The sequence below is a fragment of the Lentzea albidocapillata genome (genome assembly GCF_000719115.1).
In the GTDB taxonomy this organism is placed as follows: Bacteria; Actinomycetota; Actinomycetes; order Mycobacteriales; family Pseudonocardiaceae; genus Lentzea; species Lentzea albidocapillata.
Genome location: NZ_JOEA01000024.1, coordinates 1 through 56,124, shown reverse-complemented (window position 1 = coordinate 56,124; position 56,124 = coordinate 1). Strand labels below are relative to the sequence as shown.

Genomic DNA, 56,124 nt, shown 5'->3' with positions numbered 1-56,124 from the left:
CGTCGAGCCCGAGGACGTCCATGCTGTCGTCCTCTGCTGCAAGTCTGCGCACCATCTGCTCGCGCTGACCGTCCGCCTCCCGCGGCAGCTTGTTGTAGACGATGTTGTATCGCCCGCCGGCCTTCGCGTTGCAGCTGTCGACGATGGCCTGGAAGTTCTCCTGGGGATACTTGTAAACGTTGACGGTGATGCCTTGGTCGCCAGACCCGCAAGCCGTGAGGGTTCCTGCCGCGAGTACCGCGGCTCCCACTCCGGCGGCGAGTCGATAGCGCCTCGTCGCACCCATCGGCCCTGCCTCCTTCCCGACTACACGGAGGAGCCAGACCGCAGCGCCCGGCACCTCGTCGTGCCACCGGCCGCACCGGGCGGACCGGTCAAATGAACCTAGGCCTGGTGATCACGAGCCGCAACCAAGGGAAGCAACGATTCAGAACCAATGGTCTTATGTGAAGCTTAAGAACTCGGGTTCACGGGACGCATCGCGAGCCTCGCGAGCAGGTCACGGCCCTTCTCGGCGGACTTCGGGTGGCAGAGCACGTCATACCGGTTCGCGACCAGCTGACTCGCGGACTGGAAGTCCCGCTTACCGCGCGCCGACCCGTACCCGACCGCCGCGAACACCAGACCGAAGAAGACACCGGTGATCAGACCGGTGAGCACCGGGCCGACCGTGACGCCCGGCTCGGGGCTGAAGAGGGTCAGCAGCAGGCCGACGAAGAGACCGAACCAGGCACCACTCGCCGCGCCGGTCATCAGCACCCGGCTCCAGGTGAGCTTGCCGGTGATCCGCTCGACCAGCATCAGGTCCACGCCGACGATCATGACTTCCTGGACCGGGAAGTCCTCCGCGGCCAGGTGGTCTACCGCGCGTTGCGCCTCCTCGTACGTGGCGTACGAACCGATCGGCCACCCCGTCGGCGGAGTGGGCAGGCGGGGAGGGACGCCGGGCCGGTTCGGGTTGGCGAACGGACTCGTCACTGGAACCACCTCTGTCGGACGCGCTGATCGTCCCATCCTGCCAGTGCCCGCTGCGGCGTGCCGATACGCCTACGGGTGTTTTGCCGGTTTCAGCCTTCGGGTGGCGTGACGACTTGGTCGTCGTCGCGGACTGTCAGCCGGGAAACGCGATTTCGAACCGGTGCACGAGCGCGCGGTGCGACCGCGCGTACACGTCCCGGCTGTCCTCCACCCGTTCCGTCTCCTTCTTCAGCGCCTCACGGGCCGCACCGGCGTTCCCGCCGAGCACGTGGATGACCGCGAGCTTGCGCGCCCGTTCGAAGTCGAGCAACGACTCCGGCTTCGCGACGAGTTCGCGGGCCAGAGTGTCCCACTTGGCGTACTTGTCGATGTACGGCTTGCCGTGCTTGAGGAACGCGGCCACCAGCGACGCCGCCACGGGAGCGGGGTCGCCGCCGGGCGTGAAGGTCCACTTCCAGACGGGCTTGTCGGGCATCAGGTTGCCGAGCGGCGTGGACACCACGGGCGTGGTCGGGATTCCGACACCAAGGGTGCGGCAGACCGCGTCGTAGTGGCGGAAACAGACGCCGACCAGCGGCGTCAGGTCGAGCGCGCCCGCGATGCCGAAGCCGAGCCAGCCCGAGACGCCGTCACCGCGTTCCTGGAGCCAGACGTGGCCGCGCCGCACGAAGCCCGCCGGGCGCAGCGCGGTGTCCACGGCGACGAGCGCATCGGTTTTCGGTGAAGGCCTCACGGATCACAGGGTCCCAAACGAGCGCGGATCTCGCCGGTCGAGTTCAGTGCAGCACCGGTCCGAGGAACTCGGCCAGCTTCCGCACCACGTCCGGCGGCACCTCGTCGAGGTGTTCCGTCAGCTGCAGAAGTATGCGGCCGCCGCCGAGGTGCTCGACGGAAAAACACGGCGCCGTCGCGCAGACCTCCTGCACACCACCCAAAGCGGCGACCTGACGCGGACCCAGCAACGTCGCCCAGTGCGGGCCGCGCGTCATTTCCGCTGCCATGAAAAGGGATTCGTCCAGGCCGACGCCGGCGGCGACCTCGTGCGCGGTCCGCACGCCGACGCGGTCCAGCGTGATCCAGCCGCCGCTGGCCCGCGCCAACGAGGCGCCCGACCGGAAGACGGACAGCCAATCCTGTTGCACCGCATGGGAAATCCAGCCGCCGAACAGCGACCGCGAGGCCGTGACAACGACCTGGTGCGGGAACGCGGGGTCGTCCTTCAGCAGGATTTCCGCGCTCCAGCCGTGATCGACCAGGGGCACGCCCTGGGAGTCGAGCTGGACCAGTTGCACGCGCAGGAACGACGGCAGGTCGGCCAGGGCGGCGGACCACGACGGAAGGGTGAAGTCACCCGAAGAGAGCAGCAGCCGGGCGTATCCCGGCGGCCCCCAGGGCGTTGTATCGGAGGGGTGGTAGTCGCGCGCCACCGACACGAGCTCCTCGACCGATGCCGGGCACAGAGGTGCGAGCAGGTCGGTGAACAGGGCGCCGAACCACCTGGCCAGCGCGGGACGGTCGACGCCGGAGAACGTGTCCAGCTCCAGACGGACCACGTGTGGCGGCGACACAGGTCCGGGAAGTGTCAGATCTGTGCTCAAAGTGAGCGAACCTTATGGCCCGCAGCCAAAAACCGTTAGGGGCCAGTCTCGTGAAAGATCGGCCCCTAACGGGCGAACGTCAACGCGCGTTCAGCCGCGCGACTGGTAGTCGCGGAGCAGGCCGCGCGAAATGATCGTCTTCTGGATCTCCGAGGTGCCCTCGCCGATCAGCAGGAACGGGGCCTCGCGCATCAGGCGCTCGATTTCGTATTCCTTGGAATAGCCGTAGCCGCCGTGGATGCGGAACGACTCCTGCGTCACCTCGGCGCAGTACTCGGAGGCGATGAGCTTCGCCATGCCGGCCTCGACGTCGTTGCGCTGACCCGAGTCCTTGAGGCGCGCGGCGTTGACCATCATCAGGTGCGCGGCCTCGACCTTGGTGGCCATCTCGGCGAGCTTGAACGCGATGGCCTGGTGCTCCACGATGGCCTTGCCGAACGTCCTGCGCTGCTGGGCGTACTCGATGGCGAGTTCGAAGGCGCGGATCGAGATGCCGCACGCACGGGCGGCGACGTTCACGCGGCCGACCTCGACGCCGTCCATCATGTGCCTGAAGCCCTGGCCCGTGACACCGCCCAGCACCTGGTCCGCGGCGATCTCGAAGCCGTCGAACACCATCTCGGTGGTGTCGACGCCCTTGTAGCCCATCTTGTCGATCTTGCCGGGGATCGTGAGGCCCGGCAGGACCTCGCCGTAGCCCTCGGGCTTCTCGACCAGGAACGCCGTGAGGTTCTGGTGTGGCTTCTCGGCGCCCTCATCGGTCTTCACCAGCACGGCGGTGAGGTTCGACGTGCCGCCGTTCGTCAGCCACATCTTCTGGCCGTTGATGGTGTAACCCGACTCGCCCTTCACCGCGCGGGTGCGGATCGCGGCGACGTCGGAGCCGAGTTCGGGCTCGGACATGGAGAACGACCCGCGCACCTCGCCCGCGGCCATGCGCGGCAGGTACTTCTGCTTCTGCTCGGGCGTCCCGTGCTGCTTGAGCATGTGCGCCACGATGAAGTGGGTGTTGATGACACCGGAGACGCTCATCCAGCCGCGCGCGATCTGCTCGACCACCAGCGCGTAGGTCAGCAGGGACTCGCCCAGGCCGCCGTACTCCTCGGGGATCGTCAGGCCGAAGAGGCCCATCTCCTTCATGCCCTCGACGATGTCGGCGGGGTACGTGTCGCCGTGCTCCAGCGTCTGGGCGTGCGGGATGATCTCCTTGTCCACGAATGTGCGGACGGTCGCGAGGATTTCTTCCTGGATGTCCGTGAGACCCGCGGTCTGGGCGAGGCGCGCCATCGCACTTCCCTTCCAAGGCTTTGGTTACCGGCGAGTATGGACCGGTTAACGCCCGTTTGCGACCGGGGTGTGCTCTCCGCAACAACCCGAGCGCCCGCTGTACCGAAACAGCATCGCTGACAGGTGTATTCGCGCACCCGCACGCGACGAACCCGGCGGCCGGACCCTAAGATCCCCGCTCAAACATCTAGGGGGACTCGCGATGACCTACGACCCGTACAACCCGAAGCAGTCAGGCGATCCGTACGGCCAGCAACCGCCCTACGGCCAGCCCGGCCAGCAGCCCATGTACGGCTACGGCTACCCGCCGCCCGTGCCCAAGTCGCAGACGAACGCGATCCTGGCACTGGTGCTGTCGCTCGTGGGGTTCGCGACCTGTGGCGTGACGTCGATCGTCGGCGTCATCTTCGGGCACGTCGCGATGGGGAAGATCAAGCGTGGCGAGGAGGAAGGCCACGGGATGGCGCTCGCCGGCATCATCGTCGGCTACGTCGTCATCGTCGGCTACCTGCTGCTCATCGCGTTCTACGTCTTCATGTTCTTCGCGGCGGTCAACGGGACCTATCGCTGAACCGGTCGAACTCAGCCCGCGAGGGCGATCTCCAGGGCGCCACCGCAGTGGCGGCAGACGTCGGCGAACACGTGGACGTCGGCAGCGCATCCCGGGCAGCTGCGGAAGCTGCGCTCGAGCAGGTCGTCCTCGCGACGTTTGAAGAGCCGCAACCGTCTGCTCGCCTTGCCGTTACTCGAACGTGACATGCCCAAGAGCATGCCCCGACCCAGGGGCGAGATCGCAAACTCCGGTGACGGATTGTGCGCCACTTCACCCGTTTCGAACGCAACCTGTGACGGTCGAACACGTCCAGTGACATTCAGGGTGAAGTAGCGCACAATCCGTAACGGAATCAGGCCTCCGGCGGCGTCCACACGTTCGCGCGGGACATGCCCGCGGCACGGCCCTTGCCGGAGATCACCAGCGCCATCTTGCGCGACGCCTCGTCGATCATCTCGTCGCCGAGCATCACCGCGCCCCGCCTGCCACCCGCCTCGGACGTGTAGAACTCGTACGCGTCGAGGATGTTCTCGGCGTGGTCGTAGTCGTCCTGCTTCGGGCTGAAGACCTCGTTGGCCGCGTCGATCTGGCCGGGGTGCAGCACCCACTTGCCGTCGAAGCCCAGCGCCGCGGACCGACCGGCGACGCGCTTGTACCCGTCGACGTCGCGAATCTGCAGGTACGGGCCGTCGATGGCCTGCTTGTCGTGGGCCCGCGCGGCCATCAGGATCCGCATCAGGATGTAGTGGTAGGCATCACCGACGTCGTAGCCGGGCGGCTGCTCGCCGACGACCAGCGACTTCATGTTGATCGACGCCATGAAGTCCGCCGGGCCGAAGATGATCGTCTCGACGCGCGGGGACGCGGTGGCGATCGCGTTGACGTTGTTCAGGCCTAGGGCGTTCTCGATCTGCGCCTCGATGCCGATCTTGCCGACCTCGTAGCCCATGGTCTTCTCGATCTGGGTGATCAGGAAGTCGAGCGCCACGACCTGCTCCGGCGTCTGGACCTTCGGCAACATGATGCAGTCGAGGTTCGCGCCGGCGCCCTCGACGACCTCGGTGACGTCGCGGTAGGTCCACTCCGTCGTCCAGTCGTTGACGCGGACGACGCGGGCCTTGTCGCCCCAGCCACCCTCGTTGAGCGACGCGACGATGGTCTTGCGGGCATCGGGCTTGGCCAGCGGCGCGCAGGCGTCTTCCAGGTCCAGGAACACCTGGTCCGCCGGCAGCGTGCGCGCCTTGTCGATCATCTTCTGGCTCGAGCCGGGGACCGCCAGACACGAGCGACGGGGACGCTGCTGGTCGACCACTGGAGTACCTCCTTGTACCGGCCGGTAACTATGAGCGCCACAGTGGCACGCATCATCTCCGGGCGCATATTCGCTGAGTCCCGTTTCACAAAGCCTGGCAGGCTGAACCGGTGGAGATCACTCGAGTACTTGACGCCGCGCTGCGGAAGGCGGCGGCTGTCTGGATCACCTCGCCCGGTCACGAACCGCGTCTCGTGCACTCCCACTGGCGTGCCGACTCGCTGTGGGTCATCTCCGGCGGTACCGAACCGACGGTGCCGGGACTGACTGACGGAGCGCAGGTCACCGTCACCGTCCGCTCCCCCAGCACGCACTCGCACCTCATCGACGCCCAGGCCGTCGCGCACCTGACCGAGCCCGACGACGAGACCGCGCAGGCGCTGAAGACAGCCAGGCTCAACACCAAGCCGTCGTGGGACGCCGTGTACCGGCTGGAGTTCAGCTCATGATCACCGTGCCGGAAGGTTTCGGCGAGGGTCTCGGCGACGGCGCTCCGGAATGGATCGCGAACCTGCCGAAGCTCGCCACCAAGGCGTGCGCGCGCTGGCGGCTCACCCCGGACGGCGCGCTGATGAACGGGTTCTGTGCGGTCGTGCTGCCGGTGCGTCAGGCCGATGGGCATCCTGCGGTGCTGAAACTGAGCTGGACGGACGACGAGACCCAGCACGAACCGCTGGCGCTCAAGCTCTACGACGGCAACGGCGCGGTGCGGCTGCTCGACCACGACGCCGAACTCGGCGCGTTGCTGCTGGAACGCCTGGACCGGCACTCGCTCGACGACGAACCGGTCGACCTGGCCATCGGCGTGATCGGCGGCCTGCTTCGCCGCCATCGTGGAATCCAGGCACCGGGCGAGATCCGCCGGTTCTCCAGCGAGTTGGAGGATCACCCGGCGATCCCGCGCGACCTGCTCGGCGCGGCTCGCGAGGCCGGCACCAGGCCGATGGGCACGACGCTCGTCAACGAGGACCTGCACTACGAGAACGTGCTGCGCGGCGACCGCGAGCCGTGGCTGGTGATCGACCCGAAGCCGTTGTCGGGTGATCCCGAGTACTGCGTGATTCCGTTGCTGTGGAACAGGTTCGACGAGCTCGACGGGCCCAGGGGCCTCACCGACCGGTTCCTGGCGGTGTGCGACGCGGGTGAGCTGGACGTGGCGAAGGCACGCGACTGGACGCTGCACCGGGCCGTCACCAACTGGATCTGGTGTCTGGAAGAGGACATGGCGGACATGGCCGTGATCTGCGCCGACATCGCGCGGTGGGCGGCCCGGACCTGATCTAGCCTGGTGTCGTGGTGGCTGTAAACAGGATCTACATCGCTCAGCTGGCCGGACTTCCCGTCTTCGGCCCCGACGGCGAACCCGTCGGCAAGGCCCGTGACGTCGTGATCAGCCTCCGCATCGACCGGCAGCCGCCGCGCGTGCTCGGCATGGTCGTCGAGCTCGTGACGCGCCGGCGGATCTTCGTGCCGATGCTGCGCGTCACCTCGATCGAGCCGAACGCCGTGACGCTCGCGACCGGGTCGGTGAACCTGCGGCCGTTCCACCAGCGCGTCAACGAGGTGCTGGTGATCGGGGAGTTGCTCGACGCCAGGATCACGGTCGACGACGGTGCCACGGCGGTCGTCGTGGACGCCGCGATGGAGCTGACCCGCACCCGCGACTGGCGCATGGTCCGCGTCGCCGGCCGGGAGCGCACCGGCCGGTTCAGCCTCAAGGGTCCCGTGCAGGTCTGGCGGTGGGAGGACGTCACCGGCCTGAGCGTGAACGAGATCGCGGGCCAGCCGCAGGGCGCGCAGCAACTCGTCGCGGTCTTCGAGGGCATGCGCGCGGCCGACGTGGCTCACGCGCTGCACGAACTGCCACCCAAGCGCCGCCACGAGGTCGCGGACGCGCTCGACGACGAACGGCTCGCGGACGTCGTCGAGGAACTGTCCGAAGAGGACCAGAAGGGCATCCTGTCGCACCTGGACGAGGAACGCGCCGCGGACATCCTGGAGGCGATGAACCCGGACGACGCGGCGGACCTGCTGAGCGAACTGGCCGAGGGCACCAAGGACCGCCTGCTGGAACTGATGGAACCCGAGGAGTCCGAACCGGTCCGGCGCCTCCTGAAGTACTCGTTCGACACGGCCGGTGGTCTGATGACACCGGAGCCGATCATCCTCACGCCGGACGCGACGATCGCGGAAGCGTTGGCACGAGTGCGAAATCCCGACCTGACGCCCGCGCTGGCGTCGATGGTCTTCGTCTGCCGCTCCCCCTCCGCGACGCCGACCGGCCGCTACCTGGGTTGCGTGCACATTCAGCGGTTGCTGCGCGAACCACCGTTCGACCTCGTCGCCGGCGTGCTCGACACGGACCTGACGTACCTGTCGCCGAACGCCTCGCTGAGCGACGTGACGCGCTACTTCGCGACCTACAACCTGGTGTGCGCCCCGGTCCTGGACGAGGCCGAGCACCTGCTCGGCGCCGTCACCGTGGACGACGTGCTGGACCACCTGCTGCCGGACAACTGGCGCGAGACGGGACTGAGCCATGCCTGAACTGCTGCCCCGGCGCAGACTCGACCAGCCGCGCGGGCCGCGCGGCTTCCGGTTCTCGATCGACCCGGACACCTTCGGCCAGCTCTCCGAACGGCTCGCGCGCTTCCTCGGCACCGGCAAGTTCCTGTTCTGGCAGACGCTCCTCGTGATCGCGTGGATCACGCTCAACCTCGTCGCCGTGTCCCTGCGGTGGGACCCGTACCCGTTCATCCTGCTGAACCTGGCGTTCTCTACGCAGGCCGCCTACGCCGCGCCGCTGATCCTGCTCGCGCAGAACCGGCAGGACGACCGGGACCGGGTGTCGCTGGAGGAGGACCGGACGCGGGCCGCGCAGACGAAGGCGGACACCGAGTACCTGGCGCGCGAACTGGCCGCGGTGCGGCTGGCGCTCGGTGAGGTGGCGACGCGCGACTTCATCCGGGGTGAGCTGGAGAAGCTGGTGAAGGAGCAGAACTACCTGAAGAAGGTCCGGCCGTGACCCAGGTCACCCGCTAGATCTGTCCACTCGCGGCCAGGTCAGCCAGGACCTCGTGGATCGCCGGAGCGGTCTCGGCGTGCTCGCGGTACTCGTCGCGGGTCACGTAGGTGAGTTCGGCGATCTCGCTCGTCGGCCGCGGCGTGCCCAGCAACGAGGCCGTGAAACAGGTCATGTCGACCATCGCGCCTTCGCCTTCACCGTAGGCCGGGGAGACGTAGCGCTTGAGGACCTCGGGCTGCGAGACCTCGATCCCGAGCTCCTCTGCGACCTCACGCCGCAGGGCGTCCCGCGGGGTCTCACCAGGCTCGATCTTGCCGCCGGGAAGGTAGAAGGCCTTCTTGTTGCGTGAGCGCACAACGAGGAGGCGACCAGCCTCGACGTGCACGAGTCCCACCACCGTGATCATGCGATCACGGGAACACGTCGTCCGCGGCGAGGCGGTCGCACGTGCGGCCGAACGCATCGAGCTCACCGGGGCCGAAGCTCTCCCCGAAGTGCTCGGCGACGCCGGCGAGGTGGGTGGTGGAGGCGCTGCGGAGGCGTTCGGCGCCCAGCGGTGTGAGCACGGCCACGATGCCGCGTCCGTCACCGTCGGCGCGTTCACGCCCGACGAGCCCAGCACGTTCCAAACGGTCCACCAGTCGGGTCACGCCAGACCGGGACAGCAGGACGGCATCGGCCAGTTCAGTCATGCGCATGCGCATGGAAGGCGTCTCGGCCAGTTGAACCAGCACGTCGTACGCCGCGAGCGATAGGCGCTGCTCAGCAATCAGTTCGGCCTCGAGGACCCTCGTGATCCGTGCATGCGCGCGGAGGAACGATCGCCACACCCCTAGCTCGACACGGGTGGGCAACCGGGAACTACCCGATTCCGGCACGGGCGTCGATGTTACGGACAGCGCCCTCTCCACTACGACCTGGCCCTGTGCTGGAAAGTGACCGGCCGGTAGGACGGGCACGAACCGGACGTAGCATGGATCGGTGACCACCACACAGCCCCTCCCCACCACCGAGGACGTCCGCAAGGCGCTCGCCGGTGTGCAGGACCCCGAGATCCGCCGCCCGATCACCGAGATCGGCATGGTCAAGGACGTCGAGGTCGGCGCGGACGGCGTCGTCGTGGTCGGCATCTTCCTGACGGTCGCGGGTTGCCCGATGCGCGACAAGATCACCAAGGACGTCACCGCGGCCGTCACGGCACTGGACGGTGTCTCGTCCGTGCGCGTCGACCTGGACGTGATGAGCGACGCCCAGCGCACCGAGCTCCGCAAGACGCTGCGCGGCGGCGCCGAGGAGCCGGTCATCCCGTTCGCCCAGCCGGGCTCGCTGACGCGCGTGTACTGCGTCGCGTCCGGCAAGGGCGGTGTCGGCAAGTCATCCGTGACCGTGAACCTCGCCGTGTCGATGGCCGCGCGCGGCTTGTCGGTCGGCATCGTCGACGCGGACATCTACGGCCACTCGATCCCGCGCATGCTCGGCGTGGAAGGCCGCCCCACCCAGGTCGAGAAGATGATCATGCCGCCGCAGTCGCACGGCGTGAAGGTCATCTCGATCGGCATGTTCACGCCGGGCAACACCCCGGTCGTGTGGCGCGGCCCGATGCTGCACCGCGCGTTGCAGCAGTTCCTGGCGGACGTCTTCTGGGGCGACCTGGACGTGCTGCTGATCGACCTTCCGCCCGGCACCGGTGACATCGCGATCTCCGTGGCGCAGCTCGTGCCGAACGCCGAGCTCCTGGTCGTGACCACGCCACAGCAGGCCGCCGCCGAGGTGGCCGAGCGCGCCGGGTCGATCGCGCTGCAGACGCGGCAGCGGCTGGCCGGGGTCATCGAGAACATGTCGTGGCTGGAGATGCCCGACGGTTCGCGCATGGAGATCTTCGGGACCGGTGGCGGCGCGGCCGTCGCCGAGTCGCTGTCCAAGGCCATCGGCACCGACGTGCCGTTGCTCGGGCAGGTGCCGTTGGACCCGCGGTTGCGGGAGAACGGTGACTCCGGGACGCCGATCGTGCAGGCGGTGCCGGACTCGGCAGCCGCTCAGGTGCTGGCTGAGGTGGCGACGAAGCTCTCGGTGCGGTCGCGTGGGCTGGCTGGGCGGTTGTTGAACGTTTCGCCCGCCGGCCGCTAGCCCAGGGAACGCGAGGCCAGGGCACGCGTCATCTCAGCGTGCCACTCGGCCTCGGTCAGTGGCGGCGGCTCTTCGGCCTGCACGAAGCCCTGCGTGGCACCGAACTGCTCCAGCAGGCGGGCCAGCCACTCCTCGGCCGATGTCATGGCGGCGTCCTCGCCGGGTTCCAGGTCGACGGACACACCCACGACGACTCCCTCGTCCCGTGGGAACGCGACCATCACGAAGTCCAGTTCGTCCGAACGGCGAAGCCTGCGGGACGGGGCGTACAGGGTCTCGCCGGACGGGACGCCGGAAAGCCCGGCTTCGAGGATCTCGGCGGCGGCGTCCGAAAGCCACGCGGCCGACTCCCGCCAGCCCTGCACGTGAGCCTCGAGGAAGTCCTCCACCAGACCGCGGTCCACGCGCGGCAGCCGGATGTAGACGTCGAGGCACGGAGCCATGCGATCAGGTGGCGTCCGGGTCGTACGGCGGGCGCTCGCCCGGTGCGAGGGGGCGCTGTTCGGCTGCGGGCGGGGTCGACGGCGTCGGGTAGCCGTTCGACTTCGTGGTGGGCTCGGGGTCCTCGAAGAAGTGCTTCGTGACCGCGCGCTTCGGGTCGAAGTTGCGTAGTTCGCGCAGGTCTTCGAGGGGCTTGCGGAGTGACTCGAACTCCGGGCCCATCTCCTGTTTGAGCTGTTCTCGCGCGCCGGTCGCGTACTCGCGGACCTGCCTCACCGTCTTGCCCAGCCAGGCCGCGGCCGATGGCAGGCGTTCTGGGCCCAGGATGAAGAGACCCGCGATGACGATGATGAGGATCTCTAGCCATCCGATGCTGTCGAACACGGGTCCCAGCCTACTTGTCAGTCGGACTTGAGTGTCACGTCTAGTTTGAGCTCACGGCCCTGGCGTGCCAGGACTACCTGCACGGTTTCGCCGATTTCGTGCTCGCGGACCGCTACGACCAGTTCGGCCGCGTTGCGGACCATGCGGTTGCCGACCTTGGTGATGACGTCGCCCTCCTGGATGCCGGCGGCTGCCGCGGCACCTCCTGCGGGGACGTTCTGTACCTGGGCGCCTTCGGAGGTCTCGGCGGACACGGACTTCACGTTGATGTTCATGTCCGCGTGCTTGACCTGGCCGCTGCGGATCAGCTCCTGGCTGATCTTGCGCGCCTGGTTGCCGGAGATCGCGAAGCCGAGGCCGACGGAGCCGCCGGTCTCGGTGCGGATCGACGAGTTGATGCCGATCAGAGCGCCGCGGGAGTCGACCAGCGCGCCGCCCGAGTTGCCCGGGTTGATGGCGGCGTCGGTCTGGATCGCGTCGTAGGTGACCTGGGGGCCGCCGTTCTCGCCCGCCGCCGTGACCGGGCGGTGCAGCGCGGAGACGATGCCCTCGGTGACGGTGTTGGACAGCTGCAGCGGCGAGCCGATGGCGATGACGCCGTCGCCCACCTGGAGTTCGTCGGAGTTGCCGAACTGCAGGACGGTGGGGTTGGTGACCTCGACCTTGATGACGGCGAGGTCGGTCTTCGGGTCGCGGCCGACCACGCGGGCCTGGGCGCGGGTGCCGTCGGTGAAGACCGCGCTGAGCTTGGCCGAGGAGTCCTGGGCGGCCGGGGCGACGACGTGGTCGTTGGTCAGGATGTAGCCGCCGGCGTCGATGACGACGCCGGAGCCGACGCCCGCGACGTTCGCGCCCTTGAACTCGATCGAGACGACGCTGGGCGTCACGCGCTTGGCGATGTCCGAGATCGAGCCGGCCGGGCGTTCCTTGCCCGGCGACACCTCGGCCAGCGTGACCGTCGAGTCGGTCAGGGGGTTGCCCGCCCGGCCGATCAGCCAGCCGACGAGGCCACCGACGGCACCGAGGACGAGCGCGACCGTCAAGAGCATCGCCAGGGCCGTCGGCTTCACGCGGCGGCCGAAGAGGAGTTCGGGAACGCTCAACTGCGGGCCGGGCCCCGGCTTGCGCTCGGGTTCGCCCGGCGGTTCCTCACCGACGGCGGGCGGGCCGATCACGGCACCGGAGGCCGGGTCACGCCACGGGTCACCGGCGGGCTTGTCGCCCCAGAACACCGGATCGATGTCCGGATCCGGATCGGACGTGGGCTGCGGCGGCCGCTGCAGGAGTTCCTGCGAGCCCTGACGGCCGAACGCCGTCACGAGGGACTCGGGAGGTGGTGGCGCGGACTGGAGCTGGGACACGGGCACGTCGCGCGAGGCGAACGCCCCGGGAACACCGTCCGGGCGGCCGAAAGCGGTGGCGTACGCGGGGTCGACCGGCGGCTGCACCAGGGGCCGTGGCCGGAGCCTGCGATGCGCTCCGTCGTCCACTCCGGAAACGGGTGTGGACGTCTGGCCGTTGGGCGACTGCTGGCTCATCTCTCCCCGAGTTTTCCGCTAGGAGTGCTGAACTACAGCGTGCCTGACGAACAGTGAAATGACTGTCAGGGGGTGGTCGCGAAGACCGCGCCGGCGTTCTGCGGCACCGGAACCGCGGGAACGGGCGTGTCGCTCTCCGGCGTGGTGAACGCGAGCGCGCTCAGCAACATGCCGCTGACGACGACCCCGGCACCCTGGCGGGCACGACGGCCGCTGAACCAGCCGTTGCTGCCCAGCGGTCTGGACGAACCCAGCACGGGCCCCGTACCGAACGCGGGCCTGTCCGTGCGCTGCACAGCGACGAACTGACCGTCCTCGGTGATCGCGAGCCCGTCCGGAGCGGACGGCAGTTCGACCTCCTGAGGGATCGCACCGAGCCTGTCCAGCAGCGACGCCGACGCCGTGGGCGCCGAAGCGGTGCGCACGGCTGCGCGCGCCTGCTGCTGCGTGAAGGTCTCGAATGCGCAGAAGCCACAACGCTGAACATGCGCGGACGCGCGCTCATGCGCGGTCGAGGACAGTTCCCCGTCCACGAACGCGACCACGGCATCCGGCAAGAGATGCTGCTCAGGCAGGCCCCAACCTCGGAGGTCGGTCATGCAGAGTCCTCCAGCAACGATTCTTGACGACGGCGTTCGAGCGCGACCCGCAGAGCCTGACGGCCCCGGTGGATCCTGCTCCTCACCGTACCCATCTTCACCCCGAGTGTGGCGCCGATCTCCTCGTAGGAGAGGCCCTCCACGTCACAGAGCACGACCGCGGCACGGAACTCCGGCGGAAGCTCGTCCAGCGCGGCCTGCAGGTCGGGGTCGAGGTGGTTCTCGTCGTAGATTTCCTCAGGGGACAGGTCGTCACCCTCGAGGCGGTCGTTGTCCTCGGGCAGCGCCTCCATGCGCACGCGACTACGTCGGCGAGCCATGTCGAGGAAGAGGTTGGTGGTGATGCGGTGCAGCCACCCCTCGAAGGTGCCCGGCTTGTACGACGCGAGGGAGCGGAAGACGCGGATGAACGTCTCCTGCGTCAGATCCTCGGCGTCGTGCTGGTTGCCGGTCAGGCGGTACGCGAGCCGGTAGACCCTGTCCGCGTGCTCACGGACGATTGCGTCCCACGAGGGCGGCGTCCAGTCGGCCGTCTCGATGGGCGCGACGGCCTCCGGCGAACTCGACTGCGTGCGCATCAGGTGTTTCGGCACCTCCATGTGGGCCGCCCGGCGACCCTTATGCGGCTCAACGGGCGACGGGTCCGGCTTGTTCCCGACTAGAGCCTGGCTTCTTGCCTCTGTACCTTCTCCTGCTCCCTTTAAACGATCGTGAGAGTGGGCTGAGAGCACCCTGAGAATTTCGGTTCGGGCCACGTTCACCCGTTTTGGGCACACATGGCACTAACCTGCTAGATCGTGACCACGGAATCGGCCCTGCGGGAGTACGTCGAGCAGTACCTCCCCGAGGACGACGTGCACCTGGCAGCACGAGCACGCGGCCAGGAACTGGGCTGCGTGCCCATCGGCGCGGGCGGAGGCGCCGCCCTGCGGTTCCTCGCGACCGCACTCCAGGCCCGCGCGGTAGTAGAAATCGGCACCGGAGCGGGCACCAGCGGCCTCTACCTCCTGGCGGGCATGCCCCAATCCGGCATCCTGACCTCGATAGACGTGGCCTCAGAACACCAACGAGCAGCCCGCGAGGCCTACGCGTCAGCAGGCATCTCCCCGTCCAGAACCCGCCTGATCATGGGCAAGGCCCTGGACGTCCTCCCCCGCCTGACCGACGCGGCGTACGACCTCGTCTTCGTGGACGCCTACAAGCCCGAGTACCCGCAGTACCTGCAACACGGCGTGCGCATGCTGCGCCCAGGCGGCGTGATCGCGTTCGACAACGTCCTCTGGCACGGCGCAGTCGTGGACCACACGAAGCGGGACGAGTCGACCCAAGCAATGCGAGACATCGCACGCCTGGTGAAGGAGGACGAGCGGCTCGTGCCGGTCATCCTCCCGCTGGGCGACGGCCTGCTGGTAGCAGCCCGCCGCCCTTAGAAGCGCACGCGGGGAGCTTTCGTACTCTCCTGCCGCACGCGAGGGCCCCGCGTGCGGCGACTAGTAAGCCCGAACACCCTTCCCGAGCACAGTGACCCCAGAAGCCGAAACCGTGTACCGCTCCCGATCCATAGGAGCGTCAACCCCGATCAAAGCCCCATCAGGCACCACAACGTTCTTGTCCAAAATAGCCCGCCGCACCACAGCACCCTTACCGATCCGAACCCCGGGCAACAAAACAGACCCCTGAACCACAGACCCGACCTCGACAGTCACATCGGACGAGATCACCGACCCGTGGATCTTCCCGGAGATGATCGACCCAGGCCCCACCATCGAATCCTCGGCAGACCCGCCGGCGATGAACTTCGCAGGGGGCATCGGCGGAGTGGCGGTCCGAATAGGCCACAACTGGTTGTACAGGTTGAAGATCGGATGGACCGAAACCAGGTCCATGTGCGCGTCGTAGTAGGCGTCGATCGTCCCGACGTCCCGCCAGTACCCGCGGTCCCGGTCGGTGGCTCCGGGCACGTCGTTGTCCTGGAAGTCGTAGACGTGCGCCTTCCCCCGGTCCACCAGCATGGGGATGATGTCGCCACCCATGTCGTGGTCCGAGTCGGGGTTCAACGCGTCCCCGCGCAAGGCGTCCAGCAACGCCTCGGTCGTGAACATGTAGTTGCCCATCGAAGCGAAAGTCACGTCCGGATCGTCCGGCACGTGCGGCGGCTCGGACGGCTTCTCCAGGAACCGGGTGATCTTCCCCGAAGCGTCGCTGTCGATGCACCCGAACGCCTTGGCCTCGTTGCGGGGCACGCGGATGCCGGCGACGGTCACGGCCGCGCCCGACTCCACGTGCTGCGAGATCATCTGGCCGGGGTCCATCCGGTACACGTGGTCGGCTCCGAAGATGACCACGTGGTCGGGCTTCTCGTCGTGGACGAGGTTCAGCGACTGGAAGATCGCGTCGGCCGAGCCCGTGTACCAGCGGGGGCCCAGGCGTTGCTGGGCCGGGACCGGTGTCACGTACTGACCGAGCACATTGGACAGGCGCCACGTGGTCGAGATGTGGCGGTCCAGTGAGTGCGACTTGTACTGCGTCAGCACGCAGAGCTTCGCGAGCCCGGCGTTGACCAGGTTCGACAGCACGAAGTCGACCAGCCGGTAGTTGCCCCCGAAGGGCACAGCCGGTTTCGCGCGGTCGGCCGTCAGTGGCCACAGGCGCTTGCCTTCACCACCGGCAAGCACAATTCCGAGAACGTGCGGCTGCCCCTTCACGGTATGTGACCCTATCCGTGCGATCGTTCTCGAACCAGACGCAAAGCGGTTCGTCCCAACAAGTACCGCCGTGATCTACGGTGGGTGCGTGCGAGTAGCGCTCTTGACCCGGGAGTATCCGCCAGAGGTGTACGGCGGGGCTGGCGTGCACGTGGGATTCCTCGTGCCCCATCTCCGCGAACTCGTGGAGGTCGACGTGCACTGTTTCGGTGCACCCAGATCGGACGCCACGGCCCACAACGCCCCGCACAGCCTGGAGCAGGCGAACGCGGCTCTCACGACCCTCGCGGTCGACCTGGAGATGGCCTCGGCGATCTCCACGGCCACGCTGGTCCACTCGCACACCTGGTACGCCAACATGGGCGGCCACCTGGGCAAACTCCTGCACGGCATCCCGCACGTGGTGACGGCGCACTCGCTGGAGCCGCGCCGGCCGTGGAAGGCGGAGCAGCTCGGCGGCGGATACCGGATCTCGTCGTGGGCCGAGCGGACGGCCTACGAACACGCGGACGCGGTCATCGCCGTGAGCGAGGGCATGCGGGCCGACGTGCTCGACGCCTACCCCGCTCTCGATCCGGCGAGGGTGCACGTCGTCCGCAACGGAATCGACAGCAACGCGTACCACCCCGTCACCGAATCGGACGCCCTGACGTCCCGTGGAATCGATCCCGCGAAGCCGATCGTGGCGTTCGTGGGAAGGATCACCCGGCAAAAAGGTTTGAGCCACCTCGTGGCCGCCGCGCACCAGATCGACCCGGAAGCGCAGATCGTGCTGTGCGCGGGAGCACCGGACACGCCGGAGATCGCCGAGGAGATCAAGCAGGCGGTCAGCGAACTCGCGCAGGCGCGGCCGGGCGTGTTCTGGATCCAGAAGATGCTGCAGCCCGCCGAGGTGCGGCAGATCCTGAGCCACGCGGCGGTGTTCGTGTGCCCGTCGGTCTACGAACCGCTGGGCATCGTGAACCTGGAGGCGATGGCGTGCGCCACCGCGGTCGTCGCGAGTGACGTCGGCGGCATCCCCGAGGTCGTCGTGCACGGCGAGACGGGCCTTCTCGTCCACTACGACGAGCATGATTTGTCGACATATCGACACCAGCTCGCGGAATCGATCAACGAACTGATCGCAGACCCCGACCGCGCGAAGCGTTTCGGGGCCGCCGGGCGCACGCGGGCTGAGCAGGAGTTCTCGTGGTCCGCGATGGCGGAGCAAACCGTCGAGGTCTACCGCAGTGTGATTTGAGACACACTCGACCGGGGCAACCCCGAAGAGTGAGCACCGCCTTTAACCAGTAGTGACGTTTTGGCTTCAACTGGTTAGGGGCGCGAGGACTGTGCGTTGTGCGGTGCTGGGTCTGACGGTCCTCCTCGCAGTGACTGGATGTGCCACAGCCCCCGCCGCGCAACCGGCGGCGGTCCAGCTCACGATGGACGGCAAGAAGCTCGCCGATGCCTCTGAACTGCAGGCCAACGCCGAGGCGCAGCTCGCCTACACGCTGGACTACGGCTACGTGGCACGGGCCGGCGCCGCCGCGGTCAGCTGCTGGTTCGCGAAGACGGGCCTGGAGTCCGAGGTGGACAAGCGGCTGTGGTGCGGACCGGTCCAGGTCCCCGGCACCGGCGCCGGCACCGACTGGGTGCCCGTGCCGCTCAAGGAAGTCACCAAGACGGATGACGAGGTCCGTTACGAAGTGCAGTCGCCACAGGTGCCCGAAAAGGGCAACCGCAGCACGCCGAGCGGGACGCTCGTGCGCACCGACGGCAAGGAGTTCGACCCGTCGAAGCAGCAGGACCTGACGGCGGGACGGGACTTCCTGGCCGTGCTGCCCGACGACGGCAAGCGCTCGAACCACGAGCTCGGGCTGGGCGACGCCGACATCAAGCTGCGCGACGACCTGCTCGGCACCGCCGTGACGGGCTGGGCCAACCCGGACATCTGGTACACCTCGGAAGGCACGCTCCGCGCCGAGACCGGGTCACGGCTGCGCGTGGTGAGGATGAAGGTCGAGAAGCTCAACGAGACGGACAGCGGTTTCCACCGCACCAACTGGCAGGGGTTCGCCCCGCAGCCGTCCGAGCTCGCGCTGGAGGTCCCCGGCAAGCGCCAGGTCCTCCCTGCCGACCGGTTGCCGGCCAACGGCTCGGTCTTCGTCGTCTACACCGTGCCGGACCCGCAGGAGGGCGCCGAGCACCTCATGCTCGGCACGCTCGGCGCCAAATCGCTGGAACAGCGCGCCGAAGTCCCGTCCGGCAAGCGTTCCGACAACGCACCACAGGTGCTGCAGCGTGCCTCCGCCCCCGCCCAGTTCAAGGAGCAGACGCAGAAGATCCGGTTCAACGACCGCGAACTCGGCATGAAGATCACCGGCGTGAGGCTCGGCCGCCAGCGCCCGGTCAAGCTCGGCGAGAGCCAGTACGACGTGGCCACGATCTCCGCGCCGGACAAGGCGTTGCTGGAGGTGCGGGTCGAGGCGACCGGCGACCTGCCCGACACCGCGGGCGGCCTGTGGACCAAGGACCTGATCACCGTCACGCTGTCCGACGGCTCGGCCGCACGGCAGGTCGGCGCGCGCTACGACGGCGGCCCGCTGCCGTTCGCGATCGTCGTCGAGGTGCCGGCGGACACCCGCTCGGTCTCGGTCGGCATGATCGACGGGCTGCTGGACCTGCCGCGTCTCGGCAGGACGACCATCGCCCCGGTCGACTCGCGCGCCACCCTCGCCCTGGAGTTCTGAGCGAGCATGGCGGCCAGGGCCAGCCAGCCCAGGAGTACCAGCACGAGTCCGCTCCAGCCCCACTCCTCGTACGCGGTGGCGCCGGACGTCCCGCCGATGCTGCTGCCCAGGTAGAAGCCCGCGAGGTAGAGCCCTGAGGCCTGGCCGCGGGCGTGCGAGGGAGCCCGCGCGGCGACCCAGCCGCTCGCCGTCGTGTGCGAGGCGAAGAACCCGGCCGTGACGATCGCCAGGCCGAGCGGCACCCACACCAGGCTCGCCAGGGCACCAAGAGCCAGCACGGCGATGCACAGCAGCAGCACGCGGCCGCGACCGAACCGGTCGGCCAGTCTGCCCGCGAACGCCGCCGCGGTGCTGCCGAACCCGTAGAAGAGGAAGACCAGCGTCTCCAGCCACGCCGGGCCGGTGAGCTGGAAGCCGGCGACGTTGTAGAACGAGATGAACGTCCCCACGAGCAGCACCGCGACCACGTACATGGACAGCAGCACGGGGTCCTTCAGCGCAGCCTTCATGCCGCTGGGCGCCCGCTTCGGCCGGTGCTGTGCCTTGGGCAGGAAGAACACCACGACCAAGGCCGCGACCAGTCCGAACACGCCGGCCAGCAGCACGGAACCGCGCCACCCCAGCCAGTCCGACGTCATGCCGGTGACGAGCCGTCCCGACATGCCGCCCAGGCTGTTCCCCGCGATCATCGCGCCCATCGCGGCGCCGAGCTTCCGCTTGTCCAGCTCGTCCGCGAGGTAGGCCATGGACGCCGCGGGCACCCCGGCCGCCGCGACGCCCTGCAGCACCCGCAGGACCAGGAACATCTCGTAGTTCGGTGCGAACGGCAGCACGAGGCCGAGCAACGCCGCCACCAGCACGCTGACCACGATCACCGGCCGGCGCCCGGTCCGTTCGGACAGCATCGCGATCGGCACGACCACCACCGCGAGCGCCAGGGTCGCCGCGGACAGCGCGAGCGACGCGCTGCCGGGCCCCAGCCCGTACTCGGCGGCGATCTGCGGCATCACCGCCTGGGGCGTGTAGAGCAGCGCGAAGCAAGCGAACCCCGAAGCGGCGATGGACGCGGTCAACCTGTTCACTCATCCGACGCTAAGCCATACGTCCAATACGGAAATGCGGCAAAATCGATTCGTGGATGAATTGGACTTGGCGCCAAAGCTGGCGGTACTGAAAGCGCTTGCCGCCGACGAGCATGTGACTCGCGTCGCGGTACGCGTCGGGCTCCCCCAGCCCACCGTCAGCCGCTGGATCGCCGAGCTCGGCGAGCAGCTCGGCGCGCCGCTGCTGGTGAAGACCGGCCGCCGGGTCCGCCTCACCCGCGCGGGCCGGTTGCTGGCCGAGGCCGCGACACGCTCGCTGTCCGCACTGGAACCCGGCCTGCGCGAGCTCGAGGAGGAGCTCGACCCGGAGAAGGGCCGTGTCGTGCTGGGCTTCCTGCACATGCTCGGCCGGTCCGTGGTGCCCGAACTGGTCCGCGGGTTCCGCGCAGAGCACCCGCACGTACGGTTCGGCCTGATCCAGAACGCCCGCTACACCGTGGTCGACAAGCTTCTCCAGGGTGAGATCGACCTCGCGCTGGTCGCCCCGCCACCGGAGGAACCCGAGGTCGAGTCGGTGGTCATCTTCGAGCAGGAGCTGATCGTCGTGGCCCCGGTCTCCCACCGGCTGGCCTCGCGCGAGGCAGTCCGGCTCGCCGATCTCGTCGACGAGGACCTCATCCTGCTGGAGCACGGCTACGGCCTGAGGCAGATCACCGACGACATGTTCGCGAAAGCGGGCCTCACCCCTCGAATCGCGTTCGAGAGCCAGGAGATCGAGACCGTGCGCGGCCTGGTGGCGGCCGGGCTCGGCGTCGCGATCCTCACGCACGCCGAGTCCACTCCGCCGCCAGGCCTTCGCGAGCTACCGCTGACGCCGCGGTCGGCCCGGGTCTTCGGGCTGGCGTGGCTCAGGGACCACCCTCTGCCGCCCGCCGTCCGTGCCTTCCGCGACCACGCCTTCCGGACTCACGGCGTCCAGCGCTGAGTGCCCGACCACGTCCGCAGGTACGACTCGGCGCCACCGAGCATGTCCTGGACCAGCTGGTCACCGCCGAGCTGACGGACCTTCTCGACCCAGTCCGGCAGGAGTCCGATGTGCGCGCCGCCGTCGACGTTGATGTCCCAGACGCGCTCGCCGGTGCGCTGACGGTCGACCAGCGGGCCGTCCGGGTAGGTGCGGAACGGGTAGGTCACGCCGGTCTGCGGTGCCGGGTGCGAGCCGACGCCGTTGTAGTCGGAGCCGAACCCGATGCCCACGTCGTACTTGCGCCGCAACGGTTCCGCGGCGGCCGCCTGGGCGACGTACCCCTCGGGGCTGTTCTCGTAGCCCGCGATGAACCCGCCGAGCTGGTAGACCTTCTCGGTCCACTGGGCGTCCATCCAGCTGTGGCTGGAGATGATGCCGGGGTAGCGCGCCTGCGCGGCGAGGTCCAGCGTGCGACCGGCGGCCTTCACGCTCATGTGGTCGATCTCGATCATCATGTGCCGGCGCATCATGCCCTGCACCGCGTACTCGCCCAGCGACGTCAGGCCGCGCACGTTGCACCGCTTCGCCGGGTCGTACGCCGGCGCGACGGCCGAGGCCGGGATCAGCGCGTTCGGGCCGACGGTGCCGATCGGGTTGTCCTGCTGCGGACCCTTGCACTGCTCGGTCTTCCACCACTGGCCGGTGCGCAGGAACTGGCCCGCGTTGATCACGCCGCCCTGCGTGCCCGAGTCGAACCGGACGCCGCACAGCGCATTGTCGAACTTGTGGCACAGGAACGCGCTGCGCACGCCGAGCGCGTACATCTCGTCGAGGCCGCGGTCGATGTCACCCCTGTTGCACAACGGGATGTCGAGGAACGTCCGGCAGCCGAAGAGCTCGGAGGTCTCGACGCCGAGGATCACCGCGAGCTTGCCCTGGGTGATCACGTCGCGGGCCTGCTCGGCCGACGTGACGATGCGGAACCAGCCCTTGCCCGCGCCACCGAACTGCCGGTCGATGAACGCCTGCAGCTCGTACGTGCGCTGAGCCTGCAGCCGGACCGACTGCATCTCGTCGCAGGGCTTGTCCTTGAACGGATGGATGACGCACAGCGTGGCGTTGCTCGTCAGGTCCTGGACCAGCACGCGCTGGCCGCCGCGCCACGCCCGTTCCAGCCAGGCGTAGTAGTTCTGCTGGTGCGAGACCGTCGTGAACGACGGCCAGTCCTTGAACGTCGGCCAGCCCACCGGGTCGTGGCCGTCGAGGTCGCCCGTCACGATCGCCTCGAAGATCGCGCCCAGACCCGCCGGGTGGTGCTCGGGGCAGTCCTTCAGCGCGTCCGCGATGCCCTGCTCCGAGAACGGCTTGCCGCAGATCAGCTTGCCGCCGAAGCCCTCGTTGGTCATGAGGTGGTTGTGCGCGTCGACGAACCCGCGCACCCTGCCCTGGCCGTCCGTGCCCTTGAACGGCTCACCGGTCACGTTGATCTGCGAGTCCACCGCCGGTCGCGCCACCGGTTCCCACCAGGGCGTGGCCGCGGTGGCGGGGGTTATGGCCGCTAATACCAAGGAGACGGCGAGAGCCAGGCGAAGTAACACGAGAGCTCCTCTACAACGGTGTGAAGGCGCTCACATCATGCCGTGGAACTTCGCCGTCTCGTATGGGCAGATCGTAGGGACCAGGGCCTGTATCGAAGTCTGGTCCGCGATAGCCGGGCCCGAGGCGGCCCCTGGCGGCACGGCCGAAGGGCCCACATACAACAGCGGTATGCGGGCCCTTCGGCCGCACCACCAGGAACCACCTCAAGCGCGACTCTCATCGAACCAGACTTCGATACAGGCCCTAGCGCGAATATTTTTCAGCCAGCTCGACCAGCGTCCGCGCGCCGAAGCCGGTGGCTCCCGCGACGACCTCGTCGTAGACCTTCTCCGAGCGCGCCGGGCCCGCGATGTCGAGGTGCGCCCACGGCACGTCGCCCGCGAACTTCTGCAGGAACAGCGCCGCCGTGACGCCACCGGGGCCGGGCGGGCACTGCTTGTAGTCCGCGATCTCGCTGGCGACCGCGCTGACGTGCTCCTCCAGCAGCGGCATCCGCCACCACTTCTCGCCGACGTTCGCCCCGGCCTCGACGACCTGCGCCGCGACCTCGTCGGACGAGCTGAACACCCCGCCCGTGCGCAGGCCGAGCGAGACCTTCATCGCGCCGGTCAGCGTCGCCACGTCCACGACGAGGTCGGGCTTCAGGTTCTTCACCGCGTACGCCAGCGCGTCGGCCAGGACCATGCGGCCCTCGGCGTCGGTGTTCGTCACCTCGGTGGTCGCGCCGCCGTAGTGGCGCACGACGTCGCCCGGCCGGTACGCCGAGCCGCTCACGTGGTTCTCCGCGCACGGCACGAGCCCGGTGACCCTGATCGGCAGCTGCCTGCGCGCCACGGCCAGCAGCGCGGCGATCACCGCACCGCCGCCCGCCATGTCGGTGCGCATGAGGTGCATGCCGTCCGCGGGCTTCACCGAGATGCCGCCCGTGTCGAACGTGATGCCCTTGCCGACGAACACCAGGTGCGGGCCGGTGGTGCCGTACGTCAGCTCCAGGAACCGCGGCGGGCGGGCGGATCCGCCGCCGACCGCCAGCACGCCGCCGAAGCCCTGCTGTGCCAGCCACTTCTCGTCGCGCACGGTGGCGCTGAGCCCGTCGACCTTGTCCGCCAGCCTGGCGGCGGTCGTGGTGAGCCAGCGCGGGTCCTTGACGTTGGACGGCGTGTTGGCGAGATCACGTGCCAGCGACGTCGCGGTGGCGAGCGCGTGGGCCTTCAGCGCGGCCGACGTCAGCACCTCCTCGAACCCGGTGTCACTCGCCACGAGCCGCAGCGAACCGACGCGCTTCGGGGCGTCCTCGCCGGTGACCTTGAAGCGGTAGCCGCCGAGCGCCACGCCCAGCACTAACGCGCGCACCTTGCCGGCGTCGAAGTCCGGGGTCAGCAGGACATCGGCGGTCTTCGGCGCGTCCTCGCCGCTCAGCGCGCGCACGAGACTGGCGCCTGCCGCGCGGTAGTCGGCGAGCGACCCGGTGCCGACACCGAGCGTCCAGGTCCCGTCGTGCCGCACCGCCTCGCCGGCCTTGCCGGTCAGGTCGGAGACGTCGATGCCCTCGCCGCCCGGTCCGAGCGCCGGTCCCGTGGCCGCGAGCACGACCGCCGGAACGTTGCGGCGCGTGGTGGTGGCCACCTCGACGTCCACGAGCTTGGTTGGTACTGACGGCACCGTCGACGCCACGGTTGGACCTCCCCTATTGCATTAACGACCGTTCATTCTCACCCAGGGCTTGAGCCGGGCTAACCCCGGGCAGGAACGAAGCGATGCCCCGGTCTCCACTGTGGAAACCGGGGCTCAACACTGCTTCCTCGCCGGGATGCCTCAGCCGGCGGCGGCCCTCAGCGCGTCGCCCAAGGCGCTGGCCTCGTCCGCCGACATCTCGACGACAAGGCGCCCACCACCCTCGAGCGGCACGCGCATGACGATGCCGCGTCCCTCCTTGGTGACCTCGAGGGGACCGTCGCCGGTCCGGGGCTTCATGGCCGCCATCGCGTGCTCCCTCCGTCAACATCTTCCCCGTCCGGCCAGGCCGGATCGGCTCCATTCTCCCCTATGGCGACTCAGGGGCGAAACCGAACCGATCTTTTGGCGAGTCCGGGTGACAGTTGTCGATCTTGGCTTGTGCCTGATCAACACCTGTTTTCACGACTAGGCAACACTTTCTGCACAGTCGGCCGTGTCGCGCCGGTCTGAGCCCTCGACCGCGGCCGTCGCGACCTGAACGGCCTTGGTCGTGTCGTGACAGACTGGGCCGGGTGCGAGCCCGTTCCGCGCTCTTCGACGTCTACGGCGGCCACCTGCGCGAGCGTGGTGGCGCCGCCACCATCGCCGCGCTCGTCCGGTTGCTCGAGCCTCTGGGTTTCGCCGCGCCGGCCGTCCGCACGGCCGTGTCGCGCACCGTGCGGCAGGGCTGGTTGCAGCCGTCCCGGTTGCCTGACGGGCCCGGATACGCCATGACACCTCGCGGGGAACGCAGGCTCGACGAGGCCGCCGCCCGCATCTACCGCACCGGGCCGTCCACGTGGGACGGACGCTGGCACGTGGTGGTGCTGGAGGAGATGCCGGGCCGCGACTCGCGCGACCACCTGGCGTCGGAGCTGCAACTGCTCGGCTACGGCGCGCTCGGTCCTGTGACGTGGATCGCTCCCCGGCCGTCCCCGGAGCTGGCCGACGTGCTGGCCGCCGAGGAAGTCGCGGCACGAACTTTTCACGGTTCACACGACGGTGGCGACGCCGAGCTCGCGGCGAAGGCGTGGGACCTGGCCGAACTGGGCCGCGACTACGCCGCGTTCGTCGCGCACTGGCACGAGAAGGTGTCCGTTGTGGACGAAACGGACGACGCGGCGGCGTTCGCGGCCTCACAGCAGCTGCTGCACGCGTGGCGCAAGTTCCTGTTCCGCGATCCCGGTCTTCCTGCTGAACTGTTGCCACCGGACTGGCCGGGGCACGCGGCAGCGTCGTTCTTCGACGAACAGACACTGCGGCTGGCACCGGGCACGAGTCGTTTCGTCGACGAGTGCCTGCGGCCGGTACGCAACGTTTCCACTGCTTGATGGAGGTCCAGTGTCCGAGCTCCTCGTCGACGACGCCGATGGTGTGCGCACGCTCACGTTCAACCGCCCCGAGTCGTTCAACGCCTTCACCGTCACGCTGAAGGTGGCGTTCCTCGCCGCGCTGAAGGAGGCGGCGGCGGACGAGTCGGTGCGCGCGGTGGTGATCACGGGTGCGGGCAGGGCGTTCTGCGCGGGTCAGGACCTCAAGGAGCACATCGGCCTGCTGCAGGCCGGTGATCCGGCGCCGCTGCACACCGTCGAGAAGCACTACAACCCGATCGTGCGCGAGCTGATCGGCATGCCGAAGCCGGTGATCGCCGCGGTCAACGGCAGCGCGGCCGGCGCGGGCGCGTCGTTCGCCTACGCCGCGGACCTGCGCATCGCGGGGACGTCCGCGAAGTTCCTGATGGCCTTCGCGAACGTCGGCCTGACGGCGGACTCCGGCGCGTCCTACACGCTGCCGCGGCTGATCGGCCACGGCCGCGCGATGGAGATGATGCTGCTCGCCCAGCCCGTCGGCGCCGAGGAGGCGTTGCGGGTCGGCATGGTCAACCAGGTCGTGCCGGACGACGAACTGCTGTCCACCGCGCACCTGCTGGCCGCTCGGCTGGCAGCCGGGCCCACTACCGCGTACGCGAAGATCAAGGAAGCGCTGGCCGCGGCGGCGGACGGGACGCTGGAGGACGCGCTGGAGGCCGAGCGGCGCACCCAGGCCGACTGCGGCGCGACCGAGGACCACCGCGAGGCGGTCGACGCGTTCGTGAACAAGCGGGCGCCGAAGTTCATCGGGCGGTAGCCCGCCACCGGTCGGTGCGGTTCCGAGACCGCACCGGCCATGCTCCGCGCCGCCACCTTCCGCGCGGCGCGGATCTCACTTCGTCACGTCGGAACCACGGGTGTACCCGGACGCCAGGTCGATCACCGTCTCAACAGCGAGGACGACCGCCGCCGCCTCCGGATCACCGTCCAGAAGACCGGGAGCGCCGTAGTTCGAAAGGTCTCGGGCTCCGATCACGTCTTCACACCTCGACACGATCAGGCGGTCCTTGACGCACCGGATGACGACCGTCATCGGGTCGTGCCACGCCGCGTGGCGCGCATTGCCCTCGTTCTCGAAGTTGCCCACCACTTCGCCCGCTCTGCTCGCGACACGGTGGCCGACTGCCGTCCACTGGATCGGGGCCGTCCCGCGTGCGATGTCCTCGACGTTCTTGATCTCGGCTCGAAGCCGCACGATCAGTGCGTGGATGTCGGTCATGACCGACCAGCTGACGTGGCCGAAGGCCGGGCACTGGCGCGGAAGCAGGTCGCGATGTGGTCGTCGACCATGCCGGTCGCCTGCATGAGCGCGTAGCACGTGGTGGGGCCCAGGAACTTGAAGCCGCGCTTCTTCAGCTCCTTGGCCATCGCCTTGGACTCGCCCGTGATCGCCGGCACGTCCGCGAACGTGGCGGGCCGCACGTGGGCGGTGGGCGCGAACGACCACAGCAGCGCGTCCAGCTCGACACCCTCCGAGACGATCACCCGCGCGTTGTGGATCGCGGCGTCGATCTTCAGCCGGTTCCGGACGATGCCCGCGTCGGCCATCAGGCGTTCTACGTCGGCGGGGCCGAACTCCGCCACCAGCACCGGGTCGAAGCCGCCGAACGCCGCGCGGAACGCCGGCCGCTTGCGCAGGATCGTGATCCACGACAGCCCGGACTGGAACGCCTCCAGCGACATCCGCTCGTAGAGCTCGGGCGTGCCGTGCACCTCCACGCCCCACTCGGTGTCGTGGTACTCGGCGTAATCCGGGGTCGAGTCGCCCCAGGGACAACGGGAGATCACCGGTACCCCTCCGCGAAACGAGCGAACCGCTGCAGCGAGCGGCGCAGCATCAGCACGAAGAGCGGCTTCACCAACGGGTAGAAGAACGGCACGTCGAGGCGTTCCGTCCACACGAAACGGCTGCCGCGCACCGCGAACGTGGCGGTGCCGCGGACGATCTTGCCCAGGTGCACGACCTCGACGGCGTGCGGCGGGTCCCAGCGCGTGATCCGCATGCGGTCGCTGACGCCGAACGTCACGGCGTCGATCTCGCTGCCGACCGACCTCCCGTCACCCTCGACGACGGACACGCGCGTGCCGAACACCCACTCCGACTGGCGTTCCCAGTCGGTCATGGCCCGGAAGATCGTGTCCGGCGGCGCCGCGACCTGGACGGTCAGCTCAAGCTCGGTGCTCACTGCTCTCCAGCTCCTCGAGCTCGTGCACGCGCGCACGCAGCGTCTCTACCTCGGTCGCGAGCCGCTGCAACGCCCAGTCGACCTCGGTCATCTTGTAACCGCGGAAGACCTGCTGGAACTTCAGCTCGCGGACGTCGTCCTCGGTGATGTCGTCGGAGGGCAGCCGCGTGGGCGACGCTCCGGGTGGCAGCGGCGCGAGCTCCTCGCCGCGCCCGAACACCAACGCCGCGAGCAGGAACACCACTGCCGCGACGGCGATCATCACGATCAGGTAGATCAGGGCGTTGGTCACGCGACGATCGTGGCACAGCTCAGGCAGCGGCGAGCGAGCAGACCGAGCCGGACGATCACGATCCAGGTGATCGCGGTCGCGACGACCATCGGCGAGGACTGCACCAGCCGGGACGCGTCGAGGTGCGCGGTCGCCAGGATGATCGAGATGTTGCCGAGCAGCACCACGCCGACGGCCACGATCGCGATGGACGCACCGATCCTGGCGAGCAGCTTCGTGTCGTATCCGCGGGCCAGGAACCGTCCGAGGATCAACGCCACCAGCGCCACGCCGGACGCGGCGCCGCTGGTCAGGTCGTTGGCCTTGGCGATGAACAGGTACCAAGCCGGCGGCATCGTGGCGAAGTCCTGCCACGGCCCGATGAGCAGCATCCGGCCGTACTCCCACGCCATGTGCATCAGCGGCAGCACGATCGCGAGCCAGACGAGCGTGCGCGTGCCGTACGCGACGGCCAGTTCGGCCTGGTACTCGTTCGCGATCTCACGCACCGGCCCGAACTCCTCGACCGCGCGCTGCTGGGCCTCCTCCTCCGTGAGCCCGCGATCCAGATGCGCCTCGGTGGCGTCGGTGAGGCTGTCGCGGGTCTCGGTGAGCAGGTCGCGGACCTGTTTGCGCGAGCCCTGCAACCGCGACCCGAGATCGGTCACGTACCTGTCGATCACGTCCTCGCCAGTCAGGACTGCGCCCACTTGCCACCACCTCCCAGCACCCCGTCGATCACCGTCGTGAACTCGCGCCACGCGTCGCGTTCGGCGTTCAACGCGCGCTGCCCCGCCTGCGTGAGCTTGTAGGTGCGGCGCTTGCGTCCGCCGACCGTGCTCCAGTCACTGCTGACGTGCCCGGCTCGTTCGAGCCTGCGCAACGCCGGATAGACCGTGCCCGTCGGGAGGTCCAGCGCACCCCCGCTGCCCTGCTGCAACGCTTCGATGATCGCGTAGCCGTGCAGCTGCTCGCCGTCGAGCGTGGCCAGCAGCAACGCGTCGAGGTGGCCGCGTAGCGCGTCGGGCTTCATGGGTAGCAACCCTACTGATCCGGGCCCTGCGAGTGGTCCCTGAAATCTTCCGTCAGGGTCAGCCCTGAGATCCCCCTGAGATGCGCTTTCGGGCCTTAATAAGTAGGCGCGCTACACATACCGTCCCTACTCATGAGCGCAGTAGACCTCGCCCGGCTCCAGTTCGCGACGACCACGTCGTTCCACTTCCTGTTCGTGCTGCTCACGCTGGGCCTGGTCACCCTGCTCGTGGTCATGCAGACGAGGTTCACGATCACCGGCGCGCCCGTGCACGAGCGGATGACGCGGTTCTGGGGCCGGATCTACGTGATCAACTACGCGCTGGGGATCGTCACCGGCATCGTGATGGAGTTCCAGTTCGGACTGAACTGGTCGGGGCTCGCGACCTACGCCGGTGACGTGTTCGGTGCGCCGCTCGCGATGGAGACGCTGATCGCGTTCTTCCTGGAGTCGACGTTTCTCGGGCTGTGGATCTTCGGCTGGGGCAGGCTCAACCGCTGGCTGCATCTCGCGTTGCTGTACCTGACGGCGCTGACCGCGTTCGCGTCGGCGTTCTGGATCATGGCGGCGAACGGGTTCCTGCAGCACCCCGTCGGCTACCGGGTCGACGGGAACGTGTTGCGGCTCGACGACTTCGGCGCGTTGCTGACCAACCCGACCTTCACCTCGGCACTGACGCACGTGGTCTTCGCGGCGATCACGGCCGGTGGCGTGTTCATGACCGGGGTGTCGGCGTACCACTTCATCAAGCGGACGCCCGAGGTCGACTTCTTCCGGCGCTCGTTGCGGATGGGCGTGGTCACCACGGTGCTGGCCACTCCGGCGTTGATCGGGGCAGGGTTCGCGCAGTTCCCGGTGATCGCGAAGTTCCAGCCGGACAAGACCGAGGCGGCGCCGTGGATCGGCGCACCGCTCGGGTTCATGATCCTCATCGGGATGGGCCTGACGATGGTCAGCTGGCTCACGCTGCCGTTGCTCGTGAAGGACGCCGTGATCCGGATGCGCTTTCCGTTGTACCTCATGGTGATCGGCATTCCGTTCCCCTTCGTCGCGGCCATCTTCGGGTGGATGTTCCGGGAGATCGGGCGGCAGCCGTGGCTGATCTACGGCCTGCTGCGCACCGAGGACGCGGTGTCGCATGTGGACGCATCGCAGATCCTGTTGTCGCTCATCGTGTTCACGTTCCTGTTCCTGGTGCTGGCGTGCGTCGACTGGGTGTTGATCGCACGTGCGGTCCGCCGCGGTCCGGACGTGGCGCCCGCTCCCGTTTCGCCGATGGTGGTGACCCTCTGGTGACTCCACCCATGACTGAAGTCCTGGGCTTCCTGCTTCGGTGGCTATGCCTCCGTACAGAGGACCAGCCCGGCCCTGTGGTTGACGTTGATCGCGCCTACGCGGTCAGCATGTTCGATGAGGCCGCATTTCAGGCAGGCAAAGCTCTCCCCGTCGCGGTTGTCCGCTGCCACGTACGCACATTCAGGGTCGGGGCACGTGCGGGAGGTGTTGCGAGCATCCACCTGAATAACTCGACGACCGGCACTTTCAGCCTTGTACGCCAGGATGCTCAGGAAGATGCCCCAACCCGCGTCGAGGATGCTGCGGTTGAGACCAGACTTGGCAGCGGCTCCGTTAGGCAGGAACACGCCGTCGTTGTCGAGATCGGGTTTGGCTTTGGGGGTACGGGTCATACCACTGATGTTGAGCCGCTCGCATGCGATCACATCGGCATCACGGATGACGAAGTTTGCCGCCTTGTGAGCGAAGTCCAGCCGTTGACGACGCACTGTTGCATGCAATTTGGCGACCTTGCGCACAGCGGCCCGGTGGGCCTTGCTACGCCCCCTCCTTCGCTTCGGGAAAGACCGAAGCTTCCGTTGAGCAGTGGCCAACGTGGCGCCAGCTCGCTTACCGATCTCCGGATTCTCGATGTGCACGCCATCGCTAGTGGTGAGAAAGTGGGTGACGCCCAGGTCTATCCCGATGCGGCGGCCTGTGAGGGGAAACGGGTCGCCGGACACACTGTCACAAGCGAGGATGACGTACCAACGCGTACCCTCACGCTTGATCGAGATCGTCTTCACCCGGCCCTGCGCAGGCCTGTGCCGATGCACACGAATCTGCCCGACACCCCGAACTCGCATGCGCGTCTGTCGGTCGTCCGGCGTGGAATCCCAGCGACAGCCATCACCATCTCTCGGGAACACGACTGTGTCGAAGTGACCGACTCCCTTGAAGCGTGGATGGCCGGCTTTCTGTCCTGCCTTGACCCGGCGGAAGAACGCGACGAACGCGTTGTCCAGGCGGCGCAGGGTTGCCTGCTGACTCGAGAACGACCAACGGCCCTGACACTCAGAATCGAACGCCCGTATCTCCTTGAGCTGAACCGACTGGTCGCTGTAGCTGATTCGGGTATTCGACGTGTGCCGGTAGGCGCCTCGCCGCTCCTGCAAAGCGGCGTTGTACAGCGAACAGTGGTCACGAAGCATCTCGCCGAGCGCTTGCTTCTGACGCGCGGTAGGTCGCAGAAGGAACTTGTAAGCGCGTATCACTCCCGCACCTCAGCCAACAACACAAGAACAGCATACCCACAAGCCGCATTGATTTCTCGAAGGGAGGTAGGCGAGGAGGCTGAGGGTCGCTGCGCACAGGTACAGATGTCGCAGCAGCAATTCGAACGTCAGTCGGCTCAGTGCATCTCCTCGCCAATGGTCTGATGGAAACGCTCTGGCTCGTCGTGCTCGGCACGCTGACCGTCGGCTACTTCGCGTTGGCCGGCTTCGACTACGGCACCGGGTTGCTGCTCCCGTTCCGCGGGCGCGAGGTCTCCCTGCGGCGGATGAACCCGTTCTTCCTGGGCAACGAAGTGTGGCTGGTCGCCGCGATCGGCGTGCTGTTCGCGGCGTTCCCGCGGCTCGAAGGCGAACTGCTCTCCGGCGCGCACAGCACGTTCACGCTGGTCCTGGCCGGGCTGGTGCTGTTCATGGCGGCCGTGCAACTGCGGCTCTGGTGGTGGCTGGTGTTCACGGGCGCGCTGATGGTGTCCGTGGGCTGGGGGCTGTTCCTGGCGCACCTGCTGCACGCTCCCTGGCCCGTCGCATTCGTCATGCCGGTGCTGTTCGCGGTGCATGGCTGGGTGTTCCAGACCCGGCGCTGGAAGCTGTTCCCCGTCACCGCGCTGCTCTGCGCATTGCCGATCCCGCTGGCGTTCAGCTCGATCGACGTCACCGGCCTCATGGCTCACAACGACACTCTCGGCCTGCTCGCGTGGGTCGCGATCCCGATCATCCCGCTGGTGGTGCTGGTGCAATGGTCGATCGTCGCCATCTCCTCGCGCTGATCCCGATCCCGTTCCTGGTGCTCGCCCAGGCCGAACTCCTGGCGTCGGTGCTGAGCGGCGGAACGGGACTTCTCCTGCTGTGCCTGGTGATCGGCGCACGAGTGCTGGTCTGGTGGGGGCACCGCGAGTGGGCGCACCGGGCGGCTGAACGGACTCGGGCGCGGCTGAGGGAAGCGTTCCTGCGGTCGCCCGGCACCAAGGCCGGCGAGGTGGCCACGCTGGTCACACGGGGCGTGCACGACGTGACGCCGTATGTCGTCGGGTATCTGCCGCAACAGGTTCTGGCGGTGGCCGTGCCGCTCGCGGTGGTGATCAGGCTGGCGTTCGCGGACCTCACGGCCGCGTTGACGATCCTCGCGACGCTGCCGTTGATCCCGATCTTCGGCGCGCTGGTCGGCGCCCACACCCGTGAACGGACGGCCCGCCAGTGGGACGCGCTGGCCACCCTCGGCGGGCACTTCCTCGACGTGGTCAAGGGAATCGGCACGCTGCGGGCGTTCGGGCGGGCCGAGGCGCAGTCCACGACTGTGCGCACGCTGGCCGCGCGGCACCTGACCGAGACGATGTCGGCGCTCAGGGTCGCGTTCCTGTCGGCGTTCGTGCTGGAACTCGTGGCCACGATGTCGGTCGCGCTCGTCGCCGTGCCGGTCGGCCTCCGGCTGCTCGGCGGCGGAGTGCCGCTGCACACCGCACTCCTCGTTCTTCTCCTTGCCCCGGAGGCATTTCTGCCGCTCAGGTCCGCAGGCGCCCAGTACCACGCGAGCGCTCAGGGCCGCGAGGTCCTCGCCAAAGTGCCGGCACACCGGGAAACCACGGGCCAGGCTCCGCCGGACCTCGCTCAGGCCGAGATCGTGTTCGACGGCGTGAGCGTCCGCAGCCTGAAGAACTTCTCGCTGCGCATCCGGCCCGGCGACCGGATCGCGCTGGTCGGCCCGAGCGGCGCGGGCAAGAGCACGATTCTCGGCCTGCTGCTGGGTTTCGTGCGGCCCGATCACGGCCGCGTGCTCGTCGGCGGCGTCGACCTGCGGGAGATCGACCACGGGCAGTGGCTGGCGGCGCTGTCCTGGGTGCCGCAACGGCCCACGCTCGTCCCGGCGAACCTCTCGTCCGGCGAGCAGCAGCGGGTCGCGCTCGCCAACGCCCTGGACCGGCGTCAGGCAGGGCTCTTCCTGCTCGACGAACCGACCGCACACCTCGACGCGGAAACGGAGTCCCTTGTGCTCGAAGCAGCCCGCGAGTTCACCCGAGGCCGGACCGCGGTGATCGTCGCGCACCGGCCCGCACTGCTCGGCGAGGTCGACAGGGTGGTCGAGGTATGAAGCTCGCGATCCTCGTCGGCACGCTCGCCGAACTCGCCGGCGTCGGTCTCACCGCGACCGCGACCTGGCTGATCATGCGCGCCGCCGAGCACCCGCCGATGCACGCGCTGACCGTGGCGATCGTCGCGGTCCGCACGCTCGCGCTCGCCAAGGGCGCCCTGCGCTACCTGGAACGCCTGACCAGCCACAAGGCCGTGCTCAGCGAGGCCGTGGAACTGCGCGGCCGGGTCTACGACGACCTCGCGCACCGCAGGCACATCCCGTCCGGCACGGCCCTGACCCGCATCGTCACGAACGTCGACCAGCAGCTCGACACCAGGCTCCGCGCCACCCTGCCGTGGATCACCGCCGCGCTGGTCGGCGGCATCGTCACGGCCGCTTCGGGCTTCTCCCTGCCACTCGTCGCCGGTCTGCTGATCAACCTCGCGCTGCTCCCGTGGCTCGCCATCCGCAAGCCGCGCGACCTCACCCCGTTGCGCGCCAGGCTGACCGAACAAACCACCGAACTCGTCCACAGCAAAGAAGAACTCATCGCCTACGGCCTGTTCGACGAAAAACTCCGCGCCGCCACCAAGACCGCGAAAGAGCTGTCCTGCAAGGAACGCACGAGAGACCTGACCCCGCTGGCGATCGCCGTCCAGTTCGGCGCGGCACTGCTCATGCTCGCTCAGCACGAACCGGCCTGGCTGGTCATGGCCGCCGTCGCCACGTTCGAGATCACCGTCCCGCTCGCGGCCCTCACCAAGCCCGTCCCGGAACCCACGGACGAGCCCGAACCGGCCCACAGCCCGGAAACCCCCGAGCTGACCGGCAGAACGGCCATCGTCGGCCCGAGCGGTTCGGGCAAGACGACGCTCCTCAACGCCATCGCGCGGAAACTCGAACCGAGCAAGGGCGCGCTGGCCGACGCCCACGTCTTCCACACGACGGTCCGCACGAACGTCCTGCTGGCCAAACCCGATGCCACCCAGGAAGAACTCGACCGAGCAGCCGAGATCGCCGAGCTGGACCTGGACTGGGACCGGGTCGTCGGCGAACGCGGTGAGGAGATCTCGGGAGGTCAGCGACAGCGTCTGATCCTCACCAGGTCGGTGCTGGCGAACCCGGAGGTCCTGCTCCTGGACGAGCCCACCGAAGGCCTCGACCCGGAACAGGCCGACCGCGTCCTCGGCAAGGTCCTGGACAACTGCCAGGGCACCGCGCTGGTCGTCACCCACCGCGAAGAACAGCTAGCCCTTTTTGATCACGTGCGCCATCGGGGGCCGATCGGCTACGAGCACGTCGGTCGAGTCGGGTAGCCACTCCCCGCCGACCTGCACGAACTGCGTCAACGGACCGGATTCGGCCTCGACACCGCAGCGGGCCAACGCCGTCCCCATGATCTGCGACGACATCGCCCCGAGTTGCAGCAACGACCGGTTCCGGTGCTTGCGCACACCCAGGTTCACCTGCGCCAGCGCGGAAAGCCCGTGCACCCGGTGCACGTCGAGCAACAGTCCGATCTCCACGCCGTACCCGGCCGCGAACGGCACGGACTCCAAAAAGGACCGGGTCGCCGCGTACTCGCCACCGAGTGGCTGCACGACACCGGAAAGCTCGGGCCGCAACGTGTTCAGCAACGGCCGCGCCACCAGTTCGGTCACCCGTCCACCGCCGGAGCTCTCCAGCCGCAAGGGCCGCCGGTAGAACCCCTTCACCAGATGCACGCCGCCGTCCAGCAGCAACGGCCCCAGCAACGCCGTGACGAACGCGGTCTCCGGGTCCACCAGGTCGGAGTCCAGGAACACGATCAGGTCCCCGGACGTCGCGGCCAGCGACCGCCACAGCACCTCGCCCTTGCCCGGCAACGGCGGAAGCCACGGCACGACGTCCTCGCGCAGCACGACCCGCGCCCCGGCGGCGGAGGCGACCTCCACCGTCCGGTCGGTCGAGCCGGAGTCCATCACCACCAGCTCGTCCACAAGCGTCCCGAGCAGCGGCCGGACCACGGAGACCACATCCCCGACGGTCTCCTCCTCGTTCAACGCGGGCAGCACGACGGACACGGTCCGGCCGCGCTTCAACGCGACCAGCTCGGCAGGAGTCCACGACGGCTGCTGCCAGGTGTGCGAGGCGAACCAGGCTTCGACTGAGGGCAGCATCAGGCGAGCGCCCGCATCGCACGGGCCGGCGGACGGGTGCCCATCACGCTCGCGACCATCTCCACGACCTTCCTCGCCTGCCGTACGTCGGACGCACGAACGGCGCGTGCTCCGGACATCGCAGCCACTGTGGCAGCCGCGAGCGTGAAGTCCTCGTCCCCTGCGGGGATGGTCACCACCTCCACCGTCCCGGTCAGCGACGGCAGTTCCAGTTCACCGTCGAACTCGACGATGTCGGCGCCGTCCTCCACGGCTCGGTCCAGGACATCCGCGCTGGTCAGATGCGCAACGACCAGCACGCGGTCTTTCGGCAGCTCAGTGACGCGGAATCGGTTCACATCCTCCAGCGTAAACAGTGACCTGACTCACAGACGTTGCTACTCACGAGTAGGTAGCTGGTTTACTCCCCGGTAACACCCCTGTGTGATCTACGTCATGGTCAAGGAGGACCAGAGTGCGACGGTCACTTGTTCTAGTGCTGGTACTCCTCTCAACCCTGCTCGGTACGCCGGCCGCCATCGCGGCCCCCGGACACCAGATCTCGTACGAGTCGATCACCGGCGTCGGCGGCACCACCCTGAAGGCACTCGTCGTCCAACCGACCGGACAGGGCAGCGGCCCCTTCCCGTTGCTCGTCATGCCGTCCAGCTGGGCGGTCCCGAACATCGAGTACGTCGGCGCGGCGGCCAAGCTCGCCAAGGAGTCCGGCTACGCCGTGGTGAGCTACACCAGCCGCGGCTTCTGGGACTCGGGCGGCCAGATCGACGTCGCCGGACCGGACACCGTCGGAGATGTCAGCAAGGTCATCGACTGGGCCATCGCCAACGCGCACGCCGACGGCACCAAGGTCGGCGTGGCCGGGATCTCCTACGGCGGCGGGCAGTCGTTGCTCGCCGCCGCCGTCGACAGGCGCATCAAGGCCGTGGCGGCGCTGAGCACGTGGACCGATCTGGCCCGCTCGCTCTACCCGAACAACACCGTGAACAAGCAGGCCGTCGAGTTGCTGCTGGCCGCGGGCAAGGCCACCGGACGTCCCGGACCCGTCCTCGTCGAAGCCGAGGACGCCTACCGCGACGGCAGGTTCGCGGACGTCCTGCCGATCTCCGAGGGCCGTTCCGCCGCCTCGAAGATCGCCCAGATCAACGCCAACGGCACCGCGGTGATGATCGGCAACGCCTGGAACGACGGTCTCTTCGCGCCCGGCCAGGTCGCGGACTTCTACGGTCAGCTCACCGGTCCCAAGCGGCTCATGCTCTCGCCGGGTGACCACGCCACCGCCGAACTGTTCGGCGCGGCGGGGCTGCCCAACGAGATCTGGGAGTCGGCCGGCCGCTGGTTCGACCGCTACGTCAAGGGCACGGCCAACGGCATCGACGCCGAACAGCCGGTGCAGCTCAAACCCAACAACGGCGGCACGTGGAAGAAGTTCGGCGCCTGGCCGAACGGCAACGCGGACACGATGCAGCTCGCCGGCAAGAGGATCCACGCCGGCTGGGGCACCGTCGCCGACAGCGGCACGCTCCTGCTCTCCGGTGCGCTGCAAGGGTTCCTGAACATCCCGACCGGGGTGTCGCTGCCGTTCGTCGACCGCAACGTCGCGGGCGTGTGGGGCGGACCGCAGTACCCGGGCGGTGCGACGCTCGCCGGCACGCCGAAGCTCAAGCTCCAGGTCACACCGAGTGCGGAGACGACGACGTTGTTCGCGTACCTGTACGAGGTCGGGCCGCTGGGCCTCGGCGCGCTGATCACGCACAAGCCGATCAAGGTGACGGGTGCGGGCCGCACGCAGACGCTCGACGTGGAGCTGGAGCCGACGGTGTGGAACGTCGGCTCGGGCAACCGGCTCGGCCTGGTGATCGACACGGTGGACCCGCGTTACCAGACGGAATCGACGCGTGGCTCAACCGTCACCTTCGGACCGTCGAGCCTCACGGTTCCGAAGGCGTAAGAATGTCCGGGTGGACCTCACCCGGAAACAGGTGCTCCTCCACCGGATCCATCAGCACGAACTGGACCGGCGGATCAGCGACGCGGCCGAGCTGGCGGTGTTCTCCCTGGGCGTCCAGGACAACACCTCCGGCTCGGCCCTGCTGAGTCTCGCCGCCCGGCTGGACGCACCGTCGACAGCGGACTTCACCGTGACCTGGTCCGTGCGGGGCGCTCCTCACCTGCACCGGGCCGGCGAGCTGAAGGCGTTCGCCCGCGCGCTGTGGCCTTGGAGCGACGCCGACGCCCGTGCCCGCGCCGCACGTCCGAAGGTGGACGACATGGTGGCGTCCCTGCGGCACATAGCCACCGCCATGAGGTCGATCGTCACGAAGCCGATGACCAAGGGCGAGGTCAGCAAGGCGCTCACCCCGTTGGCCCCCAGGCAGACGATCGAACCGTGCCGGGGCTGCCAGACCGAGCACGTGAGCGACCCGATCTTCCGCCTCGGCGCGCTGCCCGCGGGTCTCCGGATCATCCCGGAGGAGAAGACCGTGACGTTCGAACGCATCCACGGCTGGCCGGGCGTACCGCGCAGGACCGCGGGCTTCGACGAACTGGTGCACCGGTACCTGACGCTGCACGGCCCCGCCGGACCGTCCGAAGTGGCCGGTTACTTCGGCACGTCGACCCGTGAGGTCAAGAAGCGGTGGCCCAAGGAGGGCCTGGCCGAGGTGACCGTCGAGGGTGAGAAGGCGTGGCTGCCGGAGGACGTGGAGATCGCCGGCGCCGAACCGCCGGAGGTCAGGCTCCTGCCGCCGACCGACCCGTACCTCCAGGCACGCGACCGCGACCTGCTGCTGCCGGACAGGGCCGCGCAGAAGGACATCTTCCGCATCCTCGGCCGGCGCGGGGCGATCCTGGTGGACGGCGAGATCGCGGGTTCCTGGCAGGGCAGGGTGGTGTCCGGCAAGCGGTTCGAGGTGACGGCGACGGCGTACCGCCCGCTGCCGGACCTGCTGCCGGAGACCCAGGTCCTGGCCAGGGCGAAGGGGCTAGACGACGCAAGCGTCAAGGGCGACTGACACGTCGTCCGTGACGATCAGCGACTTCAGCGCGGCGTGCGAGACGAAACCCTTGTCCCGCAACTCCGTCAGCCACTCGACGAGTCCCTTGTAGTGGTTGTCGACGTCGAGCAGCACGACGGGCTTGCCGTGCATGCCGAGAACGCCGGCCGTCCACACCTCGAAGAACTCCTCGGCGGTGCCGATGCCGCCCGGCAGCGTCAGGAACGCGTCCGCCTTGTCGTCCATCATCTTCTTGCGCTCGCGCATGGTGTCGACGACGTGCAGCTCCGTCGACTCGTGGTCGGCGATCTCCCTGGTGGCCAGGCCCTTCGGGATGACGCCGTAGGTGTCGGCGCCGCCGGCCCTGGCCTGCCGTGCCACCGCGCCCATCATCGACGTCTGCCCGCCGCCCCAGACGAGGTGCCAGCCGCGTGCCGCGATCTGGCGCCCGACCTCCGCCGCGAGGTCGACATAACTCTGGGGGACGGTGGCGAGGCTTCCGCAGTAGACAGCGATGTACACGGTCTGAGGTTCTCACTTTTCTCGTTCGAAGGACCAAGGGGCCCGTGGCGACGTCCGGGAAGTCGCCCGTGGCCCCTGAACACAGGGCTTTAGTGCGAGTCCGCCCACGCCTTGTGCGCGTCCTTGACCACGCGCACCGCGTCGTCGATGTCGTCGGTCAGGTGCAGCAGCGCGAGGTCCTTCTCGCCGACCTTGCCACCCGCGAGCACCGAACTCTGGACCCAGTCGTAAAGACCCTGCCAGTACTCGGTTCCGAACAGCACGACCGGGAACTTCGTGACCTTCTTCGTCTGCACCAGGGTCAGCGCCTCGAACAGCTCGTCGAGCGTGCCGAAACCACCCGGCAGGCAGATGAACGCCTGCGAGTACTTGATGAACATGGTTTTGCGCACGAAAAAGTAGCGGAAGTTCACGCCGAGGTCGACCCACGGGTTCAGGCCCTGCTCGAACGGCAGCTCGATGCCGAGTCCGATCGAGAAACCACCGGCCTCCGAACAACCGCGGTTGACCGCCTCCATCGCGCCGGGACCACCGCCGGTGATCGCCGCGAACCCGGCCTCGGCCAGCGCCGCGCCCAGGTCACGCCCGGTCTGGTACTCCGGGTGGTCACGGCCGGTGCGCGCCGATCCGAAGACCGTCACCGCGGCCGGCACCTCGGCCAGCGCGCCGAAACCCTCGACGAACTCGGCCTGGATCCGCAGCACCCGCCACGGATCGGTGTGCACCCAGTCCGAGGGGCCGCGGGAGTCCAGCAGGCGCTGGTCCGTGGTGGTGGTGCGGTCGTCCTTGCGGTCACGCCTCTCCACGACCGGGCCGCGTTGCTTCTCCGAGGGGCGCTCGTCGACGGCGCCGTTCTTCGTCTCTTCCGTCATCACTGAGATTCTAGTGATCAGTCCAGCAAAAACCGCTTAAGCACCGCGAAACACTCGGTGACCTGCCGGACCGGCACGTTCTCCTCCTGGGTGTGCGCCAGCGTCGGATCGCCCGGCCCGAAGTTGATCGCGGGCAGGCCCAGCTCCGCGAACCGCGCCACGTCCGTCCACCCCAGCTTGGCCACCGGGATGCCGCCGGCGGCCTGCACGAGTTCCTGTGCCGCAGGAGCGTTGAGGCCCGGCAGCGCACCGGCGGCCCGGTCCGTGACGGTGACGTCGAAGCCCTCGAAGACCTCGCGCAGGTGCTTTTCGGCCTGCTCCACCGTGCGGTCCGGTGCGAACCGGTGGTTGACCGTGAGCACGGCCTCGTCCGGCACGACGTTGCCCGCGACGCCGCCGCTGATCCTCACGGCCTGCAGGCCCTCGTGGTAGTGGCAGCCGTCGATCTCGGGCTGCCGCGGCACATAGGCCTCCAGCCTGCGCAGCGCCTCGCCCAAGCCGTGGATCGCGTTGCGGCCCATCCACGCCCTGGCGGTGTGGGCGCGCTTTCCGGACGTCCTGACCTCGATGCGCATCGTGCCCTGGCAGCCCGCCTCGACCGTGCCGTTGGACGGCTCGCAGACGATCGCCAGGTCGCCCAGCAGCCACTCCGGGAGGTCGCGCTCGATCCTGGTGAGCCCGTTGCGCTCGGCCTCGATCTCCTCGCAGTCGTAGAAGACGAACGTGAGGTCGTGGCGCGCGTTCTGGCTCAGGGCCGCGATCGCGAGCATGACCGCGTCGCCGCCCTTCATGTCGACGGTGCCGCAGCCGTGCAGGACATCGCCCTCGCGGCGGCTCGGGAAGTTCTGGTTGATCGGCACGGTGTCCAAATGCCCGGCGAGCACCACCCGGCGCTCCCGGCCGAAGGTCGTCCTGGCCAGCACGGAGTTCCCTGATCGGGTGATCTCCAGGTGCGGCGCGTGGAGTTCCAGCGACCGCTGCACGAGGTCCGCGATCTCCGCCTCCTCCCCGGACACGCTGCGAACATCCACCAGCGAGGCCGTCAGGTCGATCGGGTCGGCGAACAGATCAAGGGTGTCGGACACGCGGCTCACCCTACTCAAGCGGCTTGGGCACTGAGCCGTTCAGCCGATACCGTGCTGTGCGTGATCAAGCGCACACTCCTGGTCATCTCCCTGCTGCTCATGGCCACCGGCTGCGGCGAGGCTCCCGCCGCGTGCGACCGGCAGTGCGGCGAGATCCGGACGTTGTTCACCGCGCCGTGCGGCTCGCAGCACAGCTTCACCCCGGCCGACTGCGCCGCGTGGGTCGACGACGTCGGCACCATGACCCGTCAGCTGGACCGGTCGCTGCAGGGCAAGCAGGTCCAGGAGGACGTCAGCGAGGTCCTGCCCCGGCTGATGACCGCCGTGGGCGACTTCGAGGCGCACCGGTGCGCCGAGGTGCACGTCGACAACGTGTCCAGCACCGACGCGCGTCAGTCGAAGTGCAACGAGGTCCTCATCGCGACTCGCGGCGACCTGGGCTCGCTGTACTTCAGCGCGGAGGTGCCCGACTGACCCTTAGGACTAGGCTTAGTGGCCGTGAGCACCGCATACGGCATCGGCTTGGCCACTGTGACCCCGGACGGCACCGTCCTCGACACCTGGTACCCGTCCCCCGTCCTCGGCGGGACGGCGGAGCTGGGCACCGTGCGCGTGTCCTCCGCCGAGATCGCGGAAGCCCTGGGTGAGGCCGCCGCGAAGCTGCTCGGCGAGGACCTGGAGCGCGGCGTCGAGGTCGTGGGCGTCAGGGTCGCCATCGACCTGGACGCGGCACCCGAGAACACCTACGACATGTGGCTCCGCCTGCACCTGCTCAGCCACCGCCTGATCAGGCCGCACGGCGCGAACCTCGACGGCATGTTCGGCCTGCTGACGAACGTCGTGTGGACGAACCACGGCCCGTGCGCGGTCGACGGCTTCGAGCAGACCCGCATCCGCCTGCGCGTGCGCGGCCCGGTGACGGTGTTCAGCATCGACAAGTTCCCGCGCATGGTCGACTACGTCGTCCCGTCCGGTGTCCGCATCGGCGACGCGGACCGGGTCCGCCTCGGCGCCCACCTCGCGTCCGGCACCACGGTCATGCACGAGGGCTTCGTGAACTTCAACGCCGGCACGCTCGGCAGCTCGATGGTCGAGGGCCGCATCTCCGGCGGCGTCGTGGTCGGCGACGGCTCGGACGTCGGCGGTGGCGCGTCGATCATGGGCACGCTGTCCGGCGGCGGCAAGCAGGTCATCAGCATCGGCGAGCGCTGCCTGCTCGGCGCGAACGCCGGCCTGGGCATCTCGCTCGGCGACGACTGCGTGATCGAGGCGGGTCTCTACATCACCGCCGGCACGAAGGTGACGCTGCCCGGCGGCGAGGTCGTCAAGGCGGTCACCTTGAGCGGACAATCGAACCTGCTGTTCATCCGGGACTCGGTGACCGGCACGGTGAAGGTCAAGCCCCGGAAGGGCACCGGCGTCGAACTGAACGCCGCGTTGCACGCGAACGACTGAGCAACTCGGTGTCCGGGGCCCGGTCTGCCGACGCAGGCTGGGCCCTCGCCACCCGCAGGGCCGGCTCTAGGAGGTGCACGTGCTGAAACAGCGACTGGAGTTGAACGCTCGCGCCGCGATCGAACGTGCCCTGGAGGGGGCGCAGTCCGAGGACTCCTTCGTGGAGTTCAAGACCCAGTGGCCGATCGACCACGGCAAGGCCGCCCGGCAGATCGCCGCGCTGTGCAACGCCGCGCGCGGGTCGGAGGCCATGTGGATCGTCGGCGTCGACGAGAAGGGCCGGCACGTCAAAGGTGCGCTGGCCGAGGAGCTGTCGAGCTGGTGGCCCCGGGTCGAGAGCCACTTCGACGGCGTGGCACCGGGTCTGACCACCGTCGCGTTCGACTGGGTGCGCGGCCGCGCTGTCGTCGTCCTCAGCCTGCAGACCGACAACGCGCCGTACGTGTTCGTCACGAAGAAAGAGCCCTACAGCAGGGAAATCCCGTGGCGCTCAGGTGAACGGACTCGGTCCGCCCGCCGCAGCGAGGTGCTGGAACTGCTGGTGCCCAAGCTGGACATGCCCGGCTGGGAGTTCGTCAGCGCCCGTGCGACGTTGAGCCAGCACTCGCCGACGCTGCGGTTCGAGGGCGACCTCTACCTGGAGACGAACCAGCCGTTGTCGTTGCCGCACCACCGATGCCACTCGTACGCGACGTACGGGCTCGACAGCGAGACGGTCGACCTGGCGTTCAGCTTCCGCACCAACACGCGGGACGTGCGGGCGGTCGAACGTGTCGTGCGCGTCGCGGAACCGGCCGTGCTGCACGTCAGCGCGGACGCCGACGTGGAACTGGAAGCGTTCTCCGACCTCTGGGACCTGCACTGGCACCTCGTGCTCGGCCTCGGCCTGAGCGGCGACGAGATCAGCACGTCGGTGCGGCTCACGACGGATGCCGTGCCACCGAACCAGTTCACTCGCAGAGTCTGGTCGGCTCTCAAGCCTTGAGTCGCTCGGCTGCCGCGCCGATCCGTTCGTCGGTGGCCGTGAGCGCGACCCGCACGTGCTTCGCGCCCGCCGGTCCGTAGAACGTGCCCGGAGCCGCCAGGATGCCGCGGTCGGCCAGCCACGAGATCGTCTCCCAGGCGCCCTCACCGCGGGACGACCACAGGTACAGCCCGGCCTCCGAGTGCGACACGGTGAACCCGGCCGCCTCCAGCGCGGGCTTCAGGACCTCACGCCGCGCCAGGTACCGGGACCGCTGCTCGGCCACGTGCGCGTCGTCCTCCAGGGCGGCGCGCATGGCCTCCTGCACCGGCCGCGGCACGATCATGCCGGCGTGCTTGCGCAGCTCCAGCAGGCCCGCGATCAGCTCCGGGTCGCCGGTGACGAACCCGGCCCGGTAGCCCGCGAGCGACGACGACTTCGACAGCGAGTGCACGGCGAGCACCCCGTCGAACGAGTCCACAACGGACGGATGCAGCACCGACACCGGCGAGGAGTCCCACGGCAGCGCCAGGTAGCACTCGTCCGACGCCACGACCGCACCGACCGCGCGGGCGGCGGCGACCGCGTCCCGCAGCTGCTCGGCCGACAGCACGCGCCCGGTCGGGTTCGACGGCGAGTTGAGCCACACCAGCTTCGTGCCGGCGGGCGGCAGTTCACCGTCGGCCAGGCGGACGACCTCGGCCCCCGCCAGCAGCGCGCCCACCTCGTAGGTGGGGTACGCGACGGCGGGCACGGCCACGACGTCACCCGGCCCGACGCCGAGCAGGGTGGGCAGCCACGCCACGAGCTCCTTGGAGCCGATCGTGGGCAGCACCGCCGCTTCCTGGACCCCGGCGATCCCGTACCGGCGCTCCACCGCGGCGACGAAGGCCGCACGCAGCTCAGGAGTGCCGTGGGTGGTCGGGTAGCCGGGAATGCCGGAGACCGACGACAGCGCGGACTGGATCACCGCGGGAACCGGGTCGACAGGGGTGCCGACCGACAGGTCGACCACGCCACCGGGGTACTTGCGCGCCTTGGCGGCGTGGTCTGCCAGCTGGTCCCATGGGAAGTCCGGCAGCGCCGGGCCCCTGCGTGAAATGATCAATGCCCCTCAGCCTGCGGCGCGAGGACCTTCACGAACTCCGGGTCGGCGCTGACCTTGCCGACCTTCGACGCGCCACCGGGCGAGCCGAGTTCGTTGAAGAAGTCGACGTTCGCCTTGGTGTAGTCCTTCCACTCATCGGGGACGTCGTCCTCGTAGTAGATGGCTTCCACCGGGCACACGGGTTCGCACGCGCCACAGTCCACACACTCGTCGGGGTGGATGTAGAGCATCCGGTCGCCTTCGTAGATGCAGTCGACGGGGCACTCTTCGATGCACGCCTTGTCGAGCAGATCCACGCACGGCTGGGCGATCACATAAGTCACTGCGCTCTCCAACTTCATCGGTCACACCGCGCAAGCCGGAGAGTACGCGGCACGTACGAGTATCACCCGGTCAGGCTTGCCTTAGCTGCACGGTGTGCCACGTCACAACCCCTAGCCCAAAGTTCTTCGGCCAACTCGGAAAATCTCTTCCCAACCTAGCCAGGATGGACGTGTGCACACCGTGGATCACCTGGAATCACTCTGCGCGCGAGCATGGCCCGTCCTGGCAGAAGTTCCGCTTGGAGACTGGTTGATGCGCGCCGCCGCGGGCTTCACCGGCCGGGCCAACAGCACGCTGACCTGCGGCGATCCCGGCATGCCGATTCCAGACGCGTTGAGGGCCGTCCAAGGGTTCGCCCGCGAGCACGGCATCAAACCCACGGCGCATGTGGTCAACGGCTCATCCCCGGAGTCCGCGATCGAAGCCGCCGGGTGGCGGGTCGATCTGGATCATCCGGGTGGTGCCGAGTCACTGGTGATGACCGGCCCGCTGGAGAAGTTCGCGGAGGGCGTAGCCGAGAGTCGTGATCTTCCCGGATGGTGGGAACTCACGGCCGGACCCGAGGTGTCGGCCGCGCAACGCCACGTGCTCGGCAGCGGGAGCGGCGTCTGCTTCGCGAGCACGACCGCCGGCGACACCGTGATCGCGGCTGTGCGCGGCGCTGTGGTCGAGGACGTGCTGCACGTCGCCCGGCTCGCCGTACGGCCGTCACAGCGCCGTCAGGGCCTCGCGAGGCGGCTCATGGGCGAGGTCGCGGGCTGGGGCCTGGAACAGGGCGCCACGACGTGCGTGCTGCAGGTGGCCGAGCACAACGAACCGGCGATCAGGCTGTACGAGGAACTCGGCTGCACCGAGCACCACCGCTACCGCTACTGGATCCCGGCAGGCTCGTAGCGGCCCGGCCGGTTCGCCGCGTTGCGCGCCATCACGGCACCCACTGCCACCGCACCGGGGAACGCGCCGGCCGCGAGCATCAGCAGCCCGCGCCAGTCCTGCAGCAGCAGCATGGGCGTGCCGGCGTTGGAGCCCGGCTCGAGATACCCGAAGACCAGCAGCGTGAAGAACCAGACCAGCAGCGGCAGCGCGGCGGTCAGGACCCGCTGGGACAGCCCGGCCGCCCACGTCACCAGCAGGGGCGTCGTGACGCCGGCCACGATGATCATGATCGGGAACGGCCAGGCACCCAGGTCCGGCAGCAGCGTGCCGTCGAAGCGGAGGGGCAGGAACATCGTTTCGAGCACGGCGAGCACTGCTGCCTCGACGCACAGGAGCAGCAGGAAGACGACTCGCCAGCTACCTGTCACCCAAGTCCTCCGAACAGATCCGCGGCCGCACCCTCCGGCGAGCCCTTCGCGAGCACGTAGTACTCGGCACCGACCAGCGGCTGCGCGATGTCGTTCGACAACGCGTACCCGCTGTCCCACACACTGACCTGCGTCGAGTGTGCACGCAAAGCGCGGCGCTTGGCCGTCAGGTGCTCCGACACGTCGACAACCGTTGTGATCTCTTCATCCGGCGTCACCGGCAGTTCGCCCGCCTCGGGCAGCCGGAACGTCTCGGGGACGTCCTCCAGCGCGGCCACACCGGCGTTCGTGGCGTCGCGGGACGTCACGGCGTAGAAGACCCGCTCGACCTCGGAGACCTGGGCGCACGCGGCGACCGTGATCTCGTGCGCGCGGATGTGGTCCGGGTGGCCGTAGCCACCGAACGCGTCGTAGCTCACGACGACCTGTGGCTTGACCTCGCGCAGGATCTCGACCAGCTGGGCGGTCTGGTCGTCGAGCGATCCCTGGACGAACGCGCGCGGCTTGGCGTTGGACGGCACGTCGACCATGCCGGAGTCGCGCCAGCGGCCGATGCCGCCGAGGAACCTGTGGTCCGTCACACCGAGTGCGGCGCAGGCCGATCTCAGCTCACCCACCCGGTATCCACCCAGCTGGTCGGCTGCGTCGGCGGCGAGGTTCGCCAGCGCGGGCGGGATGATCTCGCCCTCTTCACCCAGCGTGCAGGTGACGACGGTGACGTGCGCGCCGGCCGAGGCGTAGCGCGCGATGGTGCCGCCGGTCCAGAGACTCTCGTCGTCCGGGTGGGCGTGCACGAAGAGCAACCGTGGTGGGGCAGTCAGCGTCACCGGAAAAGAGTAAAGGCCGCCCTCATCAGTTGATAAAGGCGGCCTTTGCTAACGGCCCTGCTTGGCCGGAAAGGCCTTAAACGACCGAGCGTTCCTCGGCGAAGTGGCACGCGGACAGCGTTCCGTCCGGCCCACCACGCTTTTCCAGCTTCGGTTCCTCGGTGGCGCAGATGTCCTGGGCCTTCCAGCACCGGGTACGGAACCGGCACCCGGACGGCGGGTTGACCGGCGACGGCACGTCACCGGTCAGCACGATCCGCTGGCGCCGGCGCTCCGCCTTCGGGTCCGGCATCGGCACCGCGGACAACAACGCCTGCGTGTACGGGTGCATCGGCTTGCCGTAGATGGCCTCGCGATCGCCCATCTCGATGATCTTGCCGAGGTACATGACCGCGACCCGGTCCGAGATGTGCCGCACCACCGAGAGGTCGTGCGCGACGAACAGGTACGCGAGCCCGAGCCGTTCCTGCAGTTCCTCCAACAGGTTCACGACACCGGCCTGCACCGAGACGTCCAAAGCGGACACCGGCTCGTCCAGCACCATGAACCGCGGGTTCAGCGCCAGGGCACGGGCGATGCCGATGCGCTGCCGCTGACCGCCGGAGAACTCGTGCGCGTAACGGCTGCGGTGCTCGGGGTTCAGGCCCACGAGCTCCATCAGCTCGTTGACCCGCCGCTGCACGCCGCCCTCGACACCGTGGATCACCAGGGGTTCCGCGATGATGTCGTTGACCTGCCACTTGGGGTTCAGCGACGCGTACGGGTCCTGGAAGACGATCTGGATGTCCTTGCGCAGCGGCCTCAACTGCTTGTTGGTCATGGACGTCAGCTCGCGGCCCTCGAACTTCACCGAGCCCGAGGTCGGCTTGTGCAGTTGCAGGATCGCGCGCCCGGTCGTGGACTTGCCGCAGCCGGACTCGCCGACGAGGCCGAGCGTCTCGCCGGGCTCCAGCGAGAACGACACCCCGGACACGGCCTGCACCGTGCCGGTGTTGCGGGGGATGATCCCCTTGCCCCGCACGGGGAACTCCTTGACGAGGTCGGTGACCTCCAGCAGTGGCGCGGTCACTTCGCCTCCTCATCTTTCCGGCCGGTGAGCAATGATCCGTGCACGGCGGTCACTTCGAGCGACTCGTCGGGGTTGGCCGCGGCGAACGCGGCCGGGTTCTCCACCGTGCCGATCTCGTCGTGCAGGAACAGCTTCTGCGGCGTCTCGACCGTCGCCAGGTGCTCCCAGCGGTGGCACCGCGTCGTGTGGTTCGCGGCGCCGGCCTCCTCCAGCAGCGGTTCCCACTCGTGGCACACGTCGGTGACGAGCGGGCAGCGCGGCGAGAACGAGCAGCCGCTCGGCAGGTTCACCAGCGACGGCGGCGTGCCCTTGATCGGGGTGAGCCGCTTGCCCAGGGTGGCCGGGTTCGGGACGGAACCCAGAAGTCCCACCGTGTAAGGCATCCGCGGGCGTTCGAAGACGTCGTCGACCGGGCCGGACTCGACCACGGTGCCGCCGTACATCACCTGCACGCGGTTGACCATGCCCGCGACCACGCCGAGGTCGTGCGTGATCATGACGATCGCCGCGTCGGTCTCGGCCTGCAGGCGCAGCATGGTGTCGAGGATCTGCGCCTGCACCGTCACGTCGAGCGCGGTGGTCGGCTCGTCGGCGATGATCACGCTGGGGTCGTTGATGATCGCCATCGCGATGACCACGCGCTGCCGCATGCCGCCGGAGAACTCGTGCGGGTACTGGCTCGCGCGCTTGTCCGGCTGCGGGATGCCGACGAGTTCCAGCGACTCGATCGCCTTGGCCCACGCCGCCTTCTTGGAGACGTTGTGGTGCGCGCGATAGGTCTCGGCGAGCTGCCACCCCACGGTGTAGACGGGGTTCAGCGACGTCATCGGGTCCTGGAAGATCATCGAGATGTGCTTGCTGCGGAACGGCTGCATCTGCTTGTAGGTGCGACCGTTCAGCTCCTCACCGCGGTAGCGGATCGAGCCCTCGATGACCGCGTTCTTGGGCAGCAGGCCCAGGATCGCCATGGAGGACACGGACTTGCCGGAGCCCGACTCGCCGACGATGCCCAGCACGTCGCCGGAGTTGAGGTCGAACGAGACGTTGCGCACGGCACGGACGTCGCCGTCGTCGGTCGGGAAGGTGACCGACAGGTCCTTGACCGAGAGCAACGGCGCGGTGGTGTTGGAGGGCAGGAAGTCCTCCGACAGTTCGGAAACTCTCGTCATCAGGCACGCACCTTCGTCTGCCTCGGGTCGAACGCGTCGCGCAGGCCGTCACCGATGAAGTTGACGGCTAGAGAGAGCGACACGAGCACTACGAACGGACCCCAGAACAGCCACGGCCGGTTCAGGAACTGCCCGTAGTTCTCCAGCACGATCACGCCGAGCGAGGTGTCCGGGGGCTGGACGCCCAGTCCCAGGAACGACAGGGCGGCCTCGGTGAGCACCGCCGCGGCGATCGCCAGCGTGGCGTTGACCGTGATGCTGCCGATCATGTTCGGCACGAGGTGCTTGAAGATGATCCGCGGCGTCGAGGCGCCACAGGCACGTGCCGCCTCGATGAACTCCCGCTGGGACAGCGACAGCGTCTCACCTCGGGTGATGCGGGCGATCGACATCCACGCGAACGAGGCGAGCACCAGCGCGACGACGTACCAGCTGCCAGAGAAGCCCTTCACCACGATCGCGGCGACCGCGATCGTCGGGATGATGAGCATCAGGTCGACGAGGCGCATCAGCGCCGTGTCGACGAACCCGCGCAGATATCCCGCGAGAGCACCGAAAACGACACCGACCGCGGTCGCCAGGCCCGCCACGATCAACGCGATCTGCAGCGAGTAGCCGGTGCCGCGCATCAGCAGCGCCAGCATGTCCTTGCCGACCTGGGTGGTGCCGAGCGGGTGCGTTCCGCTCATCGGCTGGTAGGACTTGCTGGACACGTCCTCGAAGTCGTAGGTCCAGATGAACGGGCCGACGAAGGCGAACAGGACGAGGAAGACGAAGACACCGAGGCTCACCATCGCGAGCCGGTGGCGCAGGAAGCGCCGCAGGACGAGCTGACCCTGCGTACGGGTCTTCGCGGCGTCGAACTCGTGGGAGCCGGATCCGGGAGCGCTGTTCACCACGCCGCCCTCGGCCGCCAAGTTGATGTTAGCCAAGGCGAATCCTAGGGTCGAGGATGCCGTACACGACGTCGGCAATCAGGTTGAACAGCACGATCAGGGTCGCGGTGACCGCGAGCCAGCCCATGAGCATGGGTGGGTCGAACTGCCGCACGGAGTTCACCAGCAGCGTGCCCATACCGGCCCAGCCGAACACGGTCTCGGTGATGATCGCGCCGGACAGCACGGCACCGAAGTTCAGCGAGAACAGCGTGGCGACGGGGATGAGCGCGTTGCGGAACGCGTGCTTGAAGATCACGCGGCTCTGCGAGATGCCCTTCGCCCGCGCGGTGCGCACGAAGTCCGAGTGCAGGATCTCCAGCATGGAGGCGCGTTCGAACCGGCTGTAGGCGGCGAAGCTGATCAGCATCAGCGCGAGGGTCGGCAACAGGAACGTGCCGGTGTACTTGAAGATGATCTCACCGAAGCTGCCGGTGAATCCACCTGGCCGCGGACCGGCGGTGGTGAGCCAGCGGTCCAGTCCCATCGACTCCAGAACGTTGTTGAACTGGATGCCGTAGTTCTTCACGATGACCGCGACGCAGAAGATCGGCATCGAGAACATGAGGAACGCGGTGCTGGTGGCAAGGTAGTCGAAGATCGAGTACTGGCGCACGGCGGCGAGCACGCCGACCGAGACACCCAGTGTCAGAGCGAGAAGCTCGGCACCGATGACGAGCCGGCCGGTGGTCCACAGCGCGTCCGTGACGGCCGGGAAGACAGCGGTCTTGGCCTGCCCGAGCGCGATGCTCTGACCCCAGTCACCGGACAGGAAGTCGGTGAGCCAGTTCCAGTAGCGAACGACGACGGGCTTGTCCAGGCCGAGGGACACCTCGGCGGCCCTGAGGTCGGCTTCGGTGACGCCGGGCCGGAATCGCATCTCCGCCAAGGGGTTTCCGGCGGCGGAGACGAGAAGGTAAAGGGCGAAACTGCCGATCAGCAGAATGGGTATCGAGATCAGCAGCCGTCGAATGATGTAGCGGATCACGGCGGGCTCCTAGGGGCAACCCGGCTCGGGCGGGGCCGGACTCGTGGTCCGGCCCCGCCCGGTCAGGCGTTACGCACTTCAGCTAAGACGATTACTTGGTCTGCCACTCGTTGGCGTTCCAAAGCGCGCCGTAGTAGCTCTGGAAGTACACGCGGTCGAGTCCCTTGAAGGCCCACATGTTCGGCATCTGGAAGAGCGGAAGCGACGCGTAGGCGTTCGAGATCTCCTCGTCGGCCTTCTGGAAGAACTTGAGCGAGTCCGCGATCGACGTCTGGGACACGGCCGACTTGAAGGCCTCGTCCGCCGCCGGGATCGCCACGTTCTGCCAGTTCTGGCCGCCGCCGGTCTCGTAGATCGACTTCTTGTCGCTCTTGGTCGGACCGCCGGACCACGCGAACAGCGCGACGTCGTAGTCACCCTGGCTCACGCGCTCGTCGAGGAAGTTCGGGTCGGTGTCGTCCTTGACCTCGATACCGGCTTCCTTGCACTGGCCCTGGACCAGCTCGACGGTCTGCTTGCGCCGCGGGATGTCGGTGTGGCTGATCCGGAAGGAGGCACGCACGCCGTCCTTCGCGAACACGCCGTCCGCACCCTGCGTCCAGCCCGCGTCACTGAGGATCTTCTTGGCCTCGGCCGCGTCACCCTTGGCCTTCTCGGCGTAGAGGTCCTTGTAGCCCTCGTCCTTCGGGAAGAAGATCAGGCTGCCGAGCGGCTTCGCGTCGGACTGCACCTCGGAGATCAGCTTGTCGATGATGTCCTGGCGCTTGACGCACATGAAGAACGCCTTGCGGATCTCTTCCTTCGAGAGCACCGGGTGCTTCATCTGGATGTCGAAGTGCTCGAACGACAGGCCGGGGCCCGCGCCGAACGTGATGCCCTGGGCGCTGAGGCCCTTCAGCTTCGTCGCGGCGTTCGCGTCGGGCTGGGCCATGGAGTTGACGGCGACCTCGCCGTTCTCCAGCGCCTGCGCCTGCGCGACGGGGTCCGGGATCGCCTTGAGGATGATCTTGGCAGGGCCACCGGGCTTGCCGACCCACTTGGGGTTGCGCTCCAGCGTCACCGACTGGTTCGGCTCGAAGGCCGTCAGGACGTAGGGGCCCGCACCCGGCATGAGCGCCGCGGTGAAGCCGTTCCACTTCTCGTTCCAGAAGTCGGCGGCCTTCTGGATGTCAGCGGCCGCGCTGTCCTTGTTCAGCTTGGTGATGTCGGCGATGCCGGCGTTCTTCTCCAGGATGTGCGCGGGGAGAACGTCGTTGTTGAACAGGCCGATGTAGTCCGGGTACGGGTCGGCGAAGTTGCCGACGAACGTCTGGTCGTCCTTGCACTCACCGGTCATCAGGTCGTACCCGGTGCTGCCGGCCGGCTTGAAGTACTTGCTGCCGTCGGCCTTCTTGGACGAGTTGCTCTGCGTGAACCACGCCATGTAGAAGTCGTCGCAGTCCCAGGCCTCGCCGTCGGACCAGGTGACGCCCTTCTTCAGCTTCCACGTCACGACCTGCGGAGACTTCGAGGTGACCTCGACGCTCTCCATCACGTCCTTGTTGACGCTGTACTTGTTGTTGCCGTTCAGGATGTGCGCACCCGGCTGCGTGAGAACCAGCGCGAACGTGTTGTAGGACTGGTTGGCGTCCTCAGTCGCGTTGTTGTACGCGGTGAACGCCTTGTCCGTCGACACCACGACCTGGTCGCTCTGCTTCGTATCCGGCGCGGTGTAGCCGTCCGCGGACTCGCCGCGTGCGACAGCCATCTCCGCGACAGTGGCGTCGCCACCGTTCGCGTCGCTGCCACCACCGCCGCCGCCACCGCAGGCACTCAGCACGAGAGACGCGCTGGCGACCAGCGCGATCGCCGGCAGTGCTTTGGTTCTCCTCATCGACACGTGCCCTCCTAGCACTGGGCGGCCGTGGCCTGGTCGGCCAGCACGCCCATAACCGTGATGTGCCATACGCGCCCCGAACCGGCACATCGTGGGCAGCACGGTAAGAACCCGTTGAGGCGGCGGTCACTACCTAGGGGGGTGATCGTGACCCAATGGAAACAGGTTGTAGCAGGCCGCAATGGCCCGATTACCGGGCGAAAGCGTTCGTTGACCGGGCACGTGAAATTCTGTCAACGACAACGGCCGAACGTAGCAACGCGAAAAGGGCGCACGCAACGCATTTTTCGGCCCTCGACTACCTGTCGAGACGCCGCCATTCGGGTGCGTCGCTGAGCACGCCCGCGAAGGGCGCCCCGGCGTCGACACCCGAAACCGCCGTGGGAAGCACACCAAGTAGATCGACTACCTGGAACAACGGCACCGAAACGGCCTGGGCGGCGATCAGCGGCTCGACCCTCGCCAGCACGTCGGACACGAGCACCTTGCCGGTCAGCGCGGCGTCTATGTCCGCCTGGATCGCCGGGTCGCAGAAGCCGGCGGCGTTCTGCGGACTGGGCGTCGCCCCGTCCGGAGCGTCACCGGCACACCCGAACTCACTCGCGAGCGCCGCCGCCGTGTCCCCCGCGTCGACCCGCGGCACGACGGCGATGTCGATGTCCTTCTCCGTGAGCTGCGTGCTGAAGAGGTCCTCGGCGCTCGGCGTGACGACCTCGGAGTCGATCCCGCGTTCCTTCAGCTGGACCTTGATCCGGTTCGCGATGCCGACGTACGGCTCGGCCTTCTCCGGCGCGGCGATGCGGAGCTTGAGCGCCTTGCCGTCCTTCTGCCACTCGGTGCCGGCCTTGGAGTAGCCGGCCTCGGTCAGCAACTGCTCGCTCGCCGCCGCGTCGAGCGTGTTCCCGCTGATCGTCTTCACGTACCCGGCACGGCTGGGCGGCACCACGTACGAGTCGGCCCGGAACGAGGCGCTCGGCCCGCTCTGCGTCCCGGACGCGATGAGCGCCTCGCGGTCGAGCGCGGCCACGATCGCCTTGCGCATCTTGACGTCCGCGAGCCGCTCACTCGCCGGCCGCAGCAACACCTGCACGACCTCGTTGCGCGGCACGGGTTTCGTCGTGACCTTCTCGATCTCCTTGAGCACGTTCACATCCGCGGCGTCCGCACGGAGCAGCGCGGCCTGATTGTCGCCTTTGGACAGTGACTCGGCCATCGCGCTGTGCGTGGCCCTGCGGATGACGACCCGGTCGAGCGTCGTCGGCACCTCCCAGTACCGATCGCTGCGTTCGAGCACGACCTCGCCACGCGGCTCGTCGAGGCTGCGCACCTGGAAAGGCCCTGCGGTGGCCGGGAAGCCGGTGGAGAGCACGTTCGACCACGTACCGGGCGCGTCCTTGAGCAGGTGCGCGGGCAACAGGTTCGAGAAGAGGCTCCGCCACCCCGGGAACGGCTTGCCGAAGACGACCTCGACGACCTTGCCGCCCTCACGCGCGCTGATGTTGTTGATGAGCCGGTAACCCGCCGGATCCACCACACCGGGCTCGGCCCGCATACGCTGCCACAGGTAGTAGAAGTCCTCGGCGGCGATCGGAGCGCTGTCCGACCAGCTCGCGTCCTTGCGGATCGTGTAGCTGACCGTGAACGGCTCGGCCTTGGTGACCTTCGCGCTCACCATGAGGTTCCGGTCGAGCTGCGGCGCGCCGTCGTTGCCCGGCCTGAACGGACTCGGCAGCAGCAGCGAACTCAACGCGGTCGTGATGGGACTCTGCGCGGCGAGGGCGTGCGGGTTGTAACCGCCGGCCACGTCGTCCACGCCGACCACGATCTCGGTGACCTTGGGCCCCGTGGTGGTGATGACGGGCGCCTCGGACTTCGGGACCAGGGGCGGAGGCGGCGCGTTCGTGCACGCCGCAGCTGTGCCGCACAGGACGGCAGCAGCAAGCACTCCCCCGAGTCGCCTCATGGTCCTCACATTGCCAGAAGGTTGGTGGTGGCGTTCGGGCAACCCAGGTTTTGTCACCCGCGCCACTTGGGGGACGTGTGGTGGTTGTTACGGGTTGCCCGGTTGGTGGGTAGTACGGGTCACTTGGGTGGGTGGTTCGGGGGTGGGGCGTGGTTTCAGCGGGGTGGTCGCCTGCCGTGCGAGTGGTCGCCTTGCTCGTGCGGGCGGGTTGGGGCCGTGCGGGTCGGTTTGCGTGGGCTGGCGCCGGTTCCAGCGGGGTGGTCGCCTGCCGTGCGAGTGGTCGCCTTGCGTGGGTGGTCCTTCGGGCAGGACCGGGTCGGTGCGGGTCATCGCCGCTGCGCGTCGATAGCGATTGGGGCTTGACCTTGAGCCTCTGGCGGGATGCTTGACGGCCGGAAAAGGCCGGGCT

62 protein-coding genes (1 of these 62 only partly in view) are annotated in these 56,124 nt (G+C 68.3%); 21 read left to right on the top strand and 41 right to left on the bottom strand.

Annotated elements, in window-relative coordinates:
• The 5 genes from IG04_RS0134290 to IG04_RS0134270 form a co-directional block, all read right to left on the bottom strand.
• On the bottom strand, window positions 1-286 hold the 5' portion of the coding sequence (locus IG04_RS0134290) for an ABC transporter substrate-binding protein (RefSeq protein ID WP_030480894.1). The gene continues 968 nt to the left of window position 1, outside the view; only the first 286 of its 1,254 coding nucleotides appear in the window; the start codon lies at window positions 284-286; its stop codon lies off the left edge, out of view.
• Window positions 287-453: 167 nt separating this feature from the next.
• Entirely contained in the window at window positions 454-1,014 is a 561-nt protein-coding gene (locus IG04_RS0134285; protein ID WP_036016511.1) for a YflT domain-containing protein, read from the bottom strand.
• 97 nt (window positions 1,015-1,111) lie between these two features.
• On the bottom strand, window positions 1,112-1,711 hold the full coding sequence (locus IG04_RS0134280; protein WP_144065638.1) for a hypothetical protein: 600 nt from the start codon (window positions 1,709-1,711) through the stop codon (window positions 1,112-1,114).
• A 43-nt stretch (window positions 1,712-1,754) separates the two neighbouring features.
• Window positions 1,755-2,576, bottom strand: coding sequence for a DUF3396 domain-containing protein (locus tag IG04_RS0134275; protein WP_144065639.1), 822 nt, complete (start codon window positions 2,574-2,576; stop codon window positions 1,755-1,757).
• 90 nt (window positions 2,577-2,666) lie between these two features.
• The gene (locus IG04_RS0134270; protein ID WP_030480890.1) at window positions 2,667-3,863 is read right to left on the bottom strand and encodes an acyl-CoA dehydrogenase family protein; all 1,197 of its coding nucleotides are present in this window, start codon (window positions 3,861-3,863) and stop codon (window positions 2,667-2,669) included.
• A 202-nt stretch (window positions 3,864-4,065) separates the two neighbouring features.
• Here IG04_RS0134270 and IG04_RS0134265 point away from each other — a divergent pair, with 202 nt between their 5' ends.
• Window positions 4,066-4,434 (top strand): DUF4190 domain-containing protein, encoded by a 369-nt coding sequence (locus IG04_RS0134265; protein ID WP_030480889.1) that lies wholly within the window; start codon window positions 4,066-4,068, stop codon window positions 4,432-4,434.
• An 11-nt stretch (window positions 4,435-4,445) separates the two neighbouring features.
• Here IG04_RS0134265 and IG04_RS0134260 read toward each other — a convergent pair whose 3' ends face one another.
• A complete protein-coding gene (locus IG04_RS0134260; protein WP_157513054.1) occupies window positions 4,446-4,622 on the bottom strand; it encodes a hypothetical protein in 177 nt (58 codons plus the stop codon).
• A 146-nt stretch (window positions 4,623-4,768) separates the two neighbouring features.
• On the bottom strand, window positions 4,769-5,728 hold the full coding sequence (locus IG04_RS0134255; RefSeq protein ID WP_030480887.1) for an HpcH/HpaI aldolase/citrate lyase family protein: 960 nt from the start codon (window positions 5,726-5,728) through the stop codon (window positions 4,769-4,771).
• A gap of 110 nt (window positions 5,729-5,838) precedes the next feature.
• On the opposite strand from IG04_RS0134255, the gene IG04_RS0134250 reads away from it, so the two are divergent.
• From IG04_RS0134250 to IG04_RS0134235, 4 genes are read left to right on the top strand one after another with little or no spacing between them, the layout of a single operon-like run.
• Window positions 5,839-6,177, top strand: coding sequence for a hypothetical protein (locus IG04_RS0134250; protein WP_245816655.1), 339 nt, complete (start codon window positions 5,839-5,841; stop codon window positions 6,175-6,177).
• Entirely contained in the window at window positions 6,174-7,007 is an 834-nt protein-coding gene (locus IG04_RS0134245) for an aminoglycoside phosphotransferase family protein (RefSeq protein WP_030480885.1), read from the top strand. The genes IG04_RS0134250 and IG04_RS0134245 overlap by 4 nt, the downstream gene beginning before the upstream one ends.
• Before the next feature lie 14 nt (window positions 7,008-7,021).
• Complete coding sequence (locus tag IG04_RS0134240) at window positions 7,022-8,275, top strand: magnesium transporter MgtE N-terminal domain-containing protein (protein ID WP_030480884.1); 1,254 nt, start codon at window positions 7,022-7,024, stop codon at window positions 8,273-8,275.
• Entirely contained in the window at window positions 8,268-8,753 is a 486-nt protein-coding gene (locus IG04_RS0134235) for a DUF1003 domain-containing protein (RefSeq protein ID WP_030480883.1), read from the top strand. Before IG04_RS0134240 ends, IG04_RS0134235 begins: the two co-directional genes overlap by 8 nt.
• 13 nt (window positions 8,754-8,766) lie before the next feature.
• On the opposite strand, the gene IG04_RS0134230 is transcribed toward IG04_RS0134235, so the two are convergent.
• Complete coding sequence (locus IG04_RS0134230) at window positions 8,767-9,159, bottom strand: NUDIX hydrolase (RefSeq protein ID WP_036016509.1); 393 nt, start codon at window positions 9,157-9,159, stop codon at window positions 8,767-8,769.
• Between the two features lie 4 nt (window positions 9,160-9,163).
• Complete coding sequence (locus IG04_RS0134225) at window positions 9,164-9,631, bottom strand: MarR family winged helix-turn-helix transcriptional regulator (protein ID WP_030480881.1); 468 nt, start codon at window positions 9,629-9,631, stop codon at window positions 9,164-9,166.
• 103 nt (window positions 9,632-9,734) lie between these two features.
• Between IG04_RS0134225 and IG04_RS0134220 the strand changes: the two genes are divergently transcribed.
• A complete protein-coding gene (locus IG04_RS0134220) occupies window positions 9,735-10,880 on the top strand; it encodes an Mrp/NBP35 family ATP-binding protein (RefSeq protein WP_030480880.1) in 1,146 nt (381 codons plus the stop codon).
• Here the strand turns inward: IG04_RS0134220 and IG04_RS0134215 are convergent.
• The 5 genes from IG04_RS0134215 to sigE form a co-directional block, all read right to left on the bottom strand.
• Window positions 10,877-11,323 carry a hypothetical protein gene (locus IG04_RS0134215; protein ID WP_030480879.1) on the bottom strand — a complete coding sequence of 149 codons (447 nt, stop codon included), beginning with the start codon at window positions 11,321-11,323 and terminating at the stop codon, window positions 10,877-10,879. The two genes, IG04_RS0134220 and IG04_RS0134215, sit on opposite strands and share 4 nt — an antisense overlap.
• A gap of 4 nt (window positions 11,324-11,327) precedes the next feature.
• Window positions 11,328-11,705, bottom strand: coding sequence for a Sec-independent protein translocase protein TatB (gene tatB, locus IG04_RS0134210; protein WP_030480878.1), 378 nt, complete (start codon window positions 11,703-11,705; stop codon window positions 11,328-11,330).
• A 17-nt stretch (window positions 11,706-11,722) separates the two neighbouring features.
• Window positions 11,723-13,243 carry a trypsin-like peptidase domain-containing protein gene (locus IG04_RS0134205; protein ID WP_030480877.1) on the bottom strand — a complete coding sequence of 507 codons (1,521 nt, stop codon included), beginning with the start codon at window positions 13,241-13,243 and terminating at the stop codon, window positions 11,723-11,725.
• A 65-nt stretch (window positions 13,244-13,308) separates the two neighbouring features.
• The gene (locus IG04_RS0134200; RefSeq protein WP_051771260.1) at window positions 13,309-13,842 is read right to left on the bottom strand and encodes an anti-sigma factor; all 534 of its coding nucleotides are present in this window, start codon (window positions 13,840-13,842) and stop codon (window positions 13,309-13,311) included.
• Window positions 13,839-14,420 carry an RNA polymerase sigma factor SigE gene (gene sigE / locus IG04_RS0134195; protein WP_169746025.1) on the bottom strand — a complete coding sequence of 194 codons (582 nt, stop codon included), beginning with the start codon at window positions 14,418-14,420 and terminating at the stop codon, window positions 13,839-13,841. The genes IG04_RS0134200 and sigE overlap by 4 nt, the downstream gene beginning before the upstream one ends.
• A 219-nt stretch (window positions 14,421-14,639) precedes the next feature.
• Between sigE and IG04_RS0134190 the strand changes: the two genes are divergently transcribed.
• Entirely contained in the window at window positions 14,640-15,272 is a 633-nt protein-coding gene (locus tag IG04_RS0134190) for an O-methyltransferase (protein ID WP_144065640.1), read from the top strand.
• Between the two features lie 60 nt (window positions 15,273-15,332).
• Here the strand turns inward: IG04_RS0134190 and glgC are convergent, their stop codons facing one another.
• Window positions 15,333-16,547, bottom strand: a complete 1,215-nt coding sequence (gene glgC / locus IG04_RS0134185) for a glucose-1-phosphate adenylyltransferase (protein ID WP_030480873.1) — start codon at window positions 16,545-16,547, stop codon at window positions 15,333-15,335.
• 88 nt (window positions 16,548-16,635) lie between these two features.
• On the opposite strand from glgC, the gene glgA reads away from it, so the two are divergent.
• Complete coding sequence (gene glgA, locus IG04_RS0134180) at window positions 16,636-17,787, top strand: glycogen synthase (protein WP_030480872.1); 1,152 nt, start codon at window positions 16,636-16,638, stop codon at window positions 17,785-17,787.
• Between the two features lie 1,329 nt (window positions 17,788-19,116).
• On the opposite strand, the gene IG04_RS45830 is transcribed toward glgA, so the two are convergent.
• The gene (locus tag IG04_RS45830) at window positions 19,117-20,361 is read right to left on the bottom strand and encodes an MFS transporter (RefSeq protein ID WP_084402064.1); all 1,245 of its coding nucleotides are present in this window, start codon (window positions 20,359-20,361) and stop codon (window positions 19,117-19,119) included.
• A 52-nt stretch (window positions 20,362-20,413) separates the two neighbouring features.
• Here IG04_RS45830 and IG04_RS0134160 point away from each other — a divergent pair, with 52 nt between their 5' ends.
• Window positions 20,414-21,307, top strand: a complete 894-nt coding sequence (locus IG04_RS0134160; RefSeq protein ID WP_245816656.1) for a LysR family transcriptional regulator — start codon at window positions 20,414-20,416, stop codon at window positions 21,305-21,307.
• On the opposite strand, the gene IG04_RS43225 is transcribed toward IG04_RS0134160, so the two are convergent.
• The 3 genes from IG04_RS43225 to IG04_RS45825 all read right to left on the bottom strand — a co-directional run bounded on the left by IG04_RS43225 (window position 21,289) and on the right by IG04_RS45825 (window position 24,871).
• Window positions 21,289-22,803: an amidohydrolase family protein gene (locus IG04_RS43225; protein ID WP_211257868.1), complete on the bottom strand. Its 1,515-nt coding sequence runs from the start codon at window positions 22,801-22,803 to the stop codon at window positions 21,289-21,291. The genes IG04_RS0134160 and IG04_RS43225 overlap by 19 nt on opposite strands.
• Before the next feature lie 328 nt (window positions 22,804-23,131).
• Entirely contained in the window at window positions 23,132-24,562 is a 1,431-nt protein-coding gene (locus tag IG04_RS0134150; RefSeq protein WP_030480868.1) for a leucyl aminopeptidase family protein, read from the bottom strand.
• A gap of 141 nt (window positions 24,563-24,703) precedes the next feature.
• The gene (locus IG04_RS45825) at window positions 24,704-24,871 is read right to left on the bottom strand and encodes a DUF3117 domain-containing protein (RefSeq protein ID WP_084402065.1); all 168 of its coding nucleotides are present in this window, start codon (window positions 24,869-24,871) and stop codon (window positions 24,704-24,706) included.
• A 266-nt stretch (window positions 24,872-25,137) separates the two neighbouring features.
• Between IG04_RS45825 and IG04_RS0134140 the strand changes: the two genes are divergently transcribed.
• Window positions 25,138-25,935 (top strand): PaaX family transcriptional regulator, encoded by a 798-nt coding sequence (locus IG04_RS0134140; RefSeq protein WP_030480867.1) that lies wholly within the window; start codon window positions 25,138-25,140, stop codon window positions 25,933-25,935.
• A 10-nt stretch (window positions 25,936-25,945) separates the two neighbouring features.
• Complete coding sequence (locus tag IG04_RS0134135; RefSeq protein ID WP_030480866.1) at window positions 25,946-26,731, top strand: enoyl-CoA hydratase-related protein; 786 nt, start codon at window positions 25,946-25,948, stop codon at window positions 26,729-26,731.
• Between the two features lie 75 nt (window positions 26,732-26,806).
• On the opposite strand, the gene IG04_RS0134130 is transcribed toward IG04_RS0134135, so the two are convergent.
• The 6 genes from IG04_RS0134130 to IG04_RS0134105 are packed head-to-tail and all read right to left on the bottom strand — an operon-like array spanning window position 26,807 to window position 29,464.
• Window positions 26,807-27,193 (bottom strand): DUF6221 family protein, encoded by a 387-nt coding sequence (locus IG04_RS0134130; protein WP_030480865.1) that lies wholly within the window; start codon window positions 27,191-27,193, stop codon window positions 26,807-26,809.
• A complete protein-coding gene (locus IG04_RS0134125; protein ID WP_036016505.1) occupies window positions 27,190-27,762 on the bottom strand; it encodes a DNA-3-methyladenine glycosylase I in 573 nt (190 codons plus the stop codon). Before IG04_RS0134125 ends, IG04_RS0134130 begins: the two co-directional genes overlap by 4 nt.
• Window positions 27,759-28,160 carry an SRPBCC family protein gene (locus IG04_RS0134120; RefSeq protein WP_030480863.1) on the bottom strand — a complete coding sequence of 134 codons (402 nt, stop codon included), beginning with the start codon at window positions 28,158-28,160 and terminating at the stop codon, window positions 27,759-27,761. Before IG04_RS0134120 ends, IG04_RS0134125 begins: the two co-directional genes overlap by 4 nt.
• Window positions 28,144-28,452, bottom strand: coding sequence for a DivIVA domain-containing protein (locus tag IG04_RS0134115; RefSeq protein WP_030480862.1), 309 nt, complete (start codon window positions 28,450-28,452; stop codon window positions 28,144-28,146). The genes IG04_RS0134120 and IG04_RS0134115 overlap by 17 nt, the downstream gene beginning before the upstream one ends.
• Complete coding sequence (locus IG04_RS0134110) at window positions 28,449-29,141, bottom strand: permease prefix domain 1-containing protein (RefSeq protein WP_051771256.1); 693 nt, start codon at window positions 29,139-29,141, stop codon at window positions 28,449-28,451. Before IG04_RS0134110 ends, IG04_RS0134115 begins: the two co-directional genes overlap by 4 nt.
• Entirely contained in the window at window positions 29,126-29,464 is a 339-nt protein-coding gene (locus IG04_RS0134105) for a PadR family transcriptional regulator (protein WP_030480860.1), read from the bottom strand. The genes IG04_RS0134110 and IG04_RS0134105 overlap by 16 nt, the downstream gene beginning before the upstream one ends.
• A gap of 132 nt (window positions 29,465-29,596) precedes the next feature.
• Here IG04_RS0134105 and IG04_RS0134100 point away from each other — a divergent pair, with 132 nt between their 5' ends.
• A complete protein-coding gene (locus tag IG04_RS0134100; protein ID WP_030480859.1) occupies window positions 29,597-30,760 on the top strand; it encodes a cytochrome ubiquinol oxidase subunit I in 1,164 nt (387 codons plus the stop codon).
• A 41-nt stretch (window positions 30,761-30,801) separates the two neighbouring features.
• On the opposite strand, the gene IG04_RS0134095 is transcribed toward IG04_RS0134100, so the two are convergent.
• Entirely contained in the window at window positions 30,802-32,013 is a 1,212-nt protein-coding gene (locus IG04_RS0134095) for an RNA-guided endonuclease InsQ/TnpB family protein (protein ID WP_030480858.1), read from the bottom strand.
• Window positions 32,014-32,177: 164 nt separating this feature from the next.
• Here IG04_RS0134095 and IG04_RS44500 point away from each other — a divergent pair, with 164 nt between their 5' ends.
• The 3 genes from IG04_RS44500 to IG04_RS0134080 are packed head-to-tail and all read left to right on the top strand — an operon-like array spanning window position 32,178 to window position 35,418.
• The gene (locus tag IG04_RS44500; RefSeq protein ID WP_051771255.1) at window positions 32,178-32,801 is read left to right on the top strand and encodes a cytochrome d ubiquinol oxidase subunit II; all 624 of its coding nucleotides are present in this window, start codon (window positions 32,178-32,180) and stop codon (window positions 32,799-32,801) included.
• On the top strand, window positions 32,771-34,120 hold the full coding sequence (locus IG04_RS0134085) for an ABC transporter ATP-binding protein/permease (RefSeq protein WP_030480856.1): 1,350 nt from the start codon (window positions 32,771-32,773) through the stop codon (window positions 34,118-34,120). The genes IG04_RS44500 and IG04_RS0134085 overlap by 31 nt, the downstream gene beginning before the upstream one ends.
• Window positions 34,117-35,418, top strand: coding sequence for an amino acid ABC transporter ATP-binding/permease protein (locus IG04_RS0134080; protein ID WP_051771253.1), 1,302 nt, complete (start codon window positions 34,117-34,119; stop codon window positions 35,416-35,418). The genes IG04_RS0134085 and IG04_RS0134080 overlap by 4 nt, the downstream gene beginning before the upstream one ends.
• Here the strand turns inward: IG04_RS0134080 and IG04_RS0134075 are convergent.
• Together IG04_RS0134075 and IG04_RS0134070 are read right to left on the bottom strand one after the other, a co-directional pair.
• On the bottom strand, window positions 35,350-36,261 hold the full coding sequence (locus tag IG04_RS0134075) for a glucosyl-3-phosphoglycerate synthase (RefSeq protein ID WP_030480854.1): 912 nt from the start codon (window positions 36,259-36,261) through the stop codon (window positions 35,350-35,352). The genes IG04_RS0134080 and IG04_RS0134075 overlap by 69 nt on opposite strands.
• Entirely contained in the window at window positions 36,261-36,599 is a 339-nt protein-coding gene (locus IG04_RS0134070) for a hypothetical protein (RefSeq protein ID WP_030480853.1), read from the bottom strand. Before IG04_RS0134070 ends, IG04_RS0134075 begins: the two co-directional genes overlap by 1 nt.
• A 116-nt stretch (window positions 36,600-36,715) precedes the next feature.
• Here IG04_RS0134070 and IG04_RS0134065 point away from each other — a divergent pair, with 116 nt between their 5' ends.
• Complete coding sequence (locus tag IG04_RS0134065) at window positions 36,716-38,209, top strand: CocE/NonD family hydrolase (protein ID WP_030480852.1); 1,494 nt, start codon at window positions 36,716-36,718, stop codon at window positions 38,207-38,209.
• Between the two features lie 10 nt (window positions 38,210-38,219).
• On the top strand, window positions 38,220-39,272 hold the full coding sequence (locus tag IG04_RS0134060; protein WP_030480851.1) for a winged helix DNA-binding domain-containing protein: 1,053 nt from the start codon (window positions 38,220-38,222) through the stop codon (window positions 39,270-39,272).
• On the opposite strand, the gene IG04_RS0134055 is transcribed toward IG04_RS0134060, so the two are convergent.
• The 3 genes from IG04_RS0134055 to dapE all read right to left on the bottom strand — a co-directional run bounded on the left by IG04_RS0134055 (window position 39,243) and on the right by dapE (window position 41,733).
• Window positions 39,243-39,776: an LOG family protein gene (locus IG04_RS0134055; RefSeq protein WP_030480850.1), complete on the bottom strand. Its 534-nt coding sequence runs from the start codon at window positions 39,774-39,776 to the stop codon at window positions 39,243-39,245. The two genes, IG04_RS0134060 and IG04_RS0134055, sit on opposite strands and share 30 nt — an antisense overlap.
• Before the next feature lie 89 nt (window positions 39,777-39,865).
• The gene (locus IG04_RS0134050; RefSeq protein WP_030480849.1) at window positions 39,866-40,648 is read right to left on the bottom strand and encodes an LOG family protein; all 783 of its coding nucleotides are present in this window, start codon (window positions 40,646-40,648) and stop codon (window positions 39,866-39,868) included.
• Window positions 40,649-40,665: 17 nt separating this feature from the next.
• Window positions 40,666-41,733 (bottom strand): succinyl-diaminopimelate desuccinylase, encoded by a 1,068-nt coding sequence (dapE, locus tag IG04_RS0134045; protein WP_030480848.1) that lies wholly within the window; start codon window positions 41,731-41,733, stop codon window positions 40,666-40,668.
• A gap of 60 nt (window positions 41,734-41,793) precedes the next feature.
• Between dapE and IG04_RS0134040 the strand changes: the two genes are divergently transcribed.
• From IG04_RS0134040 to IG04_RS0134030, 3 genes are all read left to right on the top strand, one after another.
• Entirely contained in the window at window positions 41,794-42,207 is a 414-nt protein-coding gene (locus tag IG04_RS0134040; protein WP_144065642.1) for a hypothetical protein, read from the top strand.
• Between the two features lie 24 nt (window positions 42,208-42,231).
• A complete protein-coding gene (dapD, locus tag IG04_RS0134035; RefSeq protein ID WP_036016531.1) occupies window positions 42,232-43,188 on the top strand; it encodes a 2,3,4,5-tetrahydropyridine-2,6-dicarboxylate N-succinyltransferase in 957 nt (318 codons plus the stop codon).
• Window positions 43,189-43,267: 79 nt separating this feature from the next.
• Entirely contained in the window at window positions 43,268-44,173 is a 906-nt protein-coding gene (locus IG04_RS0134030) for a hypothetical protein (protein WP_030480845.1), read from the top strand.
• Here IG04_RS0134030 and dapC read toward each other — a convergent pair.
• Both dapC and fdxA read right to left on the bottom strand, forming a co-directional pair.
• Complete coding sequence (gene dapC / locus IG04_RS0134025) at window positions 44,163-45,254, bottom strand: succinyldiaminopimelate transaminase (protein ID WP_030480844.1); 1,092 nt, start codon at window positions 45,252-45,254, stop codon at window positions 44,163-44,165. The two genes, IG04_RS0134030 and dapC, sit on opposite strands and share 11 nt — an antisense overlap.
• 2 nt (window positions 45,255-45,256) lie before the next feature.
• Window positions 45,257-45,583 (bottom strand): ferredoxin, encoded by a 327-nt coding sequence (gene fdxA, locus IG04_RS0134020; RefSeq protein WP_030480843.1) that lies wholly within the window; start codon window positions 45,581-45,583, stop codon window positions 45,257-45,259.
• A gap of 172 nt (window positions 45,584-45,755) precedes the next feature.
• On the opposite strand from fdxA, the gene IG04_RS0134015 reads away from it, so the two are divergent.
• Window positions 45,756-46,478 carry a GNAT family N-acetyltransferase gene (locus IG04_RS0134015; protein WP_030480842.1) on the top strand — a complete coding sequence of 241 codons (723 nt, stop codon included), beginning with the start codon at window positions 45,756-45,758 and terminating at the stop codon, window positions 46,476-46,478.
• Here IG04_RS0134015 and IG04_RS0134010 read toward each other — a convergent pair.
• The 8 genes from IG04_RS0134010 to IG04_RS0133975 all read right to left on the bottom strand — a co-directional run bounded on the left by IG04_RS0134010 (window position 46,454) and on the right by IG04_RS0133975 (window position 55,715).
• Entirely contained in the window at window positions 46,454-46,888 is a 435-nt protein-coding gene (locus tag IG04_RS0134010; RefSeq protein ID WP_030480841.1) for a hypothetical protein, read from the bottom strand. The genes IG04_RS0134015 and IG04_RS0134010 overlap by 25 nt on opposite strands.
• Window positions 46,885-47,715, bottom strand: coding sequence for an N-acetyl-1-D-myo-inositol-2-amino-2-deoxy-alpha-D-glucopyranoside deacetylase (gene mshB / locus IG04_RS0134005; RefSeq protein ID WP_030480840.1), 831 nt, complete (start codon window positions 47,713-47,715; stop codon window positions 46,885-46,887). Before mshB ends, IG04_RS0134010 begins: the two co-directional genes overlap by 4 nt.
• Before the next feature lie 76 nt (window positions 47,716-47,791).
• Entirely contained in the window at window positions 47,792-48,784 is a 993-nt protein-coding gene (locus tag IG04_RS0134000) for an ABC transporter ATP-binding protein (RefSeq protein WP_051771251.1), read from the bottom strand.
• On the bottom strand, window positions 48,781-49,953 hold the full coding sequence (locus tag IG04_RS43220; RefSeq protein ID WP_051771249.1) for an ABC transporter ATP-binding protein: 1,173 nt from the start codon (window positions 49,951-49,953) through the stop codon (window positions 48,781-48,783). Before IG04_RS43220 ends, IG04_RS0134000 begins: the two co-directional genes overlap by 4 nt.
• Window positions 49,953-50,885 carry an ABC transporter permease gene (locus tag IG04_RS0133990; RefSeq protein ID WP_051771247.1) on the bottom strand — a complete coding sequence of 311 codons (933 nt, stop codon included), beginning with the start codon at window positions 50,883-50,885 and terminating at the stop codon, window positions 49,953-49,955. The genes IG04_RS43220 and IG04_RS0133990 overlap by 1 nt, the downstream gene beginning before the upstream one ends.
• Complete coding sequence (locus IG04_RS0133985) at window positions 50,878-51,876, bottom strand: ABC transporter permease (protein WP_030480836.1); 999 nt, start codon at window positions 51,874-51,876, stop codon at window positions 50,878-50,880. The genes IG04_RS0133990 and IG04_RS0133985 overlap by 8 nt, the downstream gene beginning before the upstream one ends.
• A 91-nt stretch (window positions 51,877-51,967) precedes the next feature.
• The gene (locus IG04_RS0133980) at window positions 51,968-53,749 is read right to left on the bottom strand and encodes an ABC transporter family substrate-binding protein (RefSeq protein ID WP_030480835.1); all 1,782 of its coding nucleotides are present in this window, start codon (window positions 53,747-53,749) and stop codon (window positions 51,968-51,970) included.
• A 301-nt stretch (window positions 53,750-54,050) separates the two neighbouring features.
• A complete protein-coding gene (locus IG04_RS0133975) occupies window positions 54,051-55,715 on the bottom strand; it encodes an ABC transporter family substrate-binding protein (RefSeq protein WP_051771245.1) in 1,665 nt (554 codons plus the stop codon).
• Between the last annotated feature and the right edge of the window lie 409 nt (window positions 55,716-56,124).

Coding starts and splice junctions, on each gene's coding strand:
- IG04_RS0134265 (WP_030480889.1), top strand. CDS start 4,066: ATGACCTACGACCCGTACAACCCGAAGCAGTCAGGCGATCCGTACGGC.
- IG04_RS0134260 (WP_157513054.1), bottom strand. CDS start 4,622: ATGTCACGTTCGAGTAACGGCAAGGCGAGCAGACGGTTGCGGCTCTTC.
- IG04_RS0133975 (WP_051771245.1), bottom strand. CDS start 55,715: ATGAGGCGACTCGGGGGAGTGCTTGCTGCTGCCGTCCTGTGCGGCACA.
- IG04_RS0134050 (WP_030480849.1), bottom strand. CDS start 40,648: ATGACGGAAGAGACGAAGAACGGCGCCGTCGACGAGCGCCCCTCGGAG.
- IG04_RS0134075 (WP_030480854.1), bottom strand. CDS start 36,261: ATGCTGCCCTCAGTCGAAGCCTGGTTCGCCTCGCACACCTGGCAGCAG.
- IG04_RS43220 (WP_051771249.1), bottom strand. CDS start 49,953: ATGACGAGAGTTTCCGAACTGTCGGAGGACTTCCTGCCCTCCAACACC.
- IG04_RS0134215 (WP_030480879.1), bottom strand. CDS start 11,323: ATGGCTCCGTGCCTCGACGTCTACATCCGGCTGCCGCGCGTGGACCGC.
- IG04_RS44500 (WP_051771255.1), top strand. CDS start 32,178: ATGGAAACGCTCTGGCTCGTCGTGCTCGGCACGCTGACCGTCGGCTAC.
- IG04_RS0134100 (WP_030480859.1), top strand. CDS start 29,597: ATGAGCGCAGTAGACCTCGCCCGGCTCCAGTTCGCGACGACCACGTCG.
- IG04_RS0134205 (WP_030480877.1), bottom strand. CDS start 13,243: ATGAGCCAGCAGTCGCCCAACGGCCAGACGTCCACACCCGTTTCCGGA.
- IG04_RS0134235 (WP_030480883.1), top strand. CDS start 8,268: ATGCCTGAACTGCTGCCCCGGCGCAGACTCGACCAGCCGCGCGGGCCG.
- IG04_RS0134230 (WP_036016509.1), bottom strand. CDS start 9,159: ATGATCACGGTGGTGGGACTCGTGCACGTCGAGGCTGGTCGCCTCCTC.
- IG04_RS0134130 (WP_030480865.1), bottom strand. CDS start 27,193: ATGACCGACATCCACGCACTGATCGTGCGGCTTCGAGCCGAGATCAAG.
- IG04_RS0134085 (WP_030480856.1), top strand. CDS start 32,771: ATGGTCGATCGTCGCCATCTCCTCGCGCTGATCCCGATCCCGTTCCTG.
- IG04_RS0133980 (WP_030480835.1), bottom strand. CDS start 53,749: ATGAGGAGAACCAAAGCACTGCCGGCGATCGCGCTGGTCGCCAGCGCG.
- IG04_RS0134080 (WP_051771253.1), top strand. CDS start 34,117: ATGAAGCTCGCGATCCTCGTCGGCACGCTCGCCGAACTCGCCGGCGTC.
- sigE (WP_169746025.1), bottom strand. CDS start 14,420: ATGCGCACGCAGTCGAGTTCGCCGGAGGCCGTCGCGCCCATCGAGACG.
- IG04_RS0134270 (WP_030480890.1), bottom strand. CDS start 3,863: ATGGCGCGCCTCGCCCAGACCGCGGGTCTCACGGACATCCAGGAAGAA.
- IG04_RS0134245 (WP_030480885.1), top strand. CDS start 6,174: ATGATCACCGTGCCGGAAGGTTTCGGCGAGGGTCTCGGCGACGGCGCT.
- IG04_RS45825 (WP_084402065.1), bottom strand. CDS start 24,871: ATGGCGGCCATGAAGCCCCGGACCGGCGACGGTCCCCTCGAGGTCACC.
- IG04_RS0134105 (WP_030480860.1), bottom strand. CDS start 29,464: ATGAAGCCCGACGCGCTACGCGGCCACCTCGACGCGTTGCTGCTGGCC.
- IG04_RS0134200 (WP_051771260.1), bottom strand. CDS start 13,842: ATGACCGACCTCCGAGGTTGGGGCCTGCCTGAGCAGCATCTCTTGCCG.
- IG04_RS0134285 (WP_036016511.1), bottom strand. CDS start 1,014: ATGGGACGATCAGCGCGTCCGACAGAGGTGGTTCCAGTGACGAGTCCG.